The organism is Enterobacter sp. 200527-13 (assembly GCF_027924865.1).
Taxonomy (GTDB): Bacteria; Pseudomonadota; Gammaproteobacteria; order Enterobacterales; family Enterobacteriaceae; genus Enterobacter; species Enterobacter ludwigii.
In genome coordinates this window covers 1-57,671 of the sequence record NZ_BSCM01000007.1, presented here as the reverse complement: position 1 = coordinate 57,671, position 57,671 = coordinate 1, and the positions used below count along the sequence as shown (strand labels likewise).

48 protein-coding genes (1 of these 48 running past the window's edge) are annotated in these 57,671 nt (G+C 55.4%); 20 read left to right on the top strand and 28 right to left on the bottom strand.

The annotated features are described in order from the left end of the window. The 3 genes from arnC to QMG44_RS19070 all read right to left on the bottom strand — a co-directional run. On the bottom strand, positions 1–419 hold the beginning of the coding sequence (gene arnC, locus QMG44_RS19080; protein WP_020884516.1) for an undecaprenyl-phosphate 4-deoxy-4-formamido-L-arabinose transferase. Its footprint begins 565 nt before the window's first position; 419 of the gene's 984 nt are visible here — the first part of the coding sequence; it begins with the start codon at positions 417–419; its stop codon lies off the left edge, out of view. Position 420: 1 nt separating this feature from the next. Continuing rightward, positions 421–1,560 (bottom strand): UDP-4-amino-4-deoxy-L-arabinose aminotransferase, encoded by a 1,140-nt coding sequence (arnB, locus tag QMG44_RS19075; protein ID WP_086532989.1) that lies wholly within the window; start codon positions 1,558–1,560, stop codon positions 421–423. A gap of 322 nt (positions 1,561–1,882) precedes the next feature. Beyond that, positions 1,883–2,389, bottom strand: coding sequence for a phenolic acid decarboxylase (locus tag QMG44_RS19070; protein WP_020884514.1), 507 nt, complete (start codon positions 2,387–2,389; stop codon positions 1,883–1,885). A gap of 99 nt (positions 2,390–2,488) precedes the next feature. Here QMG44_RS19070 and QMG44_RS19065 point away from each other — a divergent pair, with 99 nt between their 5' ends. Both QMG44_RS19065 and QMG44_RS19060 read left to right on the top strand, forming a co-directional pair. Further along, positions 2,489–3,370 carry a LysR family transcriptional regulator gene (locus QMG44_RS19065; RefSeq protein ID WP_020884513.1) on the top strand — a complete coding sequence of 294 codons (882 nt, stop codon included), beginning with the start codon at positions 2,489–2,491 and terminating at the stop codon, positions 3,368–3,370. Positions 3,371–3,403: 33 nt separating this feature from the next. Next, on the top strand, positions 3,404–4,198 hold the full coding sequence (locus QMG44_RS19060) for an SDR family NAD(P)-dependent oxidoreductase (protein WP_025202822.1): 795 nt from the start codon (positions 3,404–3,406) through the stop codon (positions 4,196–4,198). A gap of 4 nt (positions 4,199–4,202) precedes the next feature. On the opposite strand, the gene QMG44_RS19055 is transcribed toward QMG44_RS19060, so the two are convergent. Further along, positions 4,203–4,730: an NlpC/P60 family protein gene (locus QMG44_RS19055; RefSeq protein WP_086532990.1), complete on the bottom strand. Its 528-nt coding sequence runs from the start codon at positions 4,728–4,730 to the stop codon at positions 4,203–4,205. A 240-nt stretch (positions 4,731–4,970) separates the two neighbouring features. Here QMG44_RS19055 and QMG44_RS19050 point away from each other — a divergent pair, with 240 nt between their 5' ends. Then, a complete protein-coding gene (locus QMG44_RS19050; protein ID WP_014172059.1) occupies positions 4,971–5,633 on the top strand; it encodes an HAD family hydrolase in 663 nt (220 codons plus the stop codon). Between the two features lie 45 nt (positions 5,634–5,678). On the opposite strand, the gene QMG44_RS19045 is transcribed toward QMG44_RS19050, so the two are convergent. Next, entirely contained in the window at positions 5,679–6,707 is a 1,029-nt protein-coding gene (locus tag QMG44_RS19045; RefSeq protein ID WP_020884510.1) for a TerC/Alx family metal homeostasis membrane protein, read from the bottom strand. A gap of 165 nt (positions 6,708–6,872) precedes the next feature. Beyond that, positions 6,873–7,271, bottom strand: a complete 399-nt coding sequence (locus QMG44_RS19040; RefSeq protein WP_032680118.1) for a potassium channel family protein — start codon at positions 7,269–7,271, stop codon at positions 6,873–6,875. Between the two features lie 334 nt (positions 7,272–7,605). On the opposite strand from QMG44_RS19040, the gene QMG44_RS19035 reads away from it, so the two are divergent. Next, a complete protein-coding gene (locus QMG44_RS19035; protein WP_014172063.1) occupies positions 7,606–8,940 on the top strand; it encodes an MFS transporter in 1,335 nt (444 codons plus the stop codon). 37 nt (positions 8,941–8,977) lie between these two features. On the opposite strand, the gene QMG44_RS19030 is transcribed toward QMG44_RS19035, so the two are convergent. After that, a complete protein-coding gene (locus QMG44_RS19030; RefSeq protein ID WP_020884507.1) occupies positions 8,978–9,715 on the bottom strand; it encodes an IclR family transcriptional regulator in 738 nt (245 codons plus the stop codon). A gap of 169 nt (positions 9,716–9,884) precedes the next feature. Here QMG44_RS19030 and QMG44_RS19025 point away from each other — a divergent pair, with 169 nt between their 5' ends. Together QMG44_RS19025 and QMG44_RS19020 are read left to right on the top strand one after the other, a co-directional pair. Further along, positions 9,885–10,577, top strand: a complete 693-nt coding sequence (locus tag QMG44_RS19025; RefSeq protein WP_086532991.1) for an RraA family protein — start codon at positions 9,885–9,887, stop codon at positions 10,575–10,577. After that, the gene (locus QMG44_RS19020) at positions 10,577–11,515 is read left to right on the top strand and encodes an NAD(P)-dependent oxidoreductase (protein ID WP_025202817.1); all 939 of its coding nucleotides are present in this window, start codon (positions 10,577–10,579) and stop codon (positions 11,513–11,515) included. Before QMG44_RS19025 ends, QMG44_RS19020 begins: the two co-directional genes overlap by 1 nt. Positions 11,516–11,547: 32 nt before the next feature. On the opposite strand, the gene QMG44_RS19015 is transcribed toward QMG44_RS19020, so the two are convergent. Continuing rightward, positions 11,548–12,744: an NAD(P)/FAD-dependent oxidoreductase gene (locus tag QMG44_RS19015; protein ID WP_063157153.1), complete on the bottom strand. Its 1,197-nt coding sequence runs from the start codon at positions 12,742–12,744 to the stop codon at positions 11,548–11,550. A gap of 229 nt (positions 12,745–12,973) precedes the next feature. Here QMG44_RS19015 and pitA point away from each other — a divergent pair, with 229 nt between their 5' ends. Further along, on the top strand, positions 12,974–14,473 hold the full coding sequence (pitA, locus tag QMG44_RS19010) for an inorganic phosphate transporter PitA (protein ID WP_014172068.1): 1,500 nt from the start codon (positions 12,974–12,976) through the stop codon (positions 14,471–14,473). Between the two features lie 54 nt (positions 14,474–14,527). Here pitA and uspB read toward each other — a convergent pair whose 3' ends face one another. Further along, on the bottom strand, positions 14,528–14,863 hold the full coding sequence (uspB, locus tag QMG44_RS19005; protein WP_003861224.1) for a universal stress protein UspB: 336 nt from the start codon (positions 14,861–14,863) through the stop codon (positions 14,528–14,530). A 283-nt stretch (positions 14,864–15,146) separates the two neighbouring features. Between uspB and uspA the strand changes: the two genes are divergently transcribed. Beyond that, positions 15,147–15,584, top strand: coding sequence for a universal stress protein UspA (gene uspA / locus QMG44_RS19000; RefSeq protein ID WP_003861223.1), 438 nt, complete (start codon positions 15,147–15,149; stop codon positions 15,582–15,584). 86 nt (positions 15,585–15,670) lie between these two features. On the opposite strand, the gene rsmJ is transcribed toward uspA, so the two are convergent. Beyond that, positions 15,671–16,432 carry a 16S rRNA (guanine(1516)-N(2))-methyltransferase RsmJ gene (rsmJ, locus tag QMG44_RS18995; RefSeq protein ID WP_086532992.1) on the bottom strand — a complete coding sequence of 254 codons (762 nt, stop codon included), beginning with the start codon at positions 16,430–16,432 and terminating at the stop codon, positions 15,671–15,673. A gap of 7 nt (positions 16,433–16,439) precedes the next feature. Further along, complete coding sequence (gene prlC / locus QMG44_RS18990; RefSeq protein WP_086532993.1) at positions 16,440–18,482, bottom strand: oligopeptidase A; 2,043 nt, start codon at positions 18,480–18,482, stop codon at positions 16,440–16,442. Between the two features lie 214 nt (positions 18,483–18,696). Here prlC and QMG44_RS18985 point away from each other — a divergent pair, with 214 nt between their 5' ends. From QMG44_RS18985 to QMG44_RS18975, 3 genes are all read left to right on the top strand, one after another. Continuing rightward, on the top strand, positions 18,697–19,539 hold the full coding sequence (locus QMG44_RS18985; protein WP_063215124.1) for a 23S rRNA (adenine(2030)-N(6))-methyltransferase RlmJ: 843 nt from the start codon (positions 18,697–18,699) through the stop codon (positions 19,537–19,539). Positions 19,540–19,610: 71 nt separating this feature from the next. After that, entirely contained in the window at positions 19,611–20,963 is a 1,353-nt protein-coding gene (gene gorA / locus QMG44_RS18980; protein WP_014172073.1) for a glutathione-disulfide reductase, read from the top strand. 271 nt (positions 20,964–21,234) lie between these two features. Then, positions 21,235–22,884: an alpha,alpha-trehalase gene (locus tag QMG44_RS18975; RefSeq protein ID WP_020884498.1), complete on the top strand. Its 1,650-nt coding sequence runs from the start codon at positions 21,235–21,237 to the stop codon at positions 22,882–22,884. Between the two features lie 60 nt (positions 22,885–22,944). Here QMG44_RS18975 and QMG44_RS18970 read toward each other — a convergent pair whose 3' ends face one another. Beyond that, positions 22,945–24,534, bottom strand: coding sequence for an STY4199 family HEPN domain-containing protein (locus QMG44_RS18970; protein ID WP_014172075.1), 1,590 nt, complete (start codon positions 24,532–24,534; stop codon positions 22,945–22,947). A gap of 148 nt (positions 24,535–24,682) precedes the next feature. Between QMG44_RS18970 and QMG44_RS18965 the strand changes: the two genes are divergently transcribed. Both QMG44_RS18965 and QMG44_RS18960 read left to right on the top strand, forming a co-directional pair. Continuing rightward, positions 24,683–25,222 (top strand): GNAT family N-acetyltransferase, encoded by a 540-nt coding sequence (locus tag QMG44_RS18965; RefSeq protein ID WP_086532994.1) that lies wholly within the window; start codon positions 24,683–24,685, stop codon positions 25,220–25,222. Between the two features lie 71 nt (positions 25,223–25,293). Beyond that, a complete protein-coding gene (locus tag QMG44_RS18960; protein WP_014172077.1) occupies positions 25,294–25,632 on the top strand; it encodes a lysozyme in 339 nt (112 codons plus the stop codon). Here the strand turns inward: QMG44_RS18960 and QMG44_RS18955 are convergent. Both QMG44_RS18955 and QMG44_RS18950 read right to left on the bottom strand, forming a co-directional pair. Then, entirely contained in the window at positions 25,611–26,213 is a 603-nt protein-coding gene (locus QMG44_RS18955) for a response regulator transcription factor (protein WP_040018268.1), read from the bottom strand. The two genes, QMG44_RS18960 and QMG44_RS18955, sit on opposite strands and share 22 nt — an antisense overlap. Positions 26,214–26,386: 173 nt before the next feature. After that, positions 26,387–27,145: an SDR family NAD(P)-dependent oxidoreductase gene (locus tag QMG44_RS18950; RefSeq protein WP_086532995.1), complete on the bottom strand. Its 759-nt coding sequence runs from the start codon at positions 27,143–27,145 to the stop codon at positions 26,387–26,389. Positions 27,146–27,264: 119 nt separating this feature from the next. On the opposite strand from QMG44_RS18950, the gene QMG44_RS18945 reads away from it, so the two are divergent. From QMG44_RS18945 to QMG44_RS18935, 3 genes are all read left to right on the top strand, one after another. Then, a complete protein-coding gene (locus tag QMG44_RS18945; protein WP_014172080.1) occupies positions 27,265–28,164 on the top strand; it encodes a LysR family transcriptional regulator in 900 nt (299 codons plus the stop codon). A gap of 50 nt (positions 28,165–28,214) precedes the next feature. After that, on the top strand, positions 28,215–29,240 hold the full coding sequence (gene yhjD, locus QMG44_RS18940; protein WP_020884492.1) for an inner membrane protein YhjD: 1,026 nt from the start codon (positions 28,215–28,217) through the stop codon (positions 29,238–29,240). A 261-nt stretch (positions 29,241–29,501) separates the two neighbouring features. Beyond that, positions 29,502–30,824 carry an MFS transporter gene (locus QMG44_RS18935; RefSeq protein WP_014172082.1) on the top strand — a complete coding sequence of 441 codons (1,323 nt, stop codon included), beginning with the start codon at positions 29,502–29,504 and terminating at the stop codon, positions 30,822–30,824. 59 nt (positions 30,825–30,883) lie between these two features. On the opposite strand, the gene QMG44_RS18930 is transcribed toward QMG44_RS18935, so the two are convergent. After that, a complete protein-coding gene (locus tag QMG44_RS18930; protein WP_086532996.1) occupies positions 30,884–32,926 on the bottom strand; it encodes an AsmA family protein in 2,043 nt (680 codons plus the stop codon). A gap of 65 nt (positions 32,927–32,991) precedes the next feature. Further along, entirely contained in the window at positions 32,992–33,765 is a 774-nt protein-coding gene (pdeH, locus tag QMG44_RS18925; RefSeq protein ID WP_020884490.1) for a cyclic-guanylate-specific phosphodiesterase, read from the bottom strand. A 228-nt stretch (positions 33,766–33,993) separates the two neighbouring features. Here pdeH and QMG44_RS18920 point away from each other — a divergent pair, with 228 nt between their 5' ends. Next, on the top strand, positions 33,994–34,923 hold the full coding sequence (locus QMG44_RS18920) for a sugar kinase (RefSeq protein WP_086532997.1): 930 nt from the start codon (positions 33,994–33,996) through the stop codon (positions 34,921–34,923). A 45-nt stretch (positions 34,924–34,968) separates the two neighbouring features. Here the strand turns inward: QMG44_RS18920 and QMG44_RS18915 are convergent, their stop codons facing one another. From QMG44_RS18915 to bcsR, 9 genes are all read right to left on the bottom strand, one after another. Further along, on the bottom strand, positions 34,969–36,462 hold the full coding sequence (locus QMG44_RS18915; protein WP_014172086.1) for a pitrilysin family protein: 1,494 nt from the start codon (positions 36,460–36,462) through the stop codon (positions 34,969–34,971). 226 nt (positions 36,463–36,688) lie between these two features. Continuing rightward, entirely contained in the window at positions 36,689–37,975 is a 1,287-nt protein-coding gene (locus tag QMG44_RS18910) for a dicarboxylate/amino acid:cation symporter (RefSeq protein ID WP_014172087.1), read from the bottom strand. A 159-nt stretch (positions 37,976–38,134) separates the two neighbouring features. Next, entirely contained in the window at positions 38,135–40,141 is a 2,007-nt protein-coding gene (hmsP, locus tag QMG44_RS18905) for a biofilm formation regulator HmsP (protein ID WP_025202803.1), read from the bottom strand. A 119-nt stretch (positions 40,142–40,260) separates the two neighbouring features. Next, a complete protein-coding gene (bcsC, locus tag QMG44_RS18900; protein ID WP_281853238.1) occupies positions 40,261–43,743 on the bottom strand; it encodes a cellulose synthase complex outer membrane protein BcsC in 3,483 nt (1,160 codons plus the stop codon). Further along, entirely contained in the window at positions 43,725–44,831 is a 1,107-nt protein-coding gene (gene bcsZ, locus QMG44_RS18895; protein WP_020884485.1) for a cellulose synthase complex periplasmic endoglucanase BcsZ, read from the bottom strand. The genes bcsC and bcsZ overlap by 19 nt, the downstream gene beginning before the upstream one ends. Before the next feature lie 6 nt (positions 44,832–44,837). Continuing rightward, the gene (bcsB, locus tag QMG44_RS18890) at positions 44,838–47,258 is read right to left on the bottom strand and encodes a cellulose biosynthesis cyclic di-GMP-binding regulatory protein BcsB (protein ID WP_086532999.1); all 2,421 of its coding nucleotides are present in this window, start codon (positions 47,256–47,258) and stop codon (positions 44,838–44,840) included. A 10-nt stretch (positions 47,259–47,268) separates the two neighbouring features. Further along, on the bottom strand, positions 47,269–49,884 hold the full coding sequence (bcsA, locus tag QMG44_RS18885; RefSeq protein ID WP_047355815.1) for a UDP-forming cellulose synthase catalytic subunit: 2,616 nt from the start codon (positions 49,882–49,884) through the stop codon (positions 47,269–47,271). Then, a complete protein-coding gene (gene bcsQ, locus QMG44_RS18880; protein ID WP_086533000.1) occupies positions 49,881–50,633 on the bottom strand; it encodes a cellulose biosynthesis protein BcsQ in 753 nt (250 codons plus the stop codon). The genes bcsA and bcsQ overlap by 4 nt, the downstream gene beginning before the upstream one ends. Before the next feature lie 11 nt (positions 50,634–50,644). Beyond that, a complete protein-coding gene (gene bcsR / locus QMG44_RS18875) occupies positions 50,645–50,833 on the bottom strand; it encodes a cellulose biosynthesis protein BcsR (protein WP_020884481.1) in 189 nt (62 codons plus the stop codon). A 173-nt stretch (positions 50,834–51,006) separates the two neighbouring features. On the opposite strand from bcsR, the gene bcsE reads away from it, so the two are divergent. Genes bcsE through bcsG form a run of 3 tightly spaced genes read left to right on the top strand, consistent with a single transcriptional unit; the run spans position 51,007 to position 54,432 of the window. Then, positions 51,007–52,569 (top strand): cellulose biosynthesis c-di-GMP-binding protein BcsE, encoded by a 1,563-nt coding sequence (bcsE, locus tag QMG44_RS18870; RefSeq protein ID WP_020884480.1) that lies wholly within the window; start codon positions 51,007–51,009, stop codon positions 52,567–52,569. Beyond that, positions 52,563–52,760: a cellulose biosynthesis protein BcsF gene (gene bcsF, locus QMG44_RS18865; RefSeq protein WP_025202797.1), complete on the top strand. Its 198-nt coding sequence runs from the start codon at positions 52,563–52,565 to the stop codon at positions 52,758–52,760. The genes bcsE and bcsF overlap by 7 nt, the downstream gene beginning before the upstream one ends. Further along, a complete protein-coding gene (gene bcsG / locus QMG44_RS18860) occupies positions 52,753–54,432 on the top strand; it encodes a cellulose biosynthesis protein BcsG (RefSeq protein WP_281853236.1) in 1,680 nt (559 codons plus the stop codon). The genes bcsF and bcsG overlap by 8 nt, the downstream gene beginning before the upstream one ends. Before the next feature lie 45 nt (positions 54,433–54,477). Here bcsG and QMG44_RS18855 read toward each other — a convergent pair whose 3' ends face one another. From QMG44_RS18855 to murB, 3 genes are read right to left on the bottom strand one after another with little or no spacing between them, the layout of a single operon-like run. Further along, positions 54,478–55,473, bottom strand: coding sequence for a glycosyl hydrolase family 8 (locus QMG44_RS18855; RefSeq protein WP_086533002.1), 996 nt, complete (start codon positions 55,471–55,473; stop codon positions 54,478–54,480). A 6-nt stretch (positions 55,474–55,479) separates the two neighbouring features. Beyond that, positions 55,480–56,442: a bifunctional biotin--[acetyl-CoA-carboxylase] ligase/biotin operon repressor BirA gene (gene birA / locus QMG44_RS18850; RefSeq protein WP_032680102.1), complete on the bottom strand. Its 963-nt coding sequence runs from the start codon at positions 56,440–56,442 to the stop codon at positions 55,480–55,482. Beyond that, positions 56,439–57,467, bottom strand: a complete 1,029-nt coding sequence (gene murB, locus QMG44_RS18845) for a UDP-N-acetylmuramate dehydrogenase (RefSeq protein ID WP_044868115.1) — start codon at positions 57,465–57,467, stop codon at positions 56,439–56,441. The genes birA and murB overlap by 4 nt, the downstream gene beginning before the upstream one ends. Positions 57,468–57,671 lie beyond the last annotated feature (204 nt).

Here is a 57,671-nt window from a genome sequence, read left to right as displayed (position 1 = left end):
GCCAGCTTACGGAACAGGCTGTCCTGACGGTTTTGCCGCACCGTGCCGACCACGTCGTACCCTTCATCGGCCTTTGCAACCAGACGCGGGATCTCTTCCGGCGGGTTTTGCAGATCGGCATCAAGCGTAATAATCAGATCGCCCGTCACGTGGCTGAACCCGGCCATAATGGCGGAGTGCTGGCCGTAGTTACGGTTAAGCAGCACGGCAACAATATGGCTGCCCTCGGCCTGCGCGGCTTCGGTCAGCATCAGCGCGGAATTATCGCTACTGCCATCATCCACCAGCAGTATTTCATAGGCTTTGCCGAGCGTGTCGCAGGCGGCCGTCGTGCGGCTGATCAGTTCGGGCAGGCTCTCCTGTTCGTTGTAAACGGGGATTACCACAGAAACTTTTTGTACAGGCGGTGCGCTGAACATATCAATTTCCTGCAAGCTGATGGAGCGCGGTAATGACGCGGGTTGTGTCGTCATGAGTCATGTCCGGGAAAAGGGGGAGAGAACAAATACGCGCGCTATTCCATTCAGAATTCGGGAGCGATACATCAGGAAAACGCTCGCGGTAGTATTTTTGCGTGTGCGCCGCGCGGAAATGCAGGCCGGTGCCAATGCCTTTTTCCTTCAGGGCTGCCATCAGGTTGTCGCGAGAAATCCCGCAGCGGGCTTCATCCACGCGAATGATGAACAGATGCCAGGCGTGGACGTGCGGCCATGAAGGAATACGCAGCGGCTGGAACGGCGTATCGGCAAGCTCGCGAAGATAGCGTTCAGCAATGTCATGACGTCGTGCGTTGGCCTCTTTCAGTTTGCCCAACTGCACCAGCGCCAGCGCGGCGTTGATATCCGCCAGGTTGTATTTGAAGCCGGGCGTGATAACTTCTGCCTGCGGCGCACGACCGTGCGTCTGGCGGTCGTAGGCATCCACACCCAGGCCGTGGAATTTCAGGCTACGGATCCGCTGCGCCAGTTGCGCATCGTCCGTGACCACTAACCCGCCTTCGGCGCAGGTCATGTTTTTAATGGCGTGGAATGAGAAAATCGCGGTGCCCTGCCAGCCCACGTGACGCGAGTGGTAGTACGTGCCGGCTGCATGCGCCGCATCTTCAATGACTGGGATACCGTGACGTTCCCCGATGGCGCGAATGGCGTCGATGTCACACGGCGCGCCGGCATAATGAACCGGAACAATCGCTTTTGTACGTGGCGTAATGGCGGCGTCGATCGCATCCGGCGTGACCATCAACGTATCCCGGTCCACATCAATCATCACCGGGGTTGCGCCCAGCAGCACAATCATATTCAGTGTGGATACCCAGGTCAGGGAGGGGGTAATCACTTCATCGCCTGGACCAATACCCAGCGCCATCAGCGTGACATGCATTCCCGCGGTCGCTGAGCTGACGGCAATCGCATGTTGATTCCCGGTTAGCTGACAGAATGCCTCTTCAAGCGCCTGATTTTTCGGTCCTGTGGTGATCCAGCCGGAGGTTAATACCTCCTGCAACGCCGCTAATTCCTCGCTACCCATGGACGGCCGGGAAAAAGGCAAAAAATCACTCATCATTAATTTCCTTGAAATAAGAATGGCACGCTTTTGATATTAACCAAATGCCGGCTCGTTTATTTCAACGAACCATAAACTTATATCAAGGTAGCTAACATTTCTTAGGGAAAAATTAAGAAAGACATTCCATTCACTTTATCAACCCATTAACCACTTAAAATACAAAGAGTTAAATTATTATGAATTATTTATTGTGTGATCAAACTCGACCTTTGCCTGCAATTTTTTAAACATAACATCAACAAACAAAAAAAATCCCGGCTATTTCTTTTAAAAGAAGAAATAGCCGGGAACTTTTCTTTTTAGTTAATTGTCGCGCTTATTTTAAATTATCAGGAAAGTTTTTTGGTAACTCGCTCGCCGCGCAGGCAATAACGCTTTCATTATTCGCCCCACAGTCGCGAACAAAGGTGATCGTCGCAAATTCATCAATGACTTCAGTGGGGTATGCCGGACCCGCATCACGATACGCATTCATCAATGGAATATGATCGTTCTGGAAGCAGACGGTTTTTTCTGGATTGTTGATCACCCAACGTGGGAAGAAGATGGTGCCGTGGAACAGTTTGTCACCCAGGTTTGCAATCAGGCTCACGTCGGTACCGGTTGGTTCTGTCCAGGAAATTTTATAGATGCTCTCCCCTACGCGAACAATATAAGCCTGCTGATCTTTCACCCAACGGTTCGCTACAATCCCGCTGTGAATACGGTAATCAAGGGTGGTTTCATTTTTGACATAAATCTCGTAGTTCCAGCCATTATCGTAGGTATATACAAGGTGTTTGCCGACGAAGCCGCTTAAGTCATGTTTGTCGAAGGTGTTCATAATGTGTCTCCTTTGCTTTGATGAGACGATCGTACCCCTTCAAAAAATGAATGAATAACGCTATGTTTAAATCAAATTCATCCAAATTTTAGATTAATCATGCATAAGACGACGCTTGAACAATGGTCATTACTGGAAAGAGTGGTCGAGGCAGGTAGCTTTGCCAAAGCAGCGGAAGAGACCAACCGCAGCCAGTCCTCGGTCAGCTATAACCTGTCGCTGCTGCAGGAGCGGCTGGGCGTGGCGCTGCTGGTGCCCGAGGGGCGGCGGGCTGTCTTGACCCCGGCCGGCGAACTCCTGCTCAACCAGGTTAAACCGTTGCTGAAAGCCTTCGCCTATGTTGAGACCCGTGCGGCAAGCCTGCGTAATGGAATGCGCACGCGGTTAGATCTGGTGGTGGACAGCATTTTCCCGCGCCGACGCCTGTTCGCTATTTTGCGTCAGTTCCAGCAGCTGTATCCGCAAACGCAGGTCCGTCTCACCGAAGTGCTGGAAAATAGCCGCACCGATGTCATTAATGATGAAGCCGACGTGATGGTGTTAACCCGCCGCCAGGACATAACCGGTCTTGGCGAATGGCTGATGAATATCGACTTTGTTGCCGTGGCGCATCATCAACATCCCCTCTTTAGCCTCGACGCGCCGCTTAACGACGATATGCTGCGCCCGTGGCCACTCATTCAGATAGCCGACAGCCAGACCGCCGCGCGTGCGGCCGGTGAGTCGTGGACCTTTTCCACCATTGACGCAGCCATAGAGGCGGTGATGTCCCAGGTCGGCTATGGCTGGCTGCCAGAGGAGCGTATTCAGACCCAGCTTGATCTGGGGGTGCTTAAACGCCTGCCGCTTAGCCATGGCGCACGCCGGGCTACGCCGCTGCATCTGATTGTGAAACGCTCCCTCGGCCCGCTGGATGAACAGGTTGAGACCCTGCTGCGCCTTTTTAGCCAGGAGCCGCCATCCTCACCTGCTACGCTTTAAGGTCCGAACGTTAAACACGATAAGGAGCAGATGATGAAGATCGATTTTACGGGGAAAGTCGCGCTGGTGACCGCCTCTACCGGCGGGATCGGGTTCGCCATAGCCCGAGGGCTGGCTGAAAGCGGTGCGGAAGTGATCATCAATGGCCGTAGCACGGAATCTGTGAATAAAGGTATTCAGCAGCTACAACAGGTTGTGCCTGGGGTGCAGGTACGCGCTGCAATTGCCGACCTCAGCACGGCTGAAGGGGTGGAATCGCTGCTGAACGTGGCGACCCACGTCGACATCCTGGTCAACAACGCCGGCATTTACGGCCAGCAGGATTTTTATGGCACCGACGATGACACCTGGGAGCGTTACTGGCAGACAAACGTGATGTCCGGCGTACGTATCTCCCGTGCGCTGCTGCCGGGTATGGTGCAGAAAGGCTGGGGACGCGTGGTGTTTATTTCGTCCGAGTCGGCCTGCAATATTCCGGCGGACATGATCCACTATGGTGTGACCAAAACGGCGCAGCTGTCGCTCGCTCGCGGGCTGGCGAAGTTCGTGGCGGGAAGCGGTGTCACGGTGAACAGCGTATTGCCCGGTCCCACCCTTTCAGACGGTTTTGCCGGCATGATGAAAGACGAGATCGAAAGAACCGGCAAATCGCTGGAGGAACTGGCGAAAGAGTTTGTGATGACTCACCGCCCGAGCTCGGTTATCCAGCGTGCCGCGACGGTGGAAGAAGTCGCCAATATGGTGGTGTATGTCTGCTCGCCCCAGGCCTCCGCCACCTCGGGCGCGGCACTGCGCGTCGATGGCGGCGTGGTGGATGACATCATCTGATCCCTCAGACAGAACGGTCTGTGACCCGTCGGGCAGTAATATAGTGCGCCTGCCAGTAGTCATCAGTCAGGGTTGAGACGGTTACGCCCTGGCTGCGTGAGGCATGAATAAACTGGCTATTGCCGATGTACACGCCCACGTGCCTTCGGTCTAGACCGGTCTGAAAGAAGACCAAATCCCCCGCCTTCAGACGGTATTGCGCCACCTTCACGCCGCGATGGATCTGTTCGCCCGTCGTGCGCGGCAGATTAAGGTTCGCCGCATCGCTGAACAGATGCTGCATCAGCGCGGAGCAGTCCACGCCCCGATGTGTGGTCCCGCCCCACTGATAGTGGGTGCCTTTCCACTTCTGGTATTGATCAAGGATCCGGGTACGCAGTGGTCCTGTTTCCTGGTGCAGCAGCGCGGATTTTGCCGGAGAAAGGGCAAGCTCGCGGTTCATTGACAGCATCGACGCCGGCAGTTGAAAACTCAATGCCGAAAACGAAGCCAGACTTAACGAGAGGATTGAAATAAGCGATCTAAACGTCATATCAAAATAGATTCAGTGAGTGGATATTTTCCTTACCGGTGGGGGCCAACGTTCCCCCGAAATAGCGATCAATGTGGCGATAATATAGACAGCTCGCTTTTCAACCAATTATTATTGAGACCAAAAATGGACTCACTTTCCGATCGCAAGATCGCGAAAAAAATGCTCAAGACAGAAGGACAGACAGGGTAAAGCAGGTAAACTAATCAACAGAATGTGTATTTTAGCTAAGACGTATTTATGACCAATATGATTGCCGACGAGGCCGTGGCCAAATCCAACGTGCTCTCCGTCTTCGACTTTGATGGAACACTGACGCACCACGACAGCTTTATCCCTTTCCTGCGTTTTGCCTTTGGTAAACGTTACTTCGCGGGCCGCCTGGTGCGTATGGCCTTACCCACGCTGCACTGCGTGCGTCGTAAGCTGACGCGCGATGAGCTGAAGGAAGTGCTGATTAAAACGTTCCTGACGGGCGTGGATGAACACTGGCTACGCCAGCAGGCGGAAGCGTTTTGCGAAAAATACTGGGACAAGCTGATGCGCCCTGCCGGCGTACTGGCCGTCGCCGCAGAGGTGAATTCCGGTGCGGAAGTGACCATCTGCTCCGCCTCTCCGGCGCTGGTGCTCCAGCCGTGGGCTGACAAGCTGGGGATTAAGCTGATTGGCACACAGCTGGAAGTGAAAGACGGCAAGCTGACCGGGCGTATCACCGGCAACAACTGCCGCTGTGCCCAGAAGGTGGCGAGGCTGGAAAAAGTGTATGGCGATCTGAATAGCTACCACCTGCGCGCGTGGGGCGATACCCGCGGCGACCATGAACTGCTGGCGGCGGCGCAGGATGCACACTGGCGGCACTTCCATCCACCGCGCAAGCGTCGACATTCACCGATTAAGTGTTAGACACTGTCTACCCGAAAACGGCAACCAAAGGTTGCCGTTTTGCTTTTAATGAGCTTCTTTCTTACCCGGGAACATCACGCTGGTGATAATCCCCAGCGCCAGCACGCCAAGCACCACAAACAGGCTTGCCGTGGCACCAATGCTGTAACCGTGGTGCCAGAAGTGATCGGTGGCATTTAATCCGAGCTTGAACGCCACGAAGAACAGCAGCAGCACCACCGCTTTCTCCAGATGCACCAGATACTGCTTCAGCGCTTCCAGCACGAAGTAGAGCGTACGCAAGCCGAGGATGGCGAACATCATTGCGCTGTAAATAATAAGCGGCTCACGGCTGACGGCAATAATGGCCGGCACGGAGTCAAACGCGAACATCACATCAGAGAGTTCCACGACCGCCACGCAAAGCAGCAGCGGCGTTGCGTAGCGTTTCGCCTTCTTCACGCGTCCAACCATCACGTCCTGGTTTTCAGGTTTCTCCAGCTCCGCGTCCACCTCTTTCTGGGTCAGAATAAAGGCATTGCTGCTGATTTTAGGCCAGACAGGATAGAAGCGTTTCACCAGACGGTAAGCCAGATGGCCGGAGTAATCTTCAACCTCGTCACTCTCTTCATTGCGTCTGAGCATCATCACCGCCGTCCAGCCGACGACCAGCGCGAAGATAACCTCGACGTAAGGCCCCAGACTTAACAGGCTGGTACCAATGGCCACAAAGATACCGCGGAAAACAATCGCCCCGAGCACGCCCCAGTAGAGGACACGGTGACGATATTTATCCGGCACGCCGAACCAGGCAAAAATCGCCATCATCACAAACAGGTTATCGACGGAGAGCACCTCTTCCAGCGCGTAACCGGTGAGGAACAGGCTCGCCATCTCTGCGCCGTGGTGAACATACAGGAACCCGGCGAAAGCCATGGCCATCATGACCCAGAAGAGGGACCACATGGCAGCGCTTTTCAGCGAGATCGGTTTATCGTGACGGTGCATAAAGAGGTCGATAAACATCGCCCCGACGGCCATCACTACAAAGACAACAACGGTTTCAGTCGGGAAACCGAGATGAGCAGCAGACATACACAACCCTTTTGGCAGACAAAACACAACACCATGCAAACTGGCGTAAACCAGGAACGGAAAGGGGCAGGCTGTTTACCAGCCTTTAACCCTTAAAGCCGCGGCCTTCCAGGCCCGGCAAAGAGAGGTACTTTACCGCACTCCATGGGGTCGCGCATCTGCCGTTTAGGCGCTCATGCCGCGCAAACGCTGCAGTACGGCCACCAGAACCGCCACTGACCAGCCCACCATCAAGGCGCCGACCAGGCCTTCCACACCCCCAATCAGCCGCCAGTGCTGAGGCAACGTGACATCGCCGTATCCCACCGTGGCGTAACTGACCAGCGAAAAGTAGAAGCTGGTGTTCCAGTCGTTAAATGCATCAATAACAAAATAAAACCCGGCGAAGAGACCGGCTTCAAGAAGATGGGCGAAGATCATGGAGATAACGATCCCGACGTTACGCAAAACCACACGCACCGCAGAGCCGACCTCTAAGTTAATGAATTTTAAAACGCAAAACATCCACAGCGAATGGATGACCACCGTAAGGGTAAGCAAAATAATGATGCTGAGTAGCTGCATGAAAGGTGCTCTGACCGGGAAGAAAAATGACCCCACGAACGCAGCGGGGCACCTGGAGTTGTCTGGCCTGGTCGAAGCTTAGTGGATCGGAGGAAAAAAGTTGGTGCAATAATTGCGCTGCGTGATTATCACCCTTATAGAGTCTCCTCTTTGCGGCTGGTTCGACTGCTGTGAGCGATATATCTGGAGCGCACTATCTGTGAGTCACCTCTTATTTACATCATTTAAACCTTCCATTAACTGGATAAAAAGAACGCGCCGTCGCTATAGTGGTTTTGTTTAATAAAACTCAGTTGTACCTAATAAAACAAAGAACATACCCTGCGAGGACACAATGACAGAACATTTACGTAACGGTGCTACCGCCACCGAGGACATAGAAAGAGAGACGATGCGGAAGGTGATCTGGCGTATTCTCCCGTTTCTGATTGTCAGTTACCTGGTCTCCATTATCGATCGCGGGAATATCGGCATGGCTTCGCTGCAGATGAATGAGGACCTTGGCCTCAGCAAAGCTGCATTTGGCTTCGCCAGCAGTCTTTATTTCGTGGCCTATTTTCTGTTTGAAGTACCCAGCAACCTGGCCATGCAGAAAGTCGGCGCCCGGCTGTGGATCCCGCGCATTATGATCAGTTGGGGCATCGTCTCCATGTGTATGTCCCTGGTGCAGAACACCACGTCGCTCTATATCGTCCGTTTTCTTCTCGGTGCTGCAGAAGCGGGCTTCTTCCCGGGCGTCGTGCTGTATCTGACCTGGTGGATCCCGTCCCGCTACCGCGCACGCATTATTGCGTCCTTTATGGTCGCCATCCCGCTCGCTAACTTCATTGGCTCCCCGCTTTCCGGGTTGATACTGTCACTGGATGGCTGGCTGGGTCTTCGCGGCTGGCATCTGCTGTTCATTATTGAAGGCTTGCCGGCGGTGCTGCTGGGTATTGCCGCCTGGTTTATTCTCCGGGATCGCCCTCATCAGGCGAGCTGGCTTAGCAGTGAACAGAAACAATGGCTGGAAACCACGCTGGAAACCGAGCGCAATCAGCAAAAGAATATCGGACACCAGACCACCTGGCAGTTGCTAAAGCATCGCCAAATCTGGCTGATGGCGCTGATTTACGCGGGTGCATCGTCCGCGGGTACCACCATCAGCGTCTGGTCTCCTCAACTGCTGAAATCCTTCCATCTCGATAATCTTGAGACAGGTCTGCTTAACGCCATTCCTTACGGTCTGGCATCTGTTCTCATGATTGTATGGGGGCGGAATTCCGATCGTACCAACGAACGCCGCTGGCATACCGCACTCACGCTATTCATAATTGCCGCCGGCGTGTTCGCCGCCTTTGTGAGCGTTTCGCTGTCTGCCACGATCGTTATCCTCAGCATTATGCTGATAGGCGCCTATTCAATGAAAGGGCCTTTCTGGGCGCTGGCGTCCGGTTGGATGAGCAGTACCTCAGCGGCGGCGGGACTGGCCGCGATTGGTGCCATCGCAAACCTGATAGGCGGGGCGGTGATGGTAAACGCGTACGGCATTATCAATGAGCGTACGGGCAGCTACACGCTGGCGATGCTTCCGCTGGCCGCGCTGTGCGTGGCCGGGGGGATAGCGGTGCTCATTATGGGCCGACAGGCCCGCAACGCTCAGCTACACGAAAAACAGGTCACGCATTAGCGTTGACAGAAGCGGGACAACTGTCCCGCTTCTGCATTTAAAGATGTTCTTCCGCCGTATCGCTCGTTTCCCCAAAAAACTGCTGACAGAAGAGCTTACTGGCTCCCATTTTCTGCGACAGACGGCTTGCTGCCGCCTTCATCAACTGACCTATCTCCTTCTCACGACGATCTTCCGTCAGCCGTGAGATGGGGCCGGTCAGGGCTAACGCCGCAACCAGCTTGTCGTGAACGCCGAAGACAGGCATCGCAAACGCAGCGGTGTGGGGATCGCGTGCGCCTGACGTGTAGAAAGGGAGTTCAGCGTCTCCCTCCGGCAGGCTCTCATTGAGCCCCCAATGGCGTAATACCTTACTGATGGCCGAATTATCGAGCGGAAACTGGCTACCGGGAAGATTGCTGTGTCGCAGGCCATGCGACGCTTCAGCGCGAAACAGGCAAAGCCGCTGCCCTCCCTCCAGCACATACCAGCTGGCACTCTCCTGAGACGCCAGGGATAAGGCCTGAAGCTCTGGCTGAACCACTCGGGAAAGATGGAAAGATTGTTCATACAGCTTGCCGAGGTAAAGCAGACGTGGGCCCAGCGCATAATTGCCGTCTTCATGCCTGACGACGTAATTCATCCGTTCAAGAGAATTCATCAAGCGGTAAACCGTGGTTTTGTGATAACCCGATAGCTGTGCCAGCGCGGTCAGCGTCAGGCTCTCATCTCCAGGACGGAAGCAATCCAGTAAAGCCAGCGCTTTTTCAACCGCTACAACGCCTTCATTCCCCATCATTATCTCCTTGTTAGCCCGGCAGTGAGTGTACCTCAAATTTTGTGAGTCACTTCGTGTTTACATCACAAACGCCATCTCGGGTCTGGCTAAAAGGAAAGCAACACCGCTATAGTTGTTTTGCACTGTACACCTGCATTGTACTTAGTAAAACAATATGGAGGCATTCATGTCCGTTACTGAAAAAAAACCGATTAATCGCCAGTTTGATCGCGTTTCTGCCGAGGACGTTCGTCGGGCTGCCGAGTATCAGGCCGCTATTCTGGCCGACGTGGCCGGTCGCCGCGGTACGCTTCATGGCCGCATCAAACCGCTGGCTCCACACATGTCCGTTGCGGGTCCGGCCATCACCGTTGAAGTCCGTCCGGGTGATAATCTGGCGATTCATGCCGCGATGGCGGTGGCGCAGCCCGGCGATGTCCTGATCGTCGATGGCAAAGGCGACCTGAGCTGCGCGCTGCTTGGGGAAATCATGGCCTCTCAGGCTCAGGCGAGCGGCATTGCGGGCATTATTATTGACGGCGCTGTACGTGACGCCGATACCTTAAGCAAAGGTCACTACCCTGTTTTTTCTGCCGGTCTTAACCCCTGCGGCCCGACAAAGCTAATTTCTGGTCGGGTTAATCATCCCATTTCAGTCGCCGGGGCGACGGTTCAGGCCGGGGATCTGGTTGTCGCGGATATCGACGGCGTGGTAGTCATCCCGCGCGATGAGGTTCAGGAAGTTATCGCGCTGGCAAAAGGAAAGCTGGAGATGGAGACCCGACGCCTTGCCGCCATCCGTGAAGGCGATTTACGTCCACACTGGCTTGATGACGCGCTGCGTAAGGCAGGTATGTTAGATGACGGGGAGACGCTGTGATGGGGGGCAAAGACGTAGTTCTGGTTACCGGAAGCGACCTGGCGGAGCAGGCCATGGTGATGTTGCAGGGCTTTGAGGTGGTGTTTGCGGGCCGCCAGCCCACAGAAGATGAACTGATCGCGCTGTGTGAACGACACAATCCTGTGGCGATTCTGGTACGTTACGGCAAGATTACCGCGAAAGTCATGGATGCCGCCCCAGCTCTGCAGGTTATTTCCAAGCACGGAAGCGGGATCGATGTGATAGACCAGACGGCAGCGGCCGAGCGCAACATCGCCGTCCGCGCTGCGCCAGGTGCAAACGCGGCGGCAGTGGCTGAACATACCTGGGCGCAGATCCTCGCCTGCGCAAAGTCGGTGGTACCTCTGGACAAGCGCCTGCGAGACGGGCACTGGGATAAGGCAACGCATAAATCCATTGAACTGGAGGGCTTAACGTTAGGGCTCATCGGATTGGGTGCTATCGGCTCGCGTGTGGCACATATTGGCCACGCATTCGGCATGAAGGTGCTGGCTTACGATCCCTATGCTAAGTCCATGCCTGCCCTGTGCGAACGCGCAGAAACGCTGAAAGGACTTCTTTCCCGTTCCGATGTCATCTCTTTGCACTGTCCGCTGACCGATGAGAATCGGGGGATGATCAATAGCCAGACGCTCGCACACTGCAAGCGGAACGCAATTCTGGTAAATACGGCACGCGGCGGACTGATCGACGATGAATCGTTACTGGCGGCGCTCAGGGATGGCACGCTGCACAGCGCAGCGCTGGACAGCTTTACCCACGAGCCGCTGACGGCGCCGCATCTCTGGCAGTCCGTAGAAAACGTGGTTATTTCACCGCATATTGGCGGCGTTACCGCAGCGTCATATATCAAGATGGGGACAGTGGCCGCGAGCAATATTCTTGCTGTAACAGACGTAACCACCGTCAGCCCGTAAAACCAACTGTGACGAGTGGCAGTGCTCTTATGTCACTTGTCTTCTGCCAGCGCCTGAGCACACGCCCAGGCACTTGCCCATGCCCACTGGAAATTGTATCCGCCGAGCCAGCCGGTCACATCCATCACCTCACCAATAAAATAGAGCCCCGGCACGTTGCGCGCTTCCATGGTGCGTGAGGAGAGTTCATTCGTGTCGACCCCGCCAAGCGTCACTTCCGCCGTGCGGTAGCCTTCGGTGCCGTTGGGCTGCACCCGCCAGGCTGTCAGCGTCTCAACCAGCACCGCCTGTTCGCGGCTGTTAAGCTGCTTGAGCGACACATCGGGGATCTGCCCCAGCACCTGCAAACATTCCACCAGACGTTTTGGCAACTGCATGGCCAGCGTGTTTTTCAGGCTTTGATTCGGGTGCGCCGCGCGTTGCTCGTTGAGGAAAGCCTCCAGGTCGCAATCGGGTAGCAGGTTAACCGTGACAAACTCCCCCGGCTGCCAGTAGCTGGAGATTTGCAGTACCGCCGGGCCGGAAAGACCACGGTGGGTAAACAGCAGGTTTTCACGGAACACCGTACCGTCTTCAGCCGTAATGACCGACGGAACCGAGACGCCAGAAAGCGTCTGGAGCTGTTCCAGCAGGGGCTTATGCAGGGTGAACGGTACCAGCCCCGCACGGGTGGGCAGCACGTTCAGGCCAAACTGTTCGGCAATCTTGTAGCCGAATGGTGAAGCACCGAGCCCCGGCATGGAGAGGCCACCGCTGGCAATCACCAGGTTATCGGCGCTGACGCTTTCCCCATTTAACTGCAGCGTGTAGCCCTGCTCATCGCGGGACACCTCCAGCACTTCCGTGCGCAGGCGCATCACCACGCCGCCCTTCTCGCACTCGGCCACCAGCATATCGACAATCTGCTGGGCGGAGTCATCACAGAACAGCTGGCCCAGCGTCTTCTCATGCCATGCGATACCGTGCTTACCCACCAGGTCGATAAAGTCCCACTGGGTGTAACGCGCCAGGGCCGATTTGCAAAAATGACGGTTCTGGCTCAGATAAGCTGCAGGTTCGACATAGAGATTTGTAAAGTTGCAGCGCCCGCCACCGGACATCAGAATTTTACGTCCTGGCTTTTTACCGTTATCCAGCAACAGCACGCGACGACCCGCCTGTCCGGCCATCGCCGCACAAAACATACCCGCCGCACCGGCGCCAATTACCACGGCATCAAACCTTTCCACGTCAAAATCCTCTTCGTTAACTGCCGCGGATTGTAAAGTTTCCTCTGTGGTCACACCAGCGCAATTAACCGAGATATCAGTCATATACTTGAAATATAAAATATATTTCTTTACCTAACGCCAACAAAGCCGAAGTTATATCAAAAAAAAGCTATATTTCACTTTGCCCGCCGCGCATTTGTCCTGGATAATGCGCCGCGTTCATGTCCTCAAAATGGCGTAACGTCCTATGCTACATTTGTTTGCTGGCCTGGATTTACATACCGGGCTTTTATTATTGCTTGCTCTGGTTTTTGTACTGTTTTACGAAGCGATCAACGGCTTCCACGACACTGCAAACGCAGTAGCAACGGTTATCTACACTCGCGCAATGCGATCGCAGCTCGCGGTTGTTATGGCGGCGGTATTTAACTTTTTTGGTGTTCTTCTGGGTGGACTGAGCGTTGCATATGCGATCGTGCATATGTTGCCAACGGATCTGCTTCTCAACGTTAGTTCTGGCCATGGCCTCGCTATGGTGTTCTCAATGCTGCTTGCTGCAATTATCTGGAACCTCGGTACCTGGTATTTCGGCCTGCCTGCATCCAGTTCTCACACCCTCATCGGCGCGATTATCGGTATTGGGTTAACGAATGCCCTCATGACCGGTACCTCGGTTGTTGATGCGTTAAACATCCCGAAAGTGCTGGGAATTTTCGCCTCACTGATTGTCTCCCCTATCGTGGGTCTGGTGGTCGCAGGCGGATTGATTTTCATCCTGCGTCGTTACTGGAGCAATACGAAAAAACGCTCCCGTATTCACCTGACGCCGGCAGAGCGTGAGAAGAAAGACGGCAAGAAAAAGCCGCCATTCTGGACGCGGATTGCCCTGATCCTTTCCGCTATCGGCGTTGCCTTCTCTCACGGCGCGAACGACGGTCAGAAAGGCATTGGTCTGGTAATGCTGGTACTGATTGGCGTCGCACCGGCGGGATTCGTGGTCAACATGAACGCCTCCGGTTACGAAATCACCCGTACCCGTGATGCGGTGAACAACGTTGAAATCTACTTCCAGCAACACCCTGAGCTGCTGAAGAAGGCAACCGGCGTTGACCAGTTGATCCCTTCTCCTGAAGCAGGCGCTACCACTGCGCCGGGCGAATTCCACTGCCATCCGGCAAACGCGATTAACGCGCTGGAACGTGCCAAAGGCATGCTGGGTAATATCGAAAGCTACGACAAACTGTCCGTTGAGCAACGTGGTCAACTGCGTCGCATTATGCTGTGCATCTCTGATGTCACGGATAAAGTGGCGAAGCTGCCAGAAGTGAATGCTGACGACCAGCGTCTGCTGAAGAAACTGAAAGGCGATATGCTCAATACTATTGAGTACGCGCCAATCTGGATCATCATGGCTGTCGCACTGGCTCTCGGTATCGGTACGATGATTGGCTGGCGTCGTGTGGCGACCACCATCGGCGAGAAGATCGGTAAGAAAGGCATGACGTATGCGCAGGGTATGTCCGCGCAGATGACGGCGGCGGTTTCAATCGGTCTGGCGAGCTATACCGGTATGCCTGTTTCGACCACCCACGTACTCTCCTCTTCCGTGGCAGGGACCATGATTGTTGACGGCGGCGGTCTGCAACGCAAAACCGTGACCAACATTCTGATGGCCTGGGTATTTACCCTTCCGGCCTCTATCCTGCTGTCGGGTGGGTTGTACTGGATTTCGCTGAAGCTTATCTAATCGGCAGAACGCGATAAAAAAGCGGGTCAGGAAACTGACCCGCTTTTTTTATGCTCAGTGCCAAATCATCAAGGCAATCATGCTGACCACAACCAGACCACACAGGGCGCTGGTTAAAATGAACTGACGGCGAAGACGCTCGCAACGGCGAATAAACTCTTCATCGTGGTGATCGCGATAGCGCTGGTAATAGATATACCCTACCAGACGCATCTGCTTGCTGGGCTGTCCGTGCGAGGTGAAGAACCCTCCACCGTCCACATACTGATAAAGCAACGGATCGCAACCACGAAGTACCACTAACAGCGCACGTAACGATGAGAAGTAGCGCGCCATATTCACTATGCAAACCACGCATAACGCCCAAAACAATGCGACGGTGCTAATCATACATCCTCCCCGGCGTACGCCCACGAAGCAAGGCCTCTGAGCTACCGCACTCCAGTGCCCTGACAGACAGTTCAGTGAAAGAATGAACAAAAGTCGATCCGGTTCGCGTTTTAATATCCGAACGGCTCATTAAATAGTGTAGGAGATCCGTTAATTTTTTTGCCACAAGGTTAATCGTTATCAACACCAAAGCTTGAAAAATATGTTTTACTGGGCCGTAATGAAAGCATCAGACGACGGCTTTTCCATTTAGTCATCGATAACTTAAGGAAGGAGTAACACTATGGCTTACAAACACATTCTCATCGCGGTAGACCTCTCTCCGGAGAGTAAAGTGCTGGTTGATAAAGCGGTATCCATGGCACGCCCTTACAACGCGAAAGTTTCTCTTATCCACGTTGATGTGAATTACTCCGACCTCTATACCGGTCTGATTGACGTCAATCTCGGTGATATGCAGAAACGCATCTCTGAAGAGACACACCACGCCCTGAGCGAACTGTCCACCAACGCGGGCTACCCTATCACCGAAACCTTAAGCGGCAGCGGCGATCTGGGTCAGGTGCTGGTTGATGCGATTAAGAAATACGATATGGACCTGGTCGTTTGTGGTCACCACCAGGACTTCTGGAGCAAGCTGATGTCTTCAGCGCGTCAGCTGATTAACACCGTTCATGTGGATATGCTGATTGTTCCACTGCGTGACGAAGAAGACGAGTAAGTCTGCTTTCCCTCTCCCAAAGGGAGAGGGAACCGTTCGAGCCTCTTTCCAGCGCGGGTTGGGGTGACAGCATCAAACTGCACACCCTAACCTTCCTGTTCCGGCGTCCCCGAATAAATATCAAACCGGTGCCCTTTGGTAACCACCGCATTGGCCGTGGCCACGTCCGCCAGCGGCGGCGCATAGTCCGGGCGTTTCACCACCACGCGCTTCGTGGCGAGCTGACGAGCAGGCGCCAGCAAACCATCCGCGTCTAAATCCGGTCCGACCAGCGACTGGAACACCCGCATCTCTTTCTTCACCAGCGCGCTTTTCTGCTTATGCGGGAACATCGGGTCGAGGTAGACCACCTGCGGACGCGGAGTGATATCGGTCAGCGCCGTCAGGCTGGAGGCGTGAATCAACTGCAAGCGCGCCTGCAGCCACGGCCCAATCTCCGGGTCGGCGTAGCCGCGCGTCAGCCCGTCGTCGAGCAGCGCGGCCACGACCGGATTGCGCTCCAGCATCCGCACGTGACACCCTACCGAGGCCAGCACAAACGCATCGCGCCCTAAACCCGCCGTGGCATCCACCACGTCAGGAAGATAGCTTCCTTTGACGCCAACCGCTTTGGCAACCGCTTCACCGCGACCGCCGCCGAACTTGCGCCGGTGCGCCATAGCGCCCCCCACAAAATCGACAAATATCCCGCCGAGCCTGGGTTCGTCACGCTTACGTAATTCCAGATGCGCCGGCGTCATCACCAGCGCCATCAGGTTTTCATCATCATGCTCCAGCCCCCAGCGGGTGGCCAGAACAGATAAGGCGCCGTCTCCGGCGCCTGTTTCATCGACTAAACAGATCTTCACGTAACGGTTAGCCTTTAATTCCGTAGTGCTCAAGCATCGCATCCAGCTGCGGCTCGCGGCCACGGAAGCGTTTGAACAGCACCATTGGCTCTTCAGAACCGCCGCGCGTCAGGATGTTATCAAGGAACGACTGGCCGGTTTCACGGTTGAATATGCCCTCTTCTTCAAAGCGAGAGAACGCATCCGCCGCCAGCACGTCGGCCCACAGGTAGCTGTAATAGCCTGCCGCATAGCCGCCCGCGAAGATATGGCTGAACGCGTGCGGGAAGCGGCCCCAGGTTGGGCCAGGAATAACGGCGACCTGCTTTTTAATCTCGGCCAGCGTCTCGAGGATTTTCGCCCCCTGCTCCGGACTAAACTCGGCGTGCAGACGGAAGTCGAACAGGCCGAACTCCAGCTGACGCAGGATAAACATCGCCGCCTGGTAGTTTTTCGCCGCCAGCATTTTATCCAGCAGTTCTTTAGGCAGCGGCTCGCCGGTTTCGTAATGGCCGGAGATGAACGCCAGCGCGTCCGGCTCCCAGCACCAGTTTTCCATAAACTGGCTTGGCAGTTCGACCGCATCCCATGGCACACCGCTGATACCGGCAACGCCTGCGGTTTCGATACGGGTCAGCATATGGTGCAGGCCGTGGCCGAACTCGTGGAACAGGGTAATCACTTCGTCATGGGTAAACAGTGCAGGCTTGCCATTCACCGGACGGTTGAAGTTACAGGTCAGGTACGCTACCGGCTTCTGCAGGGAGCCGTCCGCTTTACGCATCTGCCCGACGCAATCATCCATCCATGCACCGCCGCGTTTGTTCTCGCGAGCGTACAGATCCAGGTAGAAGCTCCCGCGCAGCTCGTTCTTCTCGTCATACAGTTCGAAGAAGCGCACGTCCGGATGCCAGACGTCGATGTCGGTACGTTCTTTGGCGGTGATCCCGTAAATGCGTTTAACCACTTCAAACAGGCCGTTAACGGCTTTATTTTCCGGGAAGTAAGGGCGCAGCTGCTCATCGCTGATGCTGTAAAGGTGCTGTTTCTGTTTTTCGCTGTACCAGGCGATATCCCACGGCTGCAGCTCGTCGACACCGTATTCCGCTTTCGCGAAGGCGCGCAGCTGCGTCAGCTCTTTCTCGCCCTGCGGACGCGCACGTTTCGCCAGGTCAGTCAGGAAATCGAGGACCTGCTGTGGATTTTCCGCCATTTTGGTGGCGAGGGATTTGGAAGCGTAGCTCTCAAAGCCCAGCAGCTGTGCCAGCTCGTGACGCAGCGCGAGGATTTCAGCCATCACCGGGCTGTTATCCCACTTACCGGCATTCGGACCCTGATCGGAAGCGCGGGTGCTGTACGCACGGTACATCTCTTCGCGCAGCGCCTGATTGTCGCAGTAGGTCATGACCGGCAGGTAGCTCGGGATGTCCAGGGTTAAGAGGAAGCCTTCCTGCTCTTTCGCTTCGGCCTGCGCTTTCGCCGCCGCCAGCGCGCTTTCCGGCATACCGGCCAGCTCGGCTTCGTCGGTAATCAGCTTCGTCCAGCCCATGGTCGCGTCCAGCACGTTGTTGCTGTACTGGTTGCCCAGCTCAGACAGACGGGCCGCAATTTCACCGTAACGGGTCTGTTTCTCTTTCGGCAAACCAATGCCGGAGAGTTCGAAATCACGCAGAGCGTTATCGACCGATTTTTTCTGCGCGGTGTTAAGTTCGGCATAGTGGTCGCCATCGCGCAGGTCGCGATAGGCTTTGTACAGCCCTTCGTGTTGGCCAACCCAGGTGCTGTACTCAGAGAGCAACGGCAGGGTTTGTTCATACGCTTCACGGAGTTCCGGGCTGTTTTTCACTGAATTCAGATGGCTTACCGGGGAGAAGAGGCGTCCCAGCACGTCATCCACTTCGGCCAGCGGCTGACACAGATTTTCCCAGGTGTACGGCGCGCCCTGCGCCACCACGCTTTCTACCGCCGCACGGCAGTTGTCCAGCGCCCGTGTTACGGCTGGAACCACATGCTCAGGGCGGATTTTAGAAAACGGTGGCAACGAAAAAGGCGTCAGTAATGGATTGGTCATAAACGCTGTCCTGTTGAATAAGATGAATGAAGCGCGCATCCGGCGCTGTGCATATGCGATCTAGAATGGGGATAAGTGTAGAGGATTTCAATGCCAGACGTTGCGCTTTCGCGGCAGGATAAACTTTTCTGTATACTGTGGCGATACGCTCTATTTTTGCCCGATGGCGCTACGCTTATCAGGCCTACGTTTACTACCTGGAACACATTCATTCATGCTCAGTTATCGCCACAGCTTTCACGCAGGCAACCACGCCGACGTCCTTAAACACACCGTTCAGAGCCTGATCATTGAATCACTCAAAGAGAAAGATAAACCGTTTCTCTATCTGGACACCCACGCGGGCGCGGGACGTTATCAGCTGAGCGGCGAACATGCCGAACGCACCGGGGAATACCTGGAAGGGATCGCCCGCATCTGGCAGCAGGACGACCTGCCGGCAGAGCTGGAGCCCTACATTGGTGTGGTGAATCATTTTAACCGCAACGGCCAGCTGCGCTACTACCCTGGCTCGCCGTTGATTGCCCGCCAGCTGCTGCGCGAGCAGGACAGCCTTCAGCTGACCGAGCTGCACCCAAGCGACTTCCCGCTGCTGCGTTCTGAATTCCAGAAAGACAACCGCGCCCGTGTGGAAAAGGCGGATGGCTACCAGCAGTTGAAGGCCAAACTGCCGCCGGTATCCCGTCGCGGTCTGGTGCTGATCGACCCGCCTTATGAGATCAAAACCGACTATCAGGCGGTAGTGAGCGGTATTAACGACGGCTACAAACGCTTTGCGACGGGCACCTATGCCCTGTGGTATCCGGTGGTGCTGCGTGCGCAAATTAAACGCATGATCAAAGACCTGGAAGCGACCGGTATCCGCAAAATTCTGCAAATTGAACTGGCCGTGCGCCCGGACAGCGACCAGCGCGGCATGACCGCTTCCGGCATGATTGTGATCAACCCGCCATGGAAGCTCGAAGCGCAGATGAACAACGTGCTGCCGTGGCTGCACAAGACGCTGGTGCCGGCCGGAACGGGCCATGCCACCGTCAGTTGGATCGTGCCGGAGTAATCGCAGTCATCGGTGGAAACTATTGATTTCAGGTATACAATCGCGGCAATTCACGATTAAGGATAAAAGCTATGACTAAGCATTATGACTACATCGCAATCGGCGGCGGCAGCGGCGGCATCGCCTCCATCAACCGCGCGGCCATGTATGGCCAGAAATGTGCGCTGATCGAAGCCAAAGCGCTGGGCGGCACCTGCGTCAACGTGGGTTGTGTACCGAAGAAAGTGATGTGGCATGCGGCCCAGATCCGTGAAGCAATCCATATGTATGGCCCGGATTACGGCTTTGACACCACCATCAATAACTTTGACTGGAACAAGCTGATCGCCAGCCGTACTGCCTATATCGACCGTATTCATACCTCGTACGACAATGTGCTGGGCAAGAACAACGTCGATGTTATTCATGGTTTTGCGCGCTTTGTTGATGCGAAGACGATCGACGTTAACGGTGAGACGATCACTGCCGATCACATCCTGATCGCGACCGGCGGGCGTCCGAGCCACCCGGATATTCCCGGTGTGGAATACGGTATCGACTCCGACGGTTTCTTCGAGCTGCCTGCTCTGCCAGAACGTGTTGCCGTGGTGGGCGCGGGATACATCGCCGTAGAACTGGCCGGTGTGATTAATGGCCTGGGCGCAGAAACGCACCTGTTCGTGCGTAAACACGCGCCGCTGCGCAACTTTGACCCGCTGATCGTCGATACGCTGGTCGAAGTGATGAATACCGAAGGCCCAACGCTGCACACCCACGCCGTGCCAAAAGCGGTCGTGAAAAATGCAGACGGTAGCCTGACGCTTGAGCTGGAAGATGGCCGTAGCCAGACCGTGGATTGCCTGATCTGGGCGATTGGTCGTGAACCGGCTAACGACAACTTCAACCTGGCGGCGACGGGCGTTAAAACCGATGAGAAAGGGTATATCGTTGTCGATAAATTCCAGAACACCAGCGTTCCGGGCATTTACGCGGTGGGCGATAACACCGGTGCGGTCGAACTGACGCCGGTTGCGGTTGCCGCGGGCCGTCGCCTCTCTGAGCGTCTGTTTAACAACAAACCGGAAGAGCATCTGGACTACAGTAACATTCCGACCGTGGTCTTCAGCCACCCGCCAATCGGCACAGTGGGCTTAACAGAACCTCAGGCGCGCGAGCAGTATGGCGACGACCAGGTGAAAGTGTATAAATCCGCGTTCACCGCGATGTATACCGCCGTCACCTCTCACCGTCAGCCATGCCGCATGAAGCTGGTCTGCGTGGGTCCGGAAGAGAAGATTGTCGGTATCCACGGCATTGGCTTTGGCATGGACGAGATCCTGCAGGGCTTCGCCGTGGCGCTGAAAATGGGTGCCACCAAGAAAGACTTCGATAACACCGTTGCGATCCACCCGACAGCGGCCGAAGAATTTGTCACCATGCGTTAAGCAAAATGCCCCTCTGCGGAGGGGCGTTTGTTTCAGACATAAATGGTTGCACAACGAATGCTCTGAATTATTTGCCCCATAAATCTGTCTAAAAATCCCTTTTAGCCTTTATTTTTCAGGCAATTGCTGTTCTAACTCCGCAAATACCTCGCGTTTAAAAACGTGATCAACCGCACATTTCCCTCAGCCAACACCGAAGCGAATGTCTACGCTTATAAGACGCCCGGAAAAAACTGTTATTTTGAACACACAACCGGAGGTCCTTATCGCCATGTTCAACCAGAAACTACAGGCTGCCGAGAACATCGAGTTCGAGATTGCAGAAGAGCTGCGCTACGAGACCGATCCCTGCGAGTTAAAACTGGATGAAATGATTGAGGCGGAGCCGGAACCCGAAATGATTGAGGGGCTACCCGCCTCTGATGCTCTGACGCCCGCCGATCGCTATCTGGAACTGTTCGAGCACGTGCAGTCGACACGGCTGTTTGCGGACAGCAAAACCTTCCCCGACTGTGCCCCGAAGATGGATCCTCTGGATATTCTGATCCGCTATCGCAAGGTCAGGCGCCACCGGGATTTCGACCTGCGTCGGTTCGTGGAGAACCACTTCTGGCTGCCAGAGACCTATACCACGGAATATGTCTCCGACCCCGGCCTGTCGCTAAAAGAGCACATTGACAGCCTGTGGCCCGTGCTAACGCGCGAGCCGCAGGACCACATCCCCTGGTCTTCTCTGCTGGCGCTGCCGCAGGCCTATATCGTGCCCGGCGGGCGTTTTAGCGAGACCTATTACTGGGATTCCTACTTCTCCATGCTGGGTCTGGCAGAGAGCGGACGTAACGATCTGCTGAAATGTATGGCGGATAACTTCGCGTGGTTGATTGAACGCTACGGCCATATCCCGAACGGTAACCGTACCTATTATCTCAGCCGCTCCCAGCCGCCAGTATTTGCCCTGATGGTAGAGCTGTTTGAAGAGGATGGTGTGCGCGGTGCAAAGCGCTACCTTGAACACCTCAAAATGGAGCACGCCTTCTGGATGGACGGGGCGGAATCGCTGCTGCTTAATCAGGCCTATCGCAGCGCGGTGCGTATGCCGGATGGCTCGCTGTTAAACCGCTACTGGGACGACCGTGACACGCCGCGTGATGAATCATGGATTGAGGATGTGGAAACCGCCCGTCACTCTGGCCGTCCGCCGAATGAGGTTTATCGCGATTTGCGCGCAGGCGCGGCCTCCGGCTGGGATTACTCCTCGCGCTGGCTGCGGGAGCCTGGCCGACTTGCCAGCATCCGCACCACGCAGTTTATTCCTATCGATTTGAACGCGTTCCTGTTCAAACTGGAAAGCGCGATCGCCAATATTTCGGCATCGAAAGGGGATAAAGAGACAGCGGAACTGTTCCGCCAGAAAGCCAGCGATCGCCGCGCCGCGGTGAACCGGTATCTGTGGGATGACGAGAATGGCTGTTACCGTGACTACGACTGGCGCCGCGAGGTCATGGCGCTGTTCTCAGCGGCGAGCATTGTGCCGCTGTACGTTGGCATGGCGACCCACGAGCAGGCTGAACGCTTGTCTGATGCGGTAAAAGCACGTCTGCTGACGCCGGGCGGGATTCTGGCCACCGAGTACGAGACCGGCGAGCAGTGGGATAAACCCAACGGCTGGGCGCCGCTGCAGTGGATGGCGATTCAGGGCTTCAAACAGTACGGCAATGACTCGCTGGGCGATGAGATTGCCTGGAGCTGGCTGCAGACGGTGAATCATTTCTATAAAGCCCACCATAAGCTGATTGAGAAATATCACATCGCCAGCAGTACGCCGCGCGAAGGGGGCGGGGGTGAGTACCCGCTGCAGGATGGCTTCGGCTGGACTAACGGCGTGGTACGGCGGTTGATAGGGTTGTATGGGGAGCCGTGACCTTCTGCGGTCTGATGCCCGTATCCATCCCTCTCCTGCCGGGAGAGGGAGAAGACAGGATTAACGAATCACTTCATAAATGGCGGTCTGGATGGACTGCCATTTTTTTGTGGTGGCATCCGGCTGTGATTGTGCCCGACGCGTCGCCAAATCCAGATCATGCTGCTGGCGCTTCACCACGGCAGGCACGGTGCAAAACGCCTTCAGATACTGTTTACGCATTGACGTCAGGGACTCGCCATTCGACATGGCATGGCTGAGCGTGTTGATAAAGCGCCGGCACGGCTTCTGTTCCACCATGTTCTGTCGGTAGCGCAACATCAGCTCCAGAACGTCGTCATAGTCAGCCGACATCGCCTCTTCCGTCCAGGAGAGCTTCCAGTCCATCCCTCCCTGCAAAAACAGCAGTGCCACCCGGGTATCATTGCGGTTAATCGCCGAGCGGAAATTATTCTCGTCCCAGGTCACGCCCATGCGCGACAGCGTCTCGCGCGAGGACGGGGTTTCGCGCATCTCCTGAGGCTGGGCCGTTTCTGCAACGTTCCCGGCTGCAGGCTGGGGTTTACTGCTGGTTACCAGCCAGAAGCCGCCCGCCACAATGGCAATCACCATCACGCCAACCGCCCCCCATAACGCGCCGGAAATAAGCTGCTCACGCTGTTCTGGCGTGCGCGGTGCGCGCTGGGTCGGTTTTTCAATCGTGTCACGAACCTCAAAGAGATCCCCGCCGGTCACGCGATCCATTTTCTGCGCCTTTTCCCAGAAAGCATGCAGCTCGCTGGCATCCACCGCCATCAGTCCGGCCGGGTTGACGCGGGTTCTCCCCTCTTCAAAAGCACGTTGAACCGGTCGGGTGATCTGCGTGTAGTAGTTATCCAGCAGCTGGATTTGCGCCGAACTTAACGCTTTCTGCACGGTAATATTGTTGCGGATTTGCCGAATATCATCGAGGAAGGTTTGCAGGGTTTTCCGCGGTTCCACCATCAGCGTAAGCATTGACGGATCGTTAAACAGCGAGGCGTAGTAGCGGCTGAACTCTTTTTTATCCACCAGCATCTGTGCCAGCTCACTGAACATCATGCCGCTCAGCACATCATTGATGTCACCAAGCTTCAGCCAGCGCCGCACGCGGTCCGCGTTAAACAGGGTTTTAAGATGGTTATTCAGCCGCACCTGATCGGGCCAGGCCTGCTGGATGAGCCCTTTTATCATCAACTCAATTGTACGCACCTGCTTGTGCGCCTGTTGCTGCTGGAGTTCACTGCCAGGCGCCACTTCGGTGCTGTAGGTCAGAAGAGGCTGCTGCAAACGAAGGTGCTCCAGGGTGGTCACAAACCGCATCGCGGCAATCAGCTGGTTTTCACTGACATCCTGACCGCTTTCGTACTGAGGAACACGCTGCTGAAGCAGACGCAATTGCAGCGTGAATTCGGACATCTCCGCGTCATTCAAATTGAGCGTCTTCGCAACCGCATTCCAGCCCCCCAGGCCTAAACGCGCGCTGTCCAGTTGTTCCAGAAACCAGCGTGGATCTTTTCCCTCAGAAACATGTACATTCAGGAGAAGTAAAATTTCAACCGAGGCCTGGCGAATAACCGCCAGACAGTGTTCGAACTGTTCGCGGATAGGGTGTGCTGTGCTGAGAGTCATTGTTTTCCTTAAGCGACAACGAAGACAACCAGAATGGGCCCGTAATGGCCGTTTTTCTTTTTATTTATACGAGGTTAACCATACCTGACTTTCTGTTGAAATAAAGTGACACCACGAAAATCATTTTAAATGTTTCAGGAGAATCTGAATGCCTGTCTTAACGACATCGCGTCTTATCTGTTCACCGCTGCAAGACCATGACTGGCCCTTTTTCCTGGCGTTGCAGCACGACCCCGAGGTGATGCGTTTTGTCGCGGAAGATCGCCCCGTGGAGGCGATCCGCGAGGCGTTCGAATCTCGTCTGACGCCCTGGACGCCGGGCAGCGCGCACTGGCTTTGCCTCGTTGTGCGTGACGCCACCTCCGGCGTACCGCTCGGCGTCACCGGTTGTATTCATCGCGATGACGATTGCGCGGAAGTGGGTTTTCTTTTTGCACCTGCGGCCCAGGGGAAAGGCTACGGCTTCGAATCGCTGCAGGCGCTGTGCGGTTACGCCTTTCATCAGGGCGGCATACGCCGCCTCACCGCCACCGTCACGGCGGGGAATATCGCCTCCAGACGCCTGCTGGAAAAAACGGGCTTTCGTCTGGAGGGCGAGTTACGCGAGAGTTATTACCTTGGCGGACAATGGCATAATGACTGGCTGTTCGGTTTATTGAAGCAGGAATATCTCAGCAATCATTCCTGATCTATAGCCATTTGGCGGATATTTTGCGCGTGTCGTTTCCTCTACAATATTGCCATTAAGAGGAAACGAATATGAAAGGTCATGCGCTGAAGATATCTTCTGCCGCCATTGCGTTAATAAAAAAACACCAGGGGCTTTCTCTGGAGAAATATCGTGATGAAAACGGTTTATGGGTTATTGGCTATGGCCATGTTATTCGCCAGGGCGAATGTTTTCAGCGTCTTATCACGCCGCTACAGGCTGAATATTTACTTCACGATGATATTCAGCTGTGCGAAACGCTGTTGCGGGAAAAATTTAAACGCCCGTTAACCCAACAGCAGCACGACGCGCTGGTGTTGATGATGCTCAGTTTCGGTGAGACGACCTCACTCCCGACCGCAATTCTTCAGGCCGTCGCCCGGGTATAGTACATCGCGGCCTGGGTTCTGTTTTTCACCTCCAGGCGGCGGAAAAGCGCTTCCAGGTGCGCTTTCACCGTGGCGGCGCTGATGTTGAGATTGCGTCCGATCTCTTTGTTGGACTCCCCCGCCGCCAGTAATTTCAGGACTTCGCGCTGGCGTTCGCTTAAGGATAATAACGCCTGCGGCGCCGACGGTTGCCTCACCCACTCACCGGGGAAGCACACCATTCCTCGGGAGACCGAATCCAGCACTGCGGAAAAGCGCTCCGGGTGCGCATTGCGGGGAACAATGGCCATCACGTTTCGCTGCAGCAATTGTTCAACCCATCGGGCCTCTTTTTTAGCCAGAACCATTACCACGCGTATCGTCGGGAAACGCTGCATGATCGCTTCCAGCCAGCCGATCCCCTCATCCTCAATTAAATTCCCGTCAATCATGACGATAGCCGAGGGTGACGCTGAAATTTGCGCCCATAAATCTTCTGCCTGACAGCTTCCCGTAATATTTATTTCCGGAATTAATTTCTGAAGACTGTGTATCGCTCCGTGAATAAACAGGGACTGCCTGTCAAACATAATTACCCGCATCGTTTTTCTCCCTCTGAGAGTCGCGAAGGGAGATTCTACAGAGGCATTATTTAAGAAAAAACTCAATGAACGGAGACGTTACAAATCCACCAGTGTTATTTATATCTCCCAGTATCTGGACACATTCAATTTGAGGATTTCCTTAAGAGGTTCCATCCCCTTAAGCGCAGGCATCACAGGAACATACCGCCTGATACTTCAATACGTTGCGCATTCATCCAGCCCAGTTTATCGCTGAGCAGCGCTGCAATGGCATCACCGATATCATCCGGCAGCCCTACGCGCCCGAGCGCCGTCTGTGATGCCAGCATCTGGTTAAGCTGCGCGTTGTCACGCACGCGTCCGCCGCCAAAGTCGGTTTCTATCGCACCGGGAGCAATGATATTGACGGAGATACCGCGCGCGCCCAGCTCTTTCGCCTGGTAGCGGGTCAGCACTTCCATCGCCCCTTTCATTGCCGCATAGGTGCCGGAACCGGGTTGCGTAAAACGGGCCAGCCCGCTGGAGACGTTCAGGATCCGCCCACCGTCGTTCAGCAAGGGAAGCAAACGCTGCGTCAGGAAAAAAGGCCCTTTGAAATGGATATTCAGCGCCTCATCAAACTGGGCTTCCGTTGTCTCGGCATAGGGCGCGTACAAGCCCGTCCCGGCGTTGTTTAATAAATAATCAAAGGTTTCACGCTGCCATACGATCTTAAGGATTTCCTGAAGGTGACCGGCAAAAAGGTCGAAACTGGCAACATCTCCGACGTTGAGCTGCAATGCCGCCGCGTTAACGCCTTTTTGCTGAATTTCGCGTACAACATCCAGCGCTTCCTGTTGGCTTCGGTTATAGGTCAGGATAATTCCCGTTCCGTCTGCTGCGAGCTTTAAGGCCGCGTTTTTACCCAGACCACGGCTACCACCTGTGACTAATGCAATACGTTCAGACATAAGAAACCTCGTTTTGACTGTTGTGGAGATTGAGAAAGAGCTTATTAGGTGATAGAAGATCAATAAAGATGTCGCAGAGCGCTTCACTGTTTCAATTGCAACAACAATGAGCTTCGTCTATGGATAAAATTCACGCAATGCAGCTGTTTGTTCGTGTCGCGGAACTGGAGAGTTTTTCCCGGGCGGCGGAGTCACTGACGCTGCCGAAAGGCAGTGTTTCGCGGCAAATTCAGGCGCTGGAAAACCGACTGGGAACCCAGCTATTGCACCGAACCACGCGTCGCGTAAGCCTGACGCAGGACGGCATGGTGTATTACGAGCGGGCAAAAGATCTTCTGACAAACCTGGATGAACTGGACGGTATGTTCCAGCATGACCCCTCCACCATCAGCGGTCGGTTACGCGTGGATATGCCCGTCAGCGTTGCTCGAAATTTAGTCATCCCCAAACTGCCTGCTTTTCTGCAGCAATATCCGGGCATCGAGCTGGAACTTAGCAGCAGCGATCGCCTGGTGGATGTTATTCGTGAAGGGTTTGATTGTGTGGTACGCGTCGGCGCGCTCAAAGACTCGGGACTTATCGCCCGCCCGCTGGGCAAGCTGTCGGTGATTAACTGCGCCAGCCCGGATTATGTCACGCGTTTTGGCTATCCGGAAACGCTGGAAGATTTGGGTTCACACGCCGTCATTCACTACGCCGCCACGCTGGGAACACGTCCCCAGGGCTTTGAGTTTTATAACGGCACGTCGACGCAGTGGGTGAAGACGGGCGGGGTTTTGACCGTCAACAGCACAGAAACGTATCAGGCGGCGTGCATCGCCGGACTGGGTATTATCCAGGTGCCGCGCGTTGGCGTGCGTGACGCTCTGCGCACCAGGAAGTTGATTGAAGTTCTCCCACAGTACCGGGCGGAACCGATGCCGGTATCGCTGATTTATCCCCACCGGCGCAACCTCTCCCGTCGGGTACATCTGTTTATGGAGTGGCTTACTGCACTCACAAAAGCTTACGTGGATTAGTCGCAAGCTATAATTCAATAACATCCAGCCAAACGAAAAGGAAAAGTCGCGTGACGCCGGAAAACAACCCGCAACGACCTACCCAACATTTAGATTACGAACCCATCCAGAAGATGGAAACCGGGCCTGAAGAAGTAAAAATGCCAGGCACCGCCAGCAAAGCGCTGGGGACTGTCACCAGCCTGGCAGAGCGGATACAGCAGTTCCCCATGATTGCGCACCTGATACGCGCGACAGAGCGGTTTAATGACCGCATGGGTAACCAGTTTGGGGCTGCCATCACCTATTTCTCTTTTTTATCGATGATCCCGATCCTGATGGTGTCCTTTGCCGCAGCCGGTTTTGTGCTCGCGTCACACCCAACGCTGTTGCAGGATATCTTCAATAAAATCCTGAATAACGTCAGTGATCCGACCCTCGCCACCACGCTCAAAAACACCATTAATACCGCCGTACAGCAACGTACGACGGTCGGTATCGTCGGCCTGTTGATTGCCCTTTACTCCGGGATTAACTGGATGGGCAACCTCCGCGAGGCTATTCGTGCCCAGTCGCGCGAGGTGTGGGAGCGTAAGCCTCAGGACCAGGAAAAAATCTGGGTTAAGTATCTTCGCGACTTTGTTTCGCTGATTGGCCTGCTCGTCGCGCTGATTGTGACGCTCTCCATCACCTCTGTCGCCGGTTCGGCGCAGCAGATGATTATCTCTGCGCTCTATCTGGATTACATCGAATGGCTGAAGCCCGCGTGGCGTGGCATTGGACTGGCTATTTCCATCTTCGCCAACTATCTGCTGTTCTTCTGGATCTTCTGGCGCTTGCCCCGCCATCGTCCGCGTAAGAAGGCGCTGATCCGCGGCACATTGATTGCGGCGATAGGCTTTGAAGTGATCAAAATTGTGATGACTTACACTCTGCCATCGCTGGTGAAATCCCCTTCTGGCGCGGCGTTTGGCTCGGTGCTGGGGCTGATGGCGTTCTTCTACTTCTTCGCCCGCCTGACCTTGTTCTGCGCGGCGTGGATTGCCACCGCCGAGTACAAAGACGACCCGCGCATGCCGGGTAAAACACACCGATAACGTCTCTCCCGGGCTGAAACTTCAGCCCGATTCATCATTTCAGCATATAAATCCAGTCCGTAACTTTTATTTAACCAAAAACCAGTTTTATCAGCTGATATTTGAAAACTGTGAAGCATTTCATAGAAGTGTTTTGTCTGGCCTGAACATTATCCGCTTTTTGTTGCTTTTATCACCAGTGCGCGGCTTTGTTACAGATTGAAATGTCGCTTTTGCTGTGCGTAATATGGCCTTTCGTCCGACTAAAAATAAGAAAATATTATGCAAGCAACAGCCACAACACTCGACTCCGGCGCGGAAACCGCGCCGGTTAACTCGCGAAACAAAGTTGTCGTCGCCTCGCTGATTGGCACCGCCATTGAGTTCTTCGACTTTTACATTTATGCCACCGCAGCGGTCATTGTCTTTCCGCATATTTTCTTCCCGCAGGGTGACCCGACGGCAGCCACGCTGCAGTCTCTGGCTACCTTTGCGATCGCGTTTGTTGCGCGTCCGATTGGCTCGGCCCTGTTTGGACACTTCGGCGATCGCATCGGCCGTAAGGTCACGCTGGTGGCCTCGCTGCTGACGATGGGGATCTCCACCGTCGCTATCGGCTTGCTGCCTACCTACGAAACCATTGGTATTCTGGCCCCGATGCTGCTGGCGCTGGCGCGTTTTGGTCAGGGTCTGGGGCTGGGCGGTGAATGGGGGGGGGCGGCGCTGCTGGCCACGGAGAACGCACCGGCACGCAAACGCGCGCTGTACGGTTCATTCCCGCAGCTTGGTGCACCGATTGGCTTCTTCTTTGCGAACGGGACTTTCCTGCTGCTCTCCTGGCTGCTGACGGACGAACAGTTCATGAGCTGGGGCTGGCGTATTCCGTTCGTCTTCTCCGCCGTGCTGGTACTGATTGGCCTGTATGTCCGCGTGTCGCTTCACGAAACGCCGGTTTTCGCTAAAGTTGCCGCCGCGAAAAAACAGGTAAAAGTGCCGCTGGGTACGCTGCTGACTAAACACGTCCGCGTGACGGTACTGGGCACGTTTATCATGCTCGCGACCTACACGCTGTTCTATATCATGACGGTCTACTCAATGACGTTCAGCACCGCCGCCGCGCCGGTTGGGCTCGGCCTGCCGCGTAACGAAGTGCTGTGGATGTTGATGATGGCGGTCATTGGGTTTGGCGTCATGGTGCCGATTGCCGGCCTGCTGGCGGATAAGTTTGGTCGTCGCTCCAGCATGATTGTTATCACCACGCTGATCATTCTGTTTGCCCTGTTCGTCTTCCCGCCGCTGCTGGGTTCAGGTAGCCCTGCGCTGGTCATGGCGTACCTGCTCATTGGTCTGAGCCTGATGGGCCTGACCTTCGGCCCGATGGGCGCACTGCTGCCAGAGCTGTTCCCGACGGAAGTGCGTTATACCGGTGCGTCGTTCTCCTATAACGTTGCCTCTATTCTGGGTGCGTCCGTTGCGCCTTATATCGCCACCTGGCTGCAGGCAAATTATGGTCTGTTCTACGTGGGCGTTTACCTGGCCGCCATGGCAGCGCTGACGCTGATTGCCCTGCTGCTGACCCACGAGACGAAGCACCAGTCTCTGTAATTCACCGCGCCTGATACCCTCTCCCCCAGGGAGAGGGTAAAGGCCCCGAAAGCCGCATGTTATTTTTTCATCTGCGACAAAATGTTCCGGCACTGATTCGCATCCCCTTCTGACGGCGAAATTAACGCCAACAGCGCCGCCGCTGGCGTAACCAGCGTCGCGAGTGCTGCCGCCACCGCGCCGCGCGCAATCAGCGGACCGGGTTTCACACCCGCCTGCGGATTTTTAAAGGTCCCACGCACGTAGAGCGGCGAACGCAGGGTGATGATACGAATCCCCTTACTTTCCGGATCGATGGTTAAATCAAGCTGCTCGGAGGCCATACTGGCGGTGCCGGTTACGTTGATGACCGCGTTCTCCGTATCGAAGGCAAAAATTTGCGGGCGCGCCACGCCGTTGACCAGATCCAGGTTGGCCGCCGCACAGTTCACCCGCACCTCATCATCACCGAATATTTGCCCTATGACGTAGTTCCCGACGTTCAGCCCCAGGATCTCCATCAGGTTGCGGCTCACCAGCCCGTCGTTCATCAGAAGCTTCAGGTTACCGTTACTGCTCCCGAGCAGTGCAGCCACGGAATTCCCCACGCCGCGGATATCCGCATCGCCGTTCATTTCACCCAGTGTTTTCTGCATCAATTCCACGTTCGGCATCAGCTCTTTCAGTTTGAGCCGGCGGGCCTTAATATCGGCACGCCCCTGCATCGGCTTTTTATCGCCTTCGAGGTGAATGTTCGATGAGAGGGTCCCACCCGCCATGCCAAACTTCAGTGGCTGCAGGCGTAAATCGGCATTTTTAAGCAGGATATGGGTCGAAAGATTGCTGATCGGCAGCGTACTGCCATGTTCGATTTTGCCCCCTTTAAAGCGAACGTCCGCATCCATTACGTCCCACTTATCGGTTTCAAAGCGATCGTAAGGCAGGACTTTCCCCGCCGGCTGGCGATCTTTTTTCACCTCTTTTGATTTCGTGCCTTTACCGGAATCAATCCCGATCAGCGGCCCCAAATCGGCCAGCCGCAGCTGGCGAGACTCCACATCGCCTTCCAGTTTCGGACGCGGTTTTCCGGTGGTGTAGGTCAACGAGCCATGGATATCGCTGTCGCCAATACGGCCATTGAAGTCGCGATAATCAAATACCGACGATTTTTCCGTGTCGATTTTTGCCACCAGATGCCCGTCCGTCTCAAACGGTGGCGTATCTGGCAGCAGGACGCCAGTGAGTTCATACAGTTCACCCAGCGAATCACCGGCAAATTTCAGCCGCAGATCAACGCCCCCCATGTTCATAGGGTCGTTGACGGTCCCGGTGAAGGCCACCCGCGTGTTCCCGGAGCGGAAATCCCCCTGCACAGGAAATGGCGTCGAGTCGCTTCGAAGCGCCAGCATGCCGCCAATTTTTCCGGTGCCGGTCAGGGGCTGCCCTTTGTAGCGCCCTTCGGCCTTCAGGCCGAAAACATAATCCCCGGCTTTGGCATTATCGCCCTTCGCTTTTGCGCCGGTCACTTCGCTAAACGGCAGCGGTTTGCCCAACGGATCGACCAGGATCTCGATATCAGCTTTGCTGACCTTGTCGTCGATGGCGATCCGCCCGCGATCGAAGAGAATATTGTCGAGACGGAATGACCATGATGAGGGTTGCGCATTGGGATCTTTTTCGTCGCTGCTGGCGAGATCAAATGTCCAGTTGTTGTTCTTTTCGGAAAGGCGGATCAGACGCGCATCGGGCTGCTGAAGCTTGATCCACGGCAGGTAAACCGTTTTGGTCAGTAGCGCTAACGGGGCCAGCGTGGCTTCTACGCGGGGCAGATGCACCATTGTCACGTCAGGAATATCCGGCGGGTTGCCGAGAATGATGTCGTCGGCGTGGACATGCGGCCAGGGGATCCAGCTTCGCCAGCCGGTCTCCTCTTTCTGGCGTTCCCACACCACCCCGAGATCGCCGCGTATGGCGAAGGGGCGATTGAGTTCGGTGGAGACTTTCTGGTTGATGGTCGGCTTAAGGCGGTTCCAGTCAAACGTCGCGATAATGACGACGGCGACCACGATCAACAACAATAAAATCCCTGCTGTCCAGGAGATTACCCTGGTTGTTTTTGTCATTGTTATCCCCTTTCCTGATGACCTAACCTGTAAAACTATAGTTCAGACAAAGGGAAGCGGGCAGATCAGAGGATCGTTATCACGGAATCGAGGGTATCCATTGGGACCGGACGAGAGAGGAAATAGCCTTGTGCCGCCGCCGCGGGAGAATTTTGCACATCACGCCACTCTTCCAGCGTTTCCACACCTTCCACTATCACGCCCTGGCAGTAGCGGTTCATCAACTGTAATAACAGCGTAAACAGATTCCGCCCTTCCGGGGTCTGGCGCAGCATAATGAACAGGTCGCGGGCCACTTTAATGTAGTCGTAACGCACTTCGCTGAGGGCAGAGAAGTTCGCCATCCCGGTGCCAAAGTCATCCAGCCACAGCGGGCCGAATTCGCACATCGAGGCAAATGATGAGTCCTGTGGCAGACGAACATGCTCCACCAGCTCAAAGCGCATCCACGGTAAGGAGGCGATCAGCTCCTGTAATTTCGCGTTCTGGCGCAGCGCCAGCAGGGTGGGTCCATCGACGTTGACCGAGGCGAGGATGGCGTGCTGTTCGAAAAAGGCCTGTTTGGTTGCCAGCATACGGAGCTGTTCTTCCAGCACATCCAGGCGCTGGCGCACGGCAACTTCGGCAAAATAGCGGTCCGGTGCGATACGCTGTGAGGGGTTTGACGGGTGCGTCACGACGGTCAAAATTTCAATAGCCATCAGTCGACCGTCCGTTCGGTAGATCGGCTGATAGGTGTACGCACGCTCACATTGCAGCCAGTAGCGATGCTCCTGCAAGTTCTCAATACTTGCCTCGGGCGTAGTGCTCAGCCGCTGGATAACCTGCTCTGACTTCATTTCAGATGTCCTGTTGTTGGATGGCCTTTCTGGACTCGTCAAAGGGTTATCGGCCCGGCAATTGAGAACTTTATGTTCAATTCACCCGGAAAATGAAATTAAGCGGGCAGAAATTAACAGGAACACGCGCTGGCTCAAATAAAATAATGGAACGTCGTTTTAATATAGTTGACCGCATAATTCACTCAGCGCACACTACCGAAAATTACTCTGTTCAGGTTCACGACTATGACCAAGAAAATTGCCGTGATTGGCGAATGCATGATTGAGCTGTCACAAAAAGGCGCGGAAGTCAGCCGCGGTTTTGGTGGCGATACGTTAAACACCTCCGTTTATATTGCCCGTCAGGTTGACCCTGAGGCCCTTACCGTGAACTACGTCACCGCCCTGGGGACGGACAGTTTCAGCCAGCAAATGCTGGAAGCCTGGCAGAGTGAGCAGGTGGACACCTCGCTGATACAGCGTATGGAAAACCGCCTGCCGGGGCTTTACTACATTGAAACCGACGATACCGGCGAGCGGACCTTCTACTACTGGCGTAACGAAGCCGCGGCCAAATTCTGGCTGGAGAGCGACGCTGCGGCTGCCATCTGCGAAGCGTTAGCCACCTTTGATTATCTTTATCTGAGCGGGATTAGCCTGGCTATTTTAAGCTCAGCCAGCCGTGAAAAGCTGCTGTCGTTACTGCGTGAATGCCGCGCCAATGGCGGCAAGGTTATTTTCGATAATAACTACCGTCCGCGCCTGTGGGCCAGCCGTGAAGAGACGCAGCAGGTTTATCAGCAGATACTGCAATGCACCGATATCGCCTTCCTGACGCTCGATGATGAAGATGCGCTGTGGGGTGAGAAACCCGTTGATGAGGTGATTGCGCGTACGCAGGCCGCCGGCGTAAGTGAAGTGGTGATTAAGCGCGGGGCTGATTCGTGTCTGGTCGCCATCGAAGGTGAAGCCGTCATCGACGTCCCTGCGGTGACGTTGCCGAAAGAGAAAGTGATTGATACGACGGCGGCGGGTGATTCATTCAGTGCGGGCTATCTGGCGGTGCGTTTGACGGGCGGGACGCCAGAAGCGGCGGCCCAGCGTGGACACCTGACGGCGAGCACCGTGATCCAGTATCGCGGGGCAATTATTCCGCGTGAGGCAATGCCACAGTAAAAACAAAACCCTCTCCGACAGGGAGAGGGTTCTGGATGAGGGGCATTACTGCCCCTGCGGGATATCCGTTGCGTCCTGGTGCAAATCATCTGCCGTAGCAGCCTGCGATGGCTGCGGCGCGGAGGCCATAATGGTATTCCAGGTCGACTGAAGTTCCTTCATGTCATATTCCGGCTCACCTTTCGGCTGCAGAAGAATCAACGCCATTTCCTGCGACAGCTGCTGACGTAAGTCCTGATTCAACATATCGACGGTCAACCCCTCCAGGAAGTCCTGACGAAGCTTCTGGTACTGCTCCGGCGCGATATCCACCACCTGATTCTGCAGTGAGCGAATACGCTGGCTGATCAGAATGTCGGTATCGGCGCGGGCATACGTTGCAAACAGCTTCTGCAGCTCAAGTTTTTTCTGCGCGACCAGCGCATTGAACTCTTCTTCCGACAGGCCCTCTTTGCGCACTTTTGCCAGCTCTTTTGCCACCACGCCCAGATTCGCATTCAGCTTATCGCCCGGCGATTCAACGTTAATGGCACACTGTGCACGCTGGAACAGCACGCGGCAGTCAAAGCCGAGACCGATATTCTTCACGTTATTCTTGCTGAGCGTCTGCTGAACGTGCCAGAACAGCGCTTCACGTGCCAGATCGGCACGCCAGTAGCGCAGCAGCGCCGCTGACTCACGGATTGGCTGCCAGGCGTTATCCCACATGACGGAGAGGCGATCCTGACGAACGGTATCCGTCATAATGCTGACAGGCTCTGCACGCAGCGGAGAGAGCGTTGGGACAGGGGCCGGTGTTTCGCGTTTGCCTTTCAGTTCGCCAAACGCTTTGTTGATCTGCTCCACCACCGCACGGCTGTCCACATTCCCCACCACGATAAGCGTCATCGCGTCCGGGGTGTACCATTTCTGGTAGAACGATTTTACCTGCTCAGCGTCCACCGGCTGTTTCAGCGGCTCGGCCGGGTCATGCCCAAGCAGCGTTGAACCCTTCAGGCGGTAACGCCACCAGCCCTCTTTGGTGTCCACAGGCCAGGTGGCAACCATGTCACTGTTGCTCAGCGCATAGTTAACGGTTTCCGGCGTAATCGCCAGATTGCCCGACGCATCGGCGAGATACGTAAGGGCTTCTTTAAGCAGGTCGTTACGGTTATTTGGCAGGCTCAGGTTGAACATGGTGTAGTCATACGAGACCACAGCCGGCGGAAGCGGGCGTTTCGGATCAATGGCCTGTTGCCAGAGCGAACGCACCTGAACTGCTTGTAAACTGCCGCTCTGCGTGAGCGCCAGTCGGGGAATAAAATGGCTAAAACCGGTTTGCTGAGTGCTTTCCGTGAGGGAGCCGGTATTAACAGACAGACGGATTTCAACACGGTCACTTGGACGTTGTGGGGTGGCTAAAACCTGCCACTGAAAACCGTTCGCTAGTGTCCCTTGTTGCCAGGCCGGGTCTGGCTGGAGCGCATCTGCCTGCACATAACTGGCTGCTGCCATCATCAGCAAACCGCCGGTTAAGAGTCGAATTTTTGTGCCCTGCATGTGAACCCCTGATCAACATTCCTGGTTAAAGAGAGTGTCTCGCGACGCGTTTCACTCTAAAAGATGACGATGAAAACACGTCGATTAGACCGCGTGTTCTACAAAACGTCACGGTCAGAAGTGAAATATACCCAAAAAAAATCTTGTCGAATTATGACAGGTACGAACAGTTATTATGCGCAGGAGCCCGCATCCCGACAAGGGAATGCGGGCATTTGTGACAATATTAAGAGGATAAACCAGGAGTTTTGCTGTCTGACTGGCGATTATTTAACGTATCGTCGAGCTTTTTGTGATCCAGCTCTTTCACCCATTTTGCCACGACTACCGTTGCCACACCGTTACCTACGAGGTTGGTTAAGGCACGGGCTTCAGACATAAAGCGGTCAATACCGAGAATCAGCGCCAGACCCGCCACCGGCAGGTGTCCGACCGCGGAAATGGTGGCCGCCAGCACGATAAAGCCACTGCCAGTAACACCTGCGGCCCCTTTAGACGAGAGCAGGAGCACCACCAGCAGGGTAACCTGATGGAAAATGTCCATATGGCTATTGGTCGCCTGAGCGATAAACACGGCCGCCATTGTCAGGTATATCGAGGTGCCATCAAGGTTGAAGGAGTAGCCCGTCGGGATGACCAGCCCCACCACCGATTTACGGCAGCCCAGCTTTTCCATCTTATCGAGCATGCGCGGCAGGGCCGATTCGGATGAAGAGGTCCCCAGAACAATCAGCAGCTCTTCGCGGATATAACGGATAAATTTGAAAATGCTGAACCCTGCCGCGCGGGCGATTGAGCCCAGCACCACCACCACGAACAGAATACAGGTGATATAGAAGCAGATGATGAGCTGGCCCAGCTGCACCAGGGTACCCACGCCGTACTTACCGATGGTGAATGCCATCGCACCGAAGGCCCCAATAGGCGCCAGGCGCATGATCATATTGATGATGCCGAAGATGACCTGCGAGAAGCTTTCGATGACGTTAAAGATCAGCTGGCCTTTGTTGCCCAGACGGTGCAGGGCAAAGCCAAACATGACGGCAAACAGCAGCACCTGCAGAATGTTGCCGCTGGCAAATGCACCAATGACGCTGCCTGGGATAACGTCCAGCAGGAAGGCCACTACCCCCTGGTCTTTCGCCTGATCGGCATACACCGCGACCGCTTTGGCATCCAGCGTCGACGGGTCAACGTTCATCCCCGCGCCGGGCTGCACCACGTTCACGATGATAAGACCAATAATCAGCGCAAGGGTACTGACCACTTCGAAATAGAGAAGCGCCACTGCACCGGTACGGCCTACCGCCTTCATGCTTTCCATGCCAGCGATGCCCGTCACGACGGTACAGAAGATCACCGGGGCGATGACCATTTTGATGAGCTTAACGAATGCGTCGCCAAGCGGTTTCATTTGTGCGCCAAGTTCAGGGTAATAGTGACCAAGCAAAATACCGATTGCGATGGCTGTCAGGACCTGAAAATAGAGACTTTTGAAGAGTGAGGTTTTCATAGGGTGTCCTTGGGAAGAAAAACCACAGGCTTTGTAAGGTTATGGTTAACCTGCGGCTCTAAAATAACACCCGTATAACAGGACAGAAATAAACCCAGTTCAAATTTGAAACACAAATGTTAAGAACTTTGAGCTGGCTCGCACAAGCCAGCAACAAAATTACACGTTTGCGCTATTGTCCCCACCGGAAAGGTAGCGTTGTTCAAAGACATCCGACGGAACAGCCGGTGCAAACAGGAAGCCCTGTCCGCCCTCCACGCCCGCTTCAGCCAGCCAGGTGCGCTGCGCGTCTGTCTCAATCCCTTCGGCAATCAGCTGCAGTTTCAGGCTGCGGGCCAGCTGGATAATGGCCTGGACCATGCTGCTGTCTTCCGGCAACCCTTCAACAAAGGCTTTGTCGATTTTCAGCACATCCACCGGCAGGGTTTTCATATGCTGGAGCTGACGCAGCCCGGCATAGCCCATACCGAAATCGTCCAGCGCGATGCGTATACCGGCATTACGCAGCGGTTTCAGAATCGCGACCGCCTCATTAGGATCGTCAATACGCCGGCTTTCCGTGACTTCCAGCGTTAGCGTATCAGGCTTGATCCGGTAACGATGGATCAGCTCCAGCATCTCAGACACCATGGTCGGATGCATCAGCTGCAGGGCGGACAAGTTGACCGACAGCGGGAGCGTCACGCCTCGTTCCTGCCAGGCAGCAAGCTGTCGGCACGACTCCTCCAGCACCCAGTAACCGACGGTGACCATCAGGCCACAGGATTCAATGCGCTCAATGAGCCCTTCCGGCAATTCCCATGAACCATCCGGCTGCTGCACGCGCAGCAGCGCTTCCGCGCTGATCACCTCGCCCGTCAGCAAATTCACCTGCGGCTGGAGCCAGAGGGCAAACTGACGGTTATCCAGCGCGGTCAAAATGTCGCTCTCTTCCGTCAGGCGCTGCTGCGCCCTTTCCATCTGTTCCGGGTCGAAGAACTGGATCTGATTTTTCCCTTTGCGCCGGGCGGTAAACGCCGCCGAGAAAGCACGACGGTAAAGCTGTTCCGCCGTTAAGTCACCGTAGTACATCGCAATACCGATACTGGCGCTTGGACGAAGCTGGATGCCCTGAATGGGCAGCCGCTCATTAATGACAGTGAGTACTTGCTGACCTAACGTGATCGCATGCCACGGCTCTTTCACGCCGTTGGCAATCACCACCAGGTCATACCCGCTGACCTGGGTCAGCACCATGCGTGGGGCCAGCACGGACTTCACTTTCTCCACCAGCGTCAGGAGCAGCATTTCACGCTGGTTCTCTTTGAGCACGCCGGCGGTGTCCTGCAGGGTTTCACAGGCGATCACCATCAGCGCGGTGGTTTGCTGGCGGGCGACAGTCTGTTCCAGCATCGCCATCAGGAAGGCTTTATTGGGCAGCTCCGACACCGGGAAGCGCGTGGCGCTGCTGTTCAGCTCATCCTGCTGGCGCTGCATCCGCTGCTGGTTGAGGTTATAGCTGCGTACCAGCATGCCAATCTCGTCGTCATGATGAAGACGCGGCAGCGGAAGCTGATGCCCCACCTGGTCCTGCGGTGAAAGCGTGTTCAACTCCCGGGCAATCCGGCGTAGCGGATGCACAATCAGACGGTTAATACACCAGGTCAGCGCCACGCTCAGAATAAGCGTCATAAGTAAGCAAGTGGTCACTAACGTGACAACCCAGCTCATGACGAACTTGTACATGCGGTACGAGTCCGCCTGCAGAACAAGGTAGGCCAACGGCTGCGGATTCGCGGGACGCTCAAGCGAATAGACCGGCAGCGAAATCTGCACCGGCAGTTCAAACAGTCGCATCACCATCATGGGGACCGGTCGCTCGGGGATAAAACTCATCCGCAGCGCCTGAAACTGATTGGGTAACACCACGTCTGCGCGGCTCACGACACCGGCAGGCTGAATGCGTTTTAAAATGGTTTCCGCTTCGGGAATATCCCCTTTCAAAATAGAGGCAGAGAGCGGGCCACGCACCGAGCGGGCAATACTTTCTAATTGCGAAGCCGTGTTATAGCGATTCTGCTGTACGGAATGAAACAGCAAAATTACGCAAAAAAGGAGTACAAACAGCATTGTGACGGCAGAAACCATCGCCATCTGTTTGATAGTTAAGGAACGGCTGACACGCAAAATGACTCTCCACAAAACTCGAAGCGCAGGGCGCACCAGGGTGTAAACCTGGTGCGCCTGAGTATACCCGATTGCTGTACTTTTAAGAGAGACTTACAAATGGATTAAGTTAAATCCGATTACCAGTCCGCGTAAGGGATCAGCGGCTGCGGCGGTAAGTCCATATCGCCCTGCCAGCCTGCAGCAGAGTAGCGTACATAAAGCAGTGCGTGGCTTGGGGTATAATCTTTTGCTTCCTGAATATCCACACCGAGGCCCACAAACCAGTTGGACGTGACCCGGCGCTCGATAATGGCCCGTGCGGTATAACCCGTGCCTGAGGAGCTGCTGCCGGTTTCCATTTCGCCTCTGTCGGTGTAGCGACCGGGCTCATCGGTCGGAATCAGTCCCTGAATGGGGTAGCGCATCACGTCGTTAGTTTTAGAATGAGACCATGACACCGATCCGCCCAGCTCCCAGGACCAGTTCTCGGTACGTTTACGCCAGGTGACAGGCAACGCGAAGGAGACATACTCCTGCGGGCTGTAATAACCGCCCTGACCCAGGGTATAACCGCTCAGATCTTTATCGTAGTGCCAGAGCATGTTGCTCACGCCGACGGTCAGACGCTCATTGTTTTTATTGATGAGCTTGTAGTAGTAACCGGTCATCCAGCGGACGCGCCAGTTATCTTCCACATTTTTACCCGTCAGCGTTTCCGCATTCAGGCTCGACCAGACGCCGTGCGCCTCACCTTTGTCATAACTGATGCTCGCGCCACCGCCGGTTGCGCGCACGCCGCCCCAGGTGGTGCCGGTGTTGGTATCTTTTTGCCCGGCAAAGGCGAGCAGAGAGCTGGAGATCGGGCGACGATGGGCGTTAACGGTATAACCGATTGGCCCCAGGTCGCTGCTGTAGCTTACACCACCGACCACGTCAACAACGTCAAAGCCCATCGGCGTGGTACCAATATCCCACGCCCAGGTTTTGTTCTGCCAGCCCACGGCAATACTCGCGCCATTTGCTGACTGATGCGTGTTGCCACTACACGGCGTTTCGGCACAAGTGCCCCATTTCGGATCGTAGGTACCGTTATCGGTGGAAAAGGACCCGGCATCCATATTGACCAAATCGCTACGCAGGAACATACGGCCATCCGCCAGTGGTGCATCCGCCTGTAACATGGTGGTATGCGCTTTAAGATCGGAATAGCCGCCGGTGCCGCTGGAGCCCCAGTAATCATGCTGCAGCGTGACGTTAACATCCTGCTGACGGTACAAATCACCGGCGTCGCTACGCACGCCGCGTTTCAGCCAGTCGTCTTTTTCGTCGTTACGCGTCAGGCGGGTAAAGCTGTCATTGTCAGCCGGACGTGTCGTCGTGACGCCTGACGACACCATCGCATCTTTATACGTTTCCAGTGCCTGCTGAGGCTGACCATTTTGCGTCTGGAAACGGGCGGCATCACGTAATACCAGCGCGTTTTCCATAGATGCAGGCTGTGATTTCGCCTGAGGAATAATCTTGCTGAACGTCTGCTCTGCGGCGGCGGAATCCCCAAGGCCTGCCTGCGCCATCGCGATCCGGCGCTGCATATTGAGCGACAGCGGCTCTCCGTTTTGCGCAGCAGGCAGTTTTGCCAGCGCGGCACGGGCTGCCTCTTTGTTGCCCTGGGCGCTATACACTTCGGTCAGACCGAGGATCGCATCTTCGTTCTGCGGTTCACGCTCCAGCACGGTGTTGTAAGCCGTTTTCGCGGCCTCCAGATCGCCACGCTGCTGCGCCCAGTCCGCAAGGGTTAAGTCGATACGGGTAGAGGACGGTTGCTGGCGAAGGAGGTTTTCCGCCTCCTGCTCTTTGCCGCTGTCGCGCAGTCGGTTTGCCGTTTCCAGCGTCTGGTTACTCTGCAGGCGGTCGGCAAGCTCCTTAATATTGGCGTTCCACTGGCTGCGCGGAAGCGTCTCCAGATGCGTGAGCGCGGCCCGGTCCTGATCGTTTCCGGAGAGATACAGCCCACTGGCATACACCTGTTCCGGATCGGACGGTTTCTGGCTGGCAAGCTGGCGCATCAGGGTATCCGCCTGGCTGCGCTGGCCCGCGCTATAGAGATCGCGCGACAGACGGTAGGTTATCCAGACGTCGCCCGGAGAGAGTGCCAGACGACGACGCTGAATTTCCGCCGCCTGAGCGTATTGGCCCTGGTTTTCCAGCTGTTCCGCCTGGGCTGACAGCTGCTCGTTGGTCAGGCTGCGTTCAATGTCATCAATGCTTCGGCGCTGGCTGGCAGAGAGCGACTGGATAAACTGCGCGGCCTTTTCCGGGGACTGCGCACGATAAACATTGGCAAGGCCACGAACGGCATTGCTGTTACCGCTGTCCATACGCAGCGCCTGACGGTAATAACGTTCCGCCGCAGCCGTGTCTTTACGCGCCGCCGCGGCATCTCCCAGCCCCAGCACCGCATAACTGTCGGTATTGTCGAGGGCACGCGCCTGCTGGTAATAACGTTCCGCCTGCGCCGTATTGTTCGATTTCAGGGCGGTATCACCCTGCTGGATCAGCAGCCAGTAGCGGTTAACTTTCAGCAAACTGTCCCATTTACCGCGGTTATCGCTCTGCGGATCGAGGGCGATCGCCTTTTCAAACTGCGCCACCGCACGGGCGCGATCGCCTTTCTGAGAGTACGCCTGTCCAAGCGCGCCCACGGCTTCGCTGTCGGCATGATTTGCGCTGACCACTTTTTGCAGATCCGCCACCGCCTTATCGCCCTGCCCGGCATCCACCGCCGCCAGCCCTTGTGCTTTCGCACGGAAGGTTGGATCGGCTAGCTGTTTTTGCTGCGTATCAAGTTGAGTACGCGCCGCCGCTACGCTGTCGCCGTCACTGAAGACGCTCAGGTATTTTTGCAGCGCGCTGACGCTGGCGTTGCTGACAGGCTGATCTTTGATCTGCTCATACCACATATCAGATGCCTGGCTGCGGCCATTGCTGGATTTGGCCATCTCCTGCAACACCGCAAAGCCTTCATCGCGACGACCGGTCTGGAACAGCAGCTGTGCCAGCGTGCCCTGCAGCTGCGTATTGCCCGGGCTGCTGGCGTTAATTTTCTTCAGCTGGTTAATGGCGACGCTACGGCGGGCAGGATCTTTCGCCACAACATTCCAGTATTCCGTCGCCACGTCACCGCCCGGCGGATTACCGTCAAAAAGCTTGTCATAGGCCGCAATGGCCTCCTGAGTATGACCCGTTGTAGCCAGTAACCGGGCCTGCTGTAACTGCTGACGGCCTTCAGGCGTAGAAAGCAGCATCGTATTGCGCGAGGACTGATACGCACTGGAGCCCGGCGCGATCCCTTTCAGACGATCCAGCTCTTTTTGCGCACCGGCGTTATCACCCTGACGAAGCAGGTAACGAAAGCGCGCCGCAATGACGTCGGGGTTGTTCGGGTCAATCAGCTCAAGGCGGTAGAGCGACTGACGAACCAAATCCTCACGCTGCGTCGATTCACCCAGCCGCACCTGTTGCAGCAGCTGTTGCTGCTGCGGGGAGTTAGCGGCCTGAGCCAGCGGCATCAGTGCCAGGCTAAGCGATAAACTGAGAAGATTTACTGTGAAGTTGCGCATTCCTGGCCCCAGTCCGGTATTAATTCACCTTGAGCGGTGAAGCGAAAACGATGCTGATCCCATCCTTGCCCGAAGAGAGTCAGTACGTAGCTGTAATAGGCATTATTATCGGGAAAATTATCTGCAACGCGCTGGCGCTGTACCGCCTGCGCATCACGCTGCTGTAAAAAAGGCAGCATCGCAGCGGAAAAGCCGACCGGCCCCTTGCCCGCAGGCTTCCCGCTCGCCACATCCACTTTTTCCGGCGGTACACCGTGTTTCGTTGTCATTGTCGCCATCGGCCGGAAGCGCGTAAGCAACCGGGCTTTCTGGGCGTCTTTGTCACTCATCATTCCGACCCAGAGGTAGACGCGGATGGCGTCGTAGCCGCCCACCAGCGATTTATCCTGCTGCAAATGCCAGCCTCTGTTTTTCTGATACTGCACCCAGTCCGGCGAAAACCCCTTTGGCGCCGTTTCCAGCAACAAGCGCAGGTTGGTTTCACGAAGGGTCGTCCACGGGGCACCAAAGCGCGTGAAATAGCTCGCTATCTGCGGAGGAAGATAGCTGGGGTTAAAGCGCCAGGCTTTCTCCTCGGCAAAACCGACCTTCCCGGGCAGCAGCATGGAGCCGAGTCCCGGTACTTTCACCACTTCCTCATGGGCAATGCGTTTAAGGAGCGCCTTACCCGTGCGGGTATAGTCCGGATGTTTCCACAGCCGGCCCGCCTCAAGCAGTGACCAGGCAATCCAGACATCGGCATCCGAGGCGGAGTTGGTATCGATTATCGCCCAGTTGTCGTGGTCTTTCTGACCCCATAGCCAGGCGGGCAAATTATCGTTCAGATTGCCCCCGGCCAGGTTGTCGCGCGTCCACGTCAGCAATTGATCAAAGGCTTTGCGATCGTTCGCGGCCAGGGCAAAGAACAACGCATAGCTTTGCCCTTCCGACGTGGTGATTTTGCGCGTGTCGCTGGGATCAATGACACGCCCGCTCTCACTGATGTAATCCTTTTTAAACTGCTCCCAGGCAGGCCAGGTGCAGGCGGCGCGAAGAGGGATCGCCGCCAGCATCAACGCTGCTAACACACACCAGCGAAACGCTTTCATCACCTGTTACTCATCCGGGTTAAGGCGACGACGGCTGATGATACGCAGCAGACGCCACAGCACCCACGCCAGCAACACCACGCTGACGGCGGCCAGGATAGCCAGCAGAACCGGATGGTTAGCCAGCGCATACCATAGACGCTCGAACCACGGCAGATGGCCCACATAGTACACATCGCCCACGCGCAGGCTATTGACCCCAGACTCGCGGATCACCGCCACCGAACCATACATCGCGGCACGTTTGCCGCTGTCGTTCATCGCGCTGTTGAGTAACGCATACCCACGCGGGCTGTCCGCCAGGAGCGCCACTACGCTACGCTGCTCGTTGTAAGGTGACTGGAAGCCAACCACCGCGGCCATTGGTCCCTGAGACGTAACGGTTGTCTGCACGCTGGCCTGACGATCGTTAATATCCGGCATAATGCTCGGGAACTCGGTCTGACGCAGTGGCGTGTTAACCCAGGACTGGGCTGCTTTGACCAGCAGATCGATACGCTTGTCATCCTTCAGCTTATCCGGGATGTTACCGATGACCATGATGTCCGCGTCTTTGTTCTGGATCTGGCTACCATCGTCAGTCAACGTGACGTTAATTGCCGGTAATCCGGTCTGCGCACCCACGGACGCCATGGTGTCCAGCAGGGTCGTCACCTGGCCCTCATTTGGCGCTTTTGGCATGACGACAATGGATTCAGAGAGATCGGCCATACGGCTGAACGGGAAGCTGGCATTAGCAAATGCACGCAGGTCCGGCATGGCAAGGAAGTGGTAATACTTCGAGAAGTCGATGGTTGACTCATCCCCAATCACAACGTGGTTCTGTACTTGCTGGAAGGTGATGCAGTTATCCACCGAGCCGCCAGGCATCGGGTTCATGTACTGGAAATCAAAGCGCAGCTGGTTGATCGCCCCAAGCTTCAGCGCCGGAATAGAGACGTCCGTTTTCCCGTCCAGCAGCCCCTGCAACACCGGCAGACGGAGCATCAGTCGGTTAGTATCCTGCGTGCTTGTCAGACTGAAAGATTGCAGGAACTGGTTGTTCAGGCTGATATCCATGCGTGAACTGTCTTTGGTTGCCGGCGCGGTGTAACGGTAGCTCAGATTGATATCAATACCGTTGGTGCGCAGCAGGTACAGGTCTGGCGGCAGATTCAGTGACAGACTAATCGGGGCTGGCTCAAGCCCCGTCGCCTGAAGCTGTTCTTCATACGTTTTCAGTTCGCCAAACGTGACGGCACGGTCAGTACGCACCCAGTTTGGTGCATCATAAGGTTTACGCGGCAGCAGCGGTTTAACCTCATCCACCACCACGCTGTTTCCACGGAACAGAACGTTACCCTGGGCAATGCCCTTGGCCGCCTGTACGAGGTCTTTATCATCACGCCCGAAGACCACCAGCAGCTTCACGTACGGGTTATCCGGGTGGCTCATCATCTCAATGGTCGGCGCTTTTACGTCCGGGTGATCGCGCAGGAAGGCAGGACGTTTCGCGTTGGTCGCAAACACGATCGCGTTTCTGTCCGGCATTTTGTCGTACATCACCGGGAAGTTCTGCCCGCGCCAGCCGGAACGTGAACCAAACCACGATGCCACAATGGTGGCCGCCAGCTGCTCGGTGACGTCCGGAGACGCCGCAAACACCATTGGCAGCACTAACTGACGATTATCACGCGGATCAAAGAACGGAACCGGGAACGACGAGAGGTCGTTTTTCAGCGCCAGCGACTGGTAGGTCATCTGCAGCGAAGAGTTGCGTCCTACGTCTACCCACAGGGTATTGCTGGCAGGGTTCTCACAGACGTCACGGTAGTGACCGACAAACTCCAGACGTATGCGGTTAAAGTCGGTGATGAAAAGGGGGTTAATTGGCACCTGGGCCTGTGTTTTCTTACCCAGTTGCTCTTTTGTGACGGGCAGGACGTCCATCAGCTCATCATTCAGGTAAACCTTCAGCTGAGACTGTACCGGCAACAGCGACGGTGATGGCGTGTATTCAAGGTTCAGCATGGCGTGAGAGACAACCTCATCGCTGCGCATACCGAACTCAATGCCGCCGTTAGGGTTAATACCGCGCAGTACCATGCTGCCCGGCGGCGGCGCAATCTGCGCAAAGCTCAGCTTCACGTCCCGTGACGGGGCATCTTCCGCGACAATAGGCGCGTTTGCTCCCTGTACGCCCGGCATCACCTGGCCGACGACATTGCTGTCTGCCGGCTGGGTGTTGCCGTCCGTAGGCTGGTTCGGAATGACGTTTTCCGTTTGACCGGGTGCCGCGGTGATAACCGGATCGGTCGCCTGGGCGACCACAGGTACCGTCGGAGCAGGCGTTGCCGCTGCGTTATCGGGTGCTGCGTTAGCCATCGTTGTGGGGAGCGCACTTACCCCCATTGCCACTGCACATAACCAGGAAAGTTTAGTTTTCATCGCGTTATCATCATTGTTGAGCCATAACCGGGTCCGCCTGCTTCGCCTCATCCCGCTCGGGACGACGAGGAACGAACGATACGATCCAGGAAACCAGCGAAGTAAGGGACCGGAAAATTAATTTCACCGACGACGGGGCAAATTCTGCAAGGTGACGATAGCCACGGAACCCCAGCTTCAGAATATCCAGCAGGCTTTCCAGAGGTTTATCTTCCGGGAAGCTGTCCTGCCAGAGAGCCCACGTGTCCGCGCGGGCAAACGTACACTGCACAAAATCAATATGTTGCTTTTTCGTCAGCGGCATCAGCTGCAGACCGACTTCATTACCGGCTACACGCACCACCTGCGTCGGGAAGACGTACTCCTGCTGGCCGCGCTTCAGCAGCAGGTTAACCTTCTGCCCTTCCAGCACCTTCGCCTGACCGTTGATTTTTATCCCCAGACCACCGTCTGAGAAGTCGTGCACGGTACAGGAGAAGAGGTGACCATCTTCACGGGCGATTGCCGCAGGCATGCAGATTTCCACGCGATGCGCACGGCGGACCTGTTTGCTCTCCACCGACACCGCAACCGCGCCGCCGAGGATAATCAGGTTGTAGAACACCCATGCCATACTCACGAACACGGTCAGGATCTCGTTTTCCGGGCCGTAGAAGTAGCGCCAGATACCGGCAATCACGCCCACGATATTCAGCAACACCAGGAAGATGTACGGCCGGGAGATGACCCAGTCGACATACTCCTCTTCCACCAGACCGCCTTTCGCGGTGACGTTGAATTTACCTTTGTGCGGGTTGATCAGTGCCACCATCGTCGGCGGCGCGATGTACCAGGCCAGCACCGTTTCGTAGATTTCACTCCAGAACGAATGGCGGTATTTACCCTGAATCTTCGAGTTCGTCAGGCTCGCGTGGATCATGTGCGGCAGAACAAACAGCGCAATCATCAGCGCAGGCGCGTAGATGATATAGGCGTGAAGAAGCAGGAATGCCAGCGGCGCGGTCAGGAAGATGAGGCGCGGGATACCGGACAGGAAGTGGAACATGGCGTTGACGTAGCACAGACGCTGCGCGAGTTTCAGCCCTTTCCCAATCAGGGGGTTATCGAGACGGAAAATCTGCACCATGCCGCGCGCCCAGCGAATACGCTGGCCGATGTGCGCCGAGAGAGATTCCGTTGCCAGACCCGCGGCCTGCGGAATACGCATATACGCGGAGGTGTAGCCCCGACGGTGCAGGCGCAGCGAGGTATGCGCATCTTCGGTGACCGTTTCGACGGCAATGCCACCGATCTCATCCAGCGGTTTACGGCGGATAACCGCACAGGAACCGCAGAAGAAAGTCGCATCCCACATGTCGTTCCCGTCCTGCACCAGGCCATAGAACAGCGTGCCTTCGTTAGGGGTTTTACGGAAACGGCCAAGGTTACGTTCAAATGGATCCGGCGAGAAGAAGTGGTGCGGCGTCTGCATCATCGCCAGCTCTTTCTCCTTCAGGAACCAGCCCATCGTCATCTGCAGGAACGAGCGCGTCGGCACGTGGTCGCAGTCAAAGATTGAGACAAACTCACCTTTGGCATACTTGAGGGCGTTATTGATGTTCCCGGCCTTGGCGTGTTCATGCGTGGTACGGGCGATGTACTCAACACCCACCTCTTCCGCGAACTGGCGGAACGCCGGGCGGCCGCCATCATCCAGGACCCAGATTTTGAGTTTATCTTTCGGCCAGTCGATACCCAGCGCGGCGTAAATCGTGTTTTTTACCACGCTCAGGTCTTCGTTGTAGGTCGGCACGAAGAGATCGACAGACGGCCATTGTGACGTGTCTTTTGGCAGCGGAACCGGCTGACGGTTGAGCGGCCAGATGACCTGGAAATACCCCAGCACCAGTACAACCCAGGCGTACGTTTCCGCAAACAGCAGAACCAGACCGCACACCAGGCTGACAGGGTCATCCCAGTTGAGCGTTGAGGTGTAACGCCACCAGATGTAGCGACAGGAGACGGTCAGCGACAGCACTATCAGCATCAGGGCGGAGAAGCGTCCCGGGATACGGCGCACCAGCAATGCCACGCCCCACAGCAGGATCAGGAAGGTGAACTGTGCCAGAGGGTTAAAGGGCTGCGTAATACAGACCAGGGCCAGAATGAGCGAGAAAACGACGATTACGCCGAGTATAAAACGCCGCAAGCCCGGGTGCAGATGCCCGAGCTCTTTATGGTTATCCAGATGGCTGGTCTTGTCACCCACGCGGTCAGGCAAACTGTCCAGCCACTGGTGATAGCGCTCACGTAAATGTTGCACGCGGGAGAAGCTGCGCCAGCGCGGCGCTTTGTGTTCTGAGCGGGACGACGTGGCCACCAGCCAGACAGCCTGAATGATATAACGCGCCGGATCCAAGGGTCGCGGGCGATCGGGATGAATATGCGGATATAACTCACTGTGCTGCGCACGAATGCGCTGCCAGCGCGGGTGTTCGAGAGGAATGAACGTCCAGGCCAGAATCATCCAGAAGCAGCCGAGCGCGGCGCTGAATGCCGAAGCTCCGTGCCGGCGAAAATGCCGGTAATGTTCGCTCAGACGCGAACTGACCGGCGGGATGAGTAACCAGCTGGCGAGACGGCTCATACAGAACTCCCTGCAGGCTCTGCCCCTTTGGCAAAGTGCAGCAGACACCAGTTCGCCAGCGTCAGGATCTCTTCTGCCGCCAGGGAATCGCTGCGGTATTCACCGAGTGGCTGTTTGGAGGCCAGGCATTCCGCCATGCCCTCATCACGATGGATAACAATCGGCAGCAGACGGCGCTGGCTTTGCAGCCAAACCTGATACAGGTCGTCCTGGATCTGGCTGCCAATGCGTAAATCATTAATCAGGATATGACCATTTTCAGGCAACCCTTGCTGATGCAGACGGATATGGCAATTCGCGTCGACGTTCACAATCGACAGCACGCGATCGCACTGCGCCATAAGCTGTCGGGTCAGCGTGCCGGCGCCGTGCGGCAGATCCAGAAGGATCCACTTATAATGGCCTTTTTCTTTCAGCTCCTGCAGCGCGACGGTGAACTGGGAAAACAGACGCTGATAGGCAGCTTCATTTTCACGCTCGGTAGTGGTCAATTGGCCAAAGGGCAGTACATCAAGCTGCGAGGTATAACGCATACCCGCATCGCGCCAGTCTTTATCATCAAGCAGCGCGCGAGCCCAACCCTCTGTACGCGTAAATTCGACATTAAACGACATGCGCAGCAAATTATCGGCACAGGCGTCAATCACCAATACCGATTCACCTAAAAGCTGTAATGACCACGCCAGCGCCGCGGTAACGGATGTTGTACCTACTCCACCACGGACGCCCTGTAATCCTAGTATGGCCATCAATGGCTCCCTTATTGTTGTTGGGCAAATTCAGCTAATAGCGGCCAACGTTTAATAGCCGCGGCCAACTGTTCCCGCTGGGAAATGTCGGTGTAATCTATTTCAGGTAATGAAAACGCCTGCGTCAGCGCCAGAAAGTCGTTCTGGAATGTGTAACCCAGGGTTGAGTCGACTGGGGTGCCGGGTTCGTTATTATCCATTCTATTCCATCCCTTTGAGTAAAATCGCACAATCAGAAGTAGCGAGGCTTCCTGCCCTATCAAATTTCATTTACATGCTAAATCTGATGTTCTTTAATTTCAATGTTAGGTTTATTTCTACGCTTTCGCTAGTAAACTGAGATACAGAGAAATTAAACGAAAAGAGGGACACCGTGGACTCCATATTTTCTATTGGCATCCAGTCATTATGGGACGAATTGAGCCACATGCCAGTCGGAGGAGTCTGGTGGATTAATACGGATCGTAATGAAGATGCTATCAGTCTGGTAAACAAGACAATTGCCGCTCAGGGCAAGGATTCCCGCGTGGCCGTCGTGAGCATGGGCGAAGAGCCAAAGAAAATTATCACCCTTGAAAACGATCGCGGTCCGCAGACGGTGCGATTATTTTCCATGCCTGCGGAGGCCGATAGTCTATACTTTTTGTCCCGCGACATTCAGTGCTCTATTGATCCCGATCACTATCTGGTGATTCTGAAATGCTCAAATAACGCCCTGCAAAATATCCCTGCTGAAAAACTACTGCCCTGGCTGGAAAAAATCAATAAATGGGCAAAATTTCAAAATTGCACGCTATTGATAGTCAATCCTGGCAGTAATAACGACAAACTGTTTTCCCTTTTAATGGGCGAATATCGCTCCCTGTTTGGTCTGGCGAGTCTTCGGAACCAGGCAGACAGCTATCTCTACGATATTGCGTTCTGGTGTAATGAAAAAGGCGTAAGCGCCAGACAACAGCTCACCCTTAAACATATTGAGGGCGAATGGCACCTGGCGCAGCAGGAAGAAACCGTGGTGCAACCGCGCAGCGATGAAAAACGAATCCTGAGCCATATTGCCGTTTTAGAGGGGGCGCCTGCGCTCTCGGAAAATTGGTCGTTGTTTGATTCTAACGAAGCGCTTTTTAATGAAGCTCGCACAACCCAGGCAGCAACCATTGTTTTTTCGCTCATGCAAAATAACCAGATTGAAACGCTGGCGCGACAGATCCACACCTTACGTCGCCAGCGCGGAAGCGCCTTAAAAATAGTGGTGCGCGAAAATAACACCAGCCTTCGCGCCACGGATGAGCGCCTGCTTCTGGGCTGCGGTGCCAATATGGTGATTCCGTGGAATGCGCCGTTATCACGCTGCCTGACGCTTCTCGAAAGCGTTCAGGGTCAGCAGTTCAACCGTCACGTACCGGAAGATATCTCCACCCTGCTCTCCATGACGCAGCCGATGAAGCTGCGCGGATACCAGAAATGGGATACCTTCTGCGACGCCGTCGGCAACATGATGAGCAACACGCTGCTTCCTGCAGACGGGAAAGGGGTGATGGTTGCCCTGCGCCCGGTACCGGGTATCCGCGTTGAACAGGCGCTCACGTTATGCCGTCCGAACCGCACAGGAGACATCATGACCATCGGCGACAACCGCCTGGTGCTGTTCTTGTCCTTCTGCCGGATAAACGATCTTGATACCGCCCTTAACCATATCTTCCCCCTGCCAACCGGGGATATTTTCTCGAACCGTATGATCTGGTTCGAAGATAATTCTATCAGTGCAGAGCTGGTGCAGATGCGCGCCCTCGAGCCTGAACAATGGGCGAAACCTCTCACTGTGAAGAGCGATGCCAAACCGATTCTCAACGCCCGACATGACGGACACGTCTGGCGGCGAATACCGGAACCCCTTCGCCTGTTAACTGAGAATGGGGAGAACGCACCATCATGAATATCAGCGATATCATTCAACTGGTCGTATTCTGTGCGCTGATCTTTTTCCCGCTTGGCTACTATGCACGCCATTCCATACGCCGTATCCGCGATACGGCCAGAGTGCTGTTTGTAAAACCTCGCTATGTAAAACCAGCCGGAACACTGACACGGGCATCACACGTCAAGGCAGACCGAAAACATGACTAATTCTACCTATACCGCTTCGTCACCATCGCCGCTCTGGCAATACTGGCGCGGCCTTTCCGGCTGGAACTTCTACTTTCTGGTGAAGTTTGGTCTGCTGTGGGCAGGCTATCTGAATTTCCATCCCCTGCTCAACCTGGTGTTTATGGCTTTCCTGCTGATGCCTTTGCCCAATATCAGGCTGCATTGCTTGCGTCACTGGATTGCTATCCCTGTCGGCTTTGCTCTGTTCTGGCATGACACCTGGCTGCCGGGACCGGACAGCATTATGAGTCAGGGTTCGCAGGTGGCAGGGTTTAGCGCCAGCTATGTCCTTGACCTGACCGAGCGCTTTATTAACTGGCAAATGATAGGTGCCGTCTTTGTGCTGCTGGTGGCCTGGCTGTTCCTGTCACAATGGATCCGCGTCACGGTATTTGTCGTCGCCATTATGATCTGGCTGAACGTGCTGACGCTTGCGGGTCCAGACTTCTCCCTGTGGCCCGCGGGTCAACCCACGACCACGGTGACCACTACCGGGGGAAGTGCAGCGGCAACCGTCACGACGGCAGGTGATACGCCTGTGGTCGGCGATATCCCGACGCAGACCGCACCGCCGACGTCCACTAACCTGAACGCCTGGCTCTCCAGCTTCTATACCGCGGAAGATAAACGTCAGACCAAATTCCCGGAAGCCCTGCCGGCGGATGCTCAGCCGTTTGAGCTGCTGGTGATCAACATCTGTTCCCTCTCCTGGGCTGACGTCGATGCCGCGGGTTTGATGTCTCACCCGCTGTGGTCCCATTTCGATATCCAGTTTAAAGACTTTAACTCTGCCACCTCGTACAGCGGCCCGGCGGCAATTCGCCTGCTTCGTGCAAGCTGCGGTCAGACATCGCATAAGAACCTGTATCAACCCGCCGGCAACCAGTGTTATCTGTTCGATAACCTCTCAAAACTGGGCTTCACGCAGCATCTGATGCTGGGACATAACGGCCAGTTCGGTAACTTCCTGAAAGAGGTGCGCGAACAGGGTGGTATGCAGGCACAGCTGATGGATCAAACCGGACTGCCGGTCACTCTGCTGGGCTTTGACGGTTCACCTGTTTATGACGATACCGCCGTGCTGCAACGCTGGCTGAAGACCATCGAAAAAGACAGTAATCCGCGCAGTGCAACGTTCTACAACACGCTGCCGCTTCACGATGGTAACCACTTCCCTGGCGTGAGCAAAACGGCAGATTATAAAGTTCGTGTGCAGAAATTCTTCGATGAACTGGACGCATTCTTTACGGAGCTGGATAAATCGGGCCGTAAAGTGATGGTGGTTGTGGTACCTGAACACGGCGCCGCGCTGAAAGGCGACAGAATGCAGGTGTCAGGTCTGCGTGATATCCCTAGCCCGTCGATTACCAACGTACCGGCAGGCATTAAATTCTTTGGTATGAAGGCACCTCATCAGGGCGCACCGATTGAGATCGCTCAGCCAACCAGCTATCTGGCCATTTCAGAACTGGTTGCCCGCGCGGTTGACGGCAAACTGTTTGTGGAAGACAGCGTGAACTGGGATCAGCTCACCAGTAACCTGCCGCAAACTGCCGAAGTCTCTGAGAACGCGAACGCGGTCGTGATTCAGTATCAGAACAAACCGTACGTTCGCCTGAACGGTGGAGACTGGGTACCTTATCCGCAGTAAACCGCATTTCCCTCTCCCCCCAGGGGAGAGGGCTCACCCGTTCCGTTATGGCTGCTCAGCAAGCCATACAAGCATTTTCAGGCTTGCGGAGTAGTAATCATCCTTTGCAGCGATCTCGGGTTCTCCGGATGGCTGTCCCATCGTTAAATCACGAACCGCCAGCAGCCCCCCTTCCATCATGTAAGGCGCATATTCATTGGTCGTCACGTTTACCCATGCGGGAGTTTGTTCGCGGGGGAACTGACCGAACCAGGCTCGCCACGGCGTTAACAGCGGGCTCTTCTTATCAGACCAGGCCAGGTAAAGTGGAATGCGGATCGCGTCGTAGCTCATTCGTGGCGGCCAGGCTTTGGCCGGGGACAGCGTGCCCGTAGAGCCCAGTGAGACCCAGTCCGTGGGAAGTCTGACTTTACCCGATCCCATTTTTGCCAGCAAGCGATGGCCATCCTGAATCAACTTGCCCCAGACCGGCGAATGGCTGCGACTGGCAAAGGCCTGCCAGGCCGGGAAGACGAAATAAGAGGGGTTTAGCACGATCTCACCGTCGAGGGTAAACCCCTGAACGCCGGGCAGCATCACGCGGTAACCCGCATAACGGGTTACGGTGTGGCTAATGAGTGCTTTCGTTATCGCATCCGATGCGGCGCTGTACTGTTTGTCATGCCAGCGCGTATCCGCTTTCAACAGCGCCCAGGCAATCAGGACATCGCCATCGGCGGCGTTATTTTTGTCGGCAATCGGGTTGGACTCGGCAGGATTATAACGCCAGTAAAACAGACCATTTTCTTTGTTCTTTAGCGTACCGTCAGTCCATTTCCAGAGCTTATCGAACGTGGCTTTATCGTCGTTAGCCACCGCCATCAGCATGGCGAAGCCCTGGCCTTCAGTATGCGAAACATTGCCGTTGCCGGTATCGACAATCCGCCCTTCAGGCGTAAAGAAGCGTGCTTTGTAACTCTCCCAGGCCTGGCCCGCCTGAGAGAGGGGGGAGAACAGTAAACTCATCATGACGGCCAGAGCGGCGCATGCGGGTTTTCGCATAATGGGTTATTCCGCGCTGCGCAGTGAAATCTCACCGCCCACCCAGGGTTTAATCACGCCATCCTGCTCCAGGAGCAACGCGCCCTGTGCGTCGATGCCGCGGGAAATACCGTAGATCTCTTTATCACCAATCAGCAATTTCACCGGACGGTTAATAAAGTTATCCAGCTTTTCCCAACGGGACAGGAAGGATGCCAGCCCCTCTTGTTCAAAGAGCGAAAGCGAACTGCGTAATTCTTTAATCATACGCACGGCAAGGGTGTTGCGATCGATGGTGATCCCCGCTTCCTGCAGGTTGGTCCACGCCTGATTCACCACGTCATTTTGTACATTGCGCATCACCATATTGAGGCCTGCACCAATGACAATTTGCGCCGCGTCGCCTGTTTTACCCGTTAATTCAACGAGAATACCGGCAAGTTTACGATCGTTCAGATAAAGATCGTTTGGCCATTTCACCCGCACCTTATCAGCGCCCAGATCGTGCAGCACTTCTGCCATCACAATCCCGATGACCAGACTCAGGCCAACAGCAGCAGCGGGACCCTGCTCCAGACGCCAGTACATGGAGAGATAGAGGTTGGCACCAAATGGCGAAAACCACTTGCGGCCTCGACGGCCACGCCCGGCCTGCTGGTACTCGGCTACACAGGCATCCCCGGAGGATAATTCGCTGAGTCGATCCATAAGGTACTGGTTGGTCGAATCGATCACCGGCAAGACCGCAACATTGCCATGCTCTACCTGGCTGCGGATCAGCTCTTCATTCAGCAGCTGAATCGGCTCCGGCAGGCTGTAGCCTTTTCCGGGTACCGTAAAGACATCGACACCCCAGTCGCGGAGGGTCTGGATATGCTTGTTAATGGCGGCACGGCTCATGCCCAGGTGTTCACCCAGCTGCTCGCCGGAATGGAATTCACCGTCGGCAAGAATGCTTATCAGGGTTAAAGGGATAGTATTGTCCTTCACGCGATAACCTCCACAGCATTCACTTCACCCGTACGGCCAATGAAGCGGACCTCTGGCTCCAGCCAGACGTTAAATTTTTCGCCCACTTGCTGACGGACGTGATGGGCCAACTGGACAACATCCTCGCTGGTCGCATCGTTTTGATTAATCAGCACCAGAGCCTGCTGGCGATGAACGGCCGCACCGCCCACGGAGGCGCCTTTTAACTGGCACTGATCGATAAGCCAGCCCGCGGCCAGCTTCACGCTACCATCCGCCTGTGGGTAATGGGGCGCGGCAGGCCAACCTGCAAGAAACGCTTGTGCGTTTTCGCTGCTGATAACCGGGTTTTTGAAGAAGCTTCCCGCATTTCCATTCACTTTAGGATCAGGAAGTTTGGTCGTGCGCATATGGCACACCGAGTCAAAAACATCACGGGCAGTCGCTGTTTCGGGATCGAGACGCGTTAAATCACCGTAGGTCAGCACCGGCTGCCAGTTTTTTGACAGACGCAGGCCTACGGCGACAATCACGTAGCGATCCTGATATTCATGCTTGAAAATACTGTCACGGTAGCCAAAACGGCACTGTTCAGCGGTTAAACGCTGAGCCGCGCCGGTCGCCAGCTCAATACAATCTACGTATTCACAAACGTGTTTCAGTTCGATGCCATAGGCACCGATATTTTGAATGGGGGATGATCCGGCGCAGCCAGGGATAAGGGCAAGGTTTTCCAGTCCTGGCATCCCTTTGTCCAGGGTGTATTGCACCAGATGATGCCAGTTTTCACCGGCGCCAACGTGCAGATGCCAGCTATCGGCGCGCTCTTCCACATCAATTCCCATGATGCGGTTAACGATCACCGTTCCCGCAAAATCATCGAGAAACAGGACATTACTTCCTTCGCCCAGAATCAGTACAGGTTCGTCTTGTTCTGTTGCGCTTTGCCAGGCATCCAGCAGCTGCTGTGCAGTATCGGCACGTACAATTTTATTAGCATTACGTTGAATGCCAAAGGTATTCCAGGGCTTAAGGGAGTGATTCATAGACGCTATCCTGAGACAAAAACCGGGATAGTTTACCGTATATACGGGGGGATAGGTGATTAGTTTAGAGCAACGAGGAAGGGATAAAAACGCAAAAAGGCCATCCTTTCGGATGGCCTCTTCACTTATTTGATGCCTGGCAGTTCCCTACTCTCGCATGGGGAGACCCCACACTACCATCGGCGCTACGGCGTTTCACTTCTG

What these genes read in the sequence shown, in the direction of transcription:
- arnB (WP_086532989.1), bottom strand. Translation starts at nt 1,560, where the DNA reads ATGAGTGATTTTTTGCCTTTTTCCCGGCCGTCCATGGGTAGCGAGGAA.
- QMG44_RS19070 (WP_020884514.1), bottom strand. Translation starts at nt 2,389, where the DNA reads ATGAACACCTTCGACAAACATGACTTAAGCGGCTTCGTCGGCAAACAC.
- QMG44_RS19065 (WP_020884513.1), top strand. Translation starts at nt 2,489, where the DNA reads ATGCATAAGACGACGCTTGAACAATGGTCATTACTGGAAAGAGTGGTC.
- QMG44_RS19060 (WP_025202822.1), top strand. Translation starts at nt 3,404, where the DNA reads ATGAAGATCGATTTTACGGGGAAAGTCGCGCTGGTGACCGCCTCTACC.
- QMG44_RS19055 (WP_086532990.1), bottom strand. Translation starts at nt 4,730, where the DNA reads ATGACGTTTAGATCGCTTATTTCAATCCTCTCGTTAAGTCTGGCTTCG.
- QMG44_RS19050 (WP_014172059.1), top strand. Translation starts at nt 4,971, where the DNA reads ATGACCAATATGATTGCCGACGAGGCCGTGGCCAAATCCAACGTGCTC.
- QMG44_RS19045 (WP_020884510.1), bottom strand. Translation starts at nt 6,707, where the DNA reads ATGTCTGCTGCTCATCTCGGTTTCCCGACTGAAACCGTTGTTGTCTTT.
- QMG44_RS19040 (WP_032680118.1), bottom strand. Translation starts at nt 7,271, where the DNA reads ATGCAGCTACTCAGCATCATTATTTTGCTTACCCTTACGGTGGTCATC.
- QMG44_RS19035 (WP_014172063.1), top strand. Translation starts at nt 7,606, where the DNA reads ATGACAGAACATTTACGTAACGGTGCTACCGCCACCGAGGACATAGAA.
- QMG44_RS19030 (WP_020884507.1), bottom strand. Translation starts at nt 9,715, where the DNA reads ATGGGGAATGAAGGCGTTGTAGCGGTTGAAAAAGCGCTGGCTTTACTG.
- QMG44_RS19025 (WP_086532991.1), top strand. Translation starts at nt 9,885, where the DNA reads ATGTCCGTTACTGAAAAAAAACCGATTAATCGCCAGTTTGATCGCGTT.
- QMG44_RS19020 (WP_025202817.1), top strand. Translation starts at nt 10,577, where the DNA reads ATGGGGGGCAAAGACGTAGTTCTGGTTACCGGAAGCGACCTGGCGGAG.
- pitA (WP_014172068.1), top strand. Translation starts at nt 12,974, where the DNA reads ATGCTACATTTGTTTGCTGGCCTGGATTTACATACCGGGCTTTTATTA.
- uspB (WP_003861224.1), bottom strand. Translation starts at nt 14,863, where the DNA reads ATGATTAGCACCGTCGCATTGTTTTGGGCGTTATGCGTGGTTTGCATA.
- uspA (WP_003861223.1), top strand. Translation starts at nt 15,147, where the DNA reads ATGGCTTACAAACACATTCTCATCGCGGTAGACCTCTCTCCGGAGAGT.
- prlC (WP_086532993.1), bottom strand. Translation starts at nt 18,482, where the DNA reads ATGACCAATCCATTACTGACGCCTTTTTCGTTGCCACCGTTTTCTAAA.
- QMG44_RS18985 (WP_063215124.1), top strand. Translation starts at nt 18,697, where the DNA reads ATGCTCAGTTATCGCCACAGCTTTCACGCAGGCAACCACGCCGACGTC.
- gorA (WP_014172073.1), top strand. Translation starts at nt 19,611, where the DNA reads ATGACTAAGCATTATGACTACATCGCAATCGGCGGCGGCAGCGGCGGC.
- QMG44_RS18975 (WP_020884498.1), top strand. Translation starts at nt 21,235, where the DNA reads ATGTTCAACCAGAAACTACAGGCTGCCGAGAACATCGAGTTCGAGATT.
- QMG44_RS18970 (WP_014172075.1), bottom strand. Translation starts at nt 24,534, where the DNA reads ATGACTCTCAGCACAGCACACCCTATCCGCGAACAGTTCGAACACTGT.
- QMG44_RS18965 (WP_086532994.1), top strand. Translation starts at nt 24,683, where the DNA reads ATGCCTGTCTTAACGACATCGCGTCTTATCTGTTCACCGCTGCAAGAC.
- QMG44_RS18960 (WP_014172077.1), top strand. Translation starts at nt 25,294, where the DNA reads ATGAAAGGTCATGCGCTGAAGATATCTTCTGCCGCCATTGCGTTAATA.
- QMG44_RS18955 (WP_040018268.1), bottom strand. Translation starts at nt 26,213, where the DNA reads ATGCGGGTAATTATGTTTGACAGGCAGTCCCTGTTTATTCACGGAGCG.
- QMG44_RS18950 (WP_086532995.1), bottom strand. Translation starts at nt 27,145, where the DNA reads ATGTCTGAACGTATTGCATTAGTCACAGGTGGTAGCCGTGGTCTGGGT.
- QMG44_RS18945 (WP_014172080.1), top strand. Translation starts at nt 27,265, where the DNA reads ATGGATAAAATTCACGCAATGCAGCTGTTTGTTCGTGTCGCGGAACTG.
- QMG44_RS18935 (WP_014172082.1), top strand. Translation starts at nt 29,502, where the DNA reads ATGCAAGCAACAGCCACAACACTCGACTCCGGCGCGGAAACCGCGCCG.
- QMG44_RS18930 (WP_086532996.1), bottom strand. Translation starts at nt 32,926, where the DNA reads ATGACAAAAACAACCAGGGTAATCTCCTGGACAGCAGGGATTTTATTG.
- pdeH (WP_020884490.1), bottom strand. Translation starts at nt 33,765, where the DNA reads ATGAAGTCAGAGCAGGTTATCCAGCGGCTGAGCACTACGCCCGAGGCA.
- QMG44_RS18920 (WP_086532997.1), top strand. Translation starts at nt 33,994, where the DNA reads ATGACCAAGAAAATTGCCGTGATTGGCGAATGCATGATTGAGCTGTCA.
- QMG44_RS18915 (WP_014172086.1), bottom strand. Translation starts at nt 36,462, where the DNA reads ATGCAGGGCACAAAAATTCGACTCTTAACCGGCGGTTTGCTGATGATG.
- QMG44_RS18910 (WP_014172087.1), bottom strand. Translation starts at nt 37,975, where the DNA reads ATGAAAACCTCACTCTTCAAAAGTCTCTATTTTCAGGTCCTGACAGCC.
- bcsC (WP_281853238.1), bottom strand. Translation starts at nt 43,743, where the DNA reads ATGCGCAACTTCACAGTAAATCTTCTCAGTTTATCGCTTAGCCTGGCA.
- bcsZ (WP_020884485.1), bottom strand. Translation starts at nt 44,831, where the DNA reads ATGAAAGCGTTTCGCTGGTGTGTGTTAGCAGCGTTGATGCTGGCGGCG.
- bcsB (WP_086532999.1), bottom strand. Translation starts at nt 47,258, where the DNA reads ATGAAAACTAAACTTTCCTGGTTATGTGCAGTGGCAATGGGGGTAAGT.
- bcsA (WP_047355815.1), bottom strand. Translation starts at nt 49,884, where the DNA reads ATGAGCCGTCTCGCCAGCTGGTTACTCATCCCGCCGGTCAGTTCGCGT.
- bcsQ (WP_086533000.1), bottom strand. Translation starts at nt 50,633, where the DNA reads ATGGCCATACTAGGATTACAGGGCGTCCGTGGTGGAGTAGGTACAACA.
- bcsR (WP_020884481.1), bottom strand. Translation starts at nt 50,833, where the DNA reads ATGGATAATAACGAACCCGGCACCCCAGTCGACTCAACCCTGGGTTAC.
- bcsG (WP_281853236.1), top strand. Translation starts at nt 52,753, where the DNA reads ATGACTAATTCTACCTATACCGCTTCGTCACCATCGCCGCTCTGGCAA.
- QMG44_RS18855 (WP_086533002.1), bottom strand. Translation starts at nt 55,473, where the DNA reads ATGCGAAAACCCGCATGCGCCGCTCTGGCCGTCATGATGAGTTTACTG.
- murB (WP_044868115.1), bottom strand. Translation starts at nt 57,467, where the DNA reads ATGAATCACTCCCTTAAGCCCTGGAATACCTTTGGCATTCAACGTAAT.